Genomic DNA, 57,671 nt, shown 5'->3' with positions numbered 1-57,671 from the left:
GCGCGTCCCGCCGAGTCGCAGCCGCGTGAGGCCGACGCCGTCGGCGTTCGTCGCGACGAGCGTGTCGGTGAGCACCGCGCCGCGTCCGGAGACGATCCGGAAGCGCACGGCGACCCCCTTCGCCGGCGCGCCGTCCGGCTCCCGCACCTCGACCTGAATGGGCTGTCGGAGCTCGCTCCCCGCCGGGGCCGCGAGCTGTACACCCCCGATCGGCAGGACGGTGTACAGAGGGAGCGGCGCGGTCGGATCGGTGCCGCCGCACGCGAGCGCCAGCCCGAGCACGATGGTGCACAGGGCGGCGAGCCCGGGGGCGGTGAGAGTCCTCCAAAGTGTTGCCAGACCGTTATTTACGGTCACTAGGCGCCCTCCGCGGCGCTTTGACAGCGCCGACGTCGGCGCTATTCTACAGTCCGATGTCTTTCGTACACCTGCACTGCCACTCCGAGTACTCGCTCCTCGACGGCGCCAACCGGATCGACGACCTCATCCGGCGAGCCCTCGAGTTGGAGCAGCCCGCGCTGGCCGTTACCGATCACGGTAACCTGCACGCCGCGTGGGAGTTCCAGGAGAAGGCGAAGAAAGCGAAGATCAAGCCGATCCTCGGCATGGAGGCCTACGTCGCCCCCGGCTCCCGTCTCGACCGGAGCCGGCCGGCGCCGGGCGCCAAGCCGTACTTCCATCTCGTGCTACTCGCGCGCGATGCGGTCGGTTACAAGAACCTCGTGAAGCTGTCCTCGCTCGCCTTCACCGAGGGATTCTACGTCAAGCCACGGGTCGACCGCGAGTTGCTGGCCGCGCACAGCGAGGGGCTCATCGTCTCCTCGGCGTGCCTCGCCGGCGAGGTGGCGGGCCACCTCATGGACGACCGCTGGGACGCCGCCCGGGAGGCGGCCGAGTGGTACGCGAACGTCTTCAAGGACCGCTACTACCTCGAGGTCCAGGCCCACGACTCCGAGGGGCAGGCGCAGCTGAACGAGCGGATCTTCCGGCTCGGCAACGAGCTCGGGCTGCCCGTCATCGCCACGAACGACGCGCACTTCCTGAAGCGCGAGGACCACGACGCGCACGACGTCCTCCTCTGCATCGGCCTTGGCGCCGACCGCGAGGACGCCAAGCGGATGCACTACGACCGCGGGCTCTACTTCAAGACCCACGCGGAGATCGCCGAACGGTTCCCGGCGCGCGCGGACGTGCTGGAGAACACCCTCCGGATCGCCGACGAGGTCGACGTCCAGTTCGGCAAGAAGTACCACGTGCCGTCGTTCCCGCTGCCGCAGGGCGTGGCGACGGAGAACGACCTCCTCGTGAAGCTCGCCCGCGACGGCGCGGTCGCGCGCTACGGCGACCCGCTGCCGAAGGAGGTGCAGGAGCGCCTCGACTACGAGCTCGGCGTCATCCTGCAGACCGGCTACTCGGGCTACTTCCTCATCGTCGCCGACTTCATCAAGGCGGCGCGCGACCGCGGCATCCCCGTCGGCCCGGGGCGCGGCTCGGCCGCCGGCTCGCTGGTCGCGTACGCGCTCGGCATCACGAACGTCTGCCCGCTGAAGTTCGATCTCCTGTTCGAGCGCTTCCTGAACCCGGAGCGCGTGTCGATGCCCGACGTGGACGTCGACTTCTGCTTCGAGCGGCGCGGCGAGGTGATCGACTACGTGCGGCAGAAGTACGGCAAGGAGTCGGTCTGTCAGATCGTCACCTTCGGGACAATGAAGTCGCGCGCCGCCATCAAGGACGTGGGCCGCGTGCTCGGCTTCACTCCTGCTGAGACGGACCAGCTCGCGAAGCTCATCCCGAACCAGCCGAACTTCTCGCTCACGATCGCCGAAGCGATCGAGCAGGTGCCCGACGTCGCGCGGCTGTACAAGACCGAGCCGCGCTACACCGAGCTGCTCGACTACGCGAAGGCGCTCGAGGGACTCTCCCGCCACACGGGCGTGCACGCGGCCGGCGTCGTCATCGCGCCGGGCCCGGTGAGCGACTTCGTGCCGGTGTGCACGCAGTCGTCCAAGGGCGCCGGCGGCGACGGCGACGAGAAGATCACGGTCGCGCAGTACGACATGAACTGCCTCGAGAAGGCGGGCATGTTGAAGATGGACTTCCTCGGGCTGACCACGCTCACGGTCATCCACGACGCGTTGAAGTCCATCGAGGCGCGCACCGGCCAGTGGCTGGATCTCGACGCGATGGAGTTCGACGACCCGAAGACGTACCAGATGCTCCGCTCCGGCCGCACGGCGGGCGTCTTCCAGTTCGAGTCGCCGCTCGCCACCGACGTGCTGCGGCAGATGCGCTGCGACCGCTTCGACGACCTCGTGGCGTCGAACGCGCTGCTGCGTCCCGGCCCGCTCGATACCGGGATGCACAAGGTCTACATCAAGCGGAAGCGCGGCGAGGAGCCGGTCACGTACCAGCTCCCCGAGATGGAGCCGATCCTGCGCGAGACGCAGGGCGTCATCACCTATCAGGAGCAGGTGATGCGCATCGCGCAGACGCTCGCGGGCATCTCGCTCGCCGAAGCGGACGTGCTGCGCAAGGCCGTCGGCAAGAAGGACGCGGAGCTCATCCGGCAGGAGCTCGGCAAGTTCATCGAGAAGGCGGTCGCGAAGGGGCACGACCGCGTCGTGATCGAGGACATCGCCGGGCAGATCGAGACGTTCGGCCGCTACGGCTTCAACAAGTCGCACTCGGTCGCGTACTCGGTCGTCTCGTACCACACGGCGTGGCTGAAGGCGAACTATCCCGCGGACTTCATGGCCGCTCTCCTGTCGAGCTGCATCGGCAAAACGGAGGACGTCGTGAAGTACATCGCCGAGGCGCGCGAGATGGGGATCGAGGTGCTGCCGCCGGACGTGAACGAGTCGGGCTACAAGTTCACGGTCGTCGGCGAGAACCGGATCCGCTTCGGCCTCGGCGCCGTGCGCAACGTCGGCGAGGGCGCGGTGCAGTCGGTGCTCGCGAGCCGCGCCGAGGGCGGCGCGTACACGAGCTTCTTCGACTTCGTCGAGCGCGTGGACCTGCGCGCGTGCAACAAGCGCGTGTTCGAGGCGCTCGTCTGCGCGGGCGCGCTGGACGGTCTCGGCGGGCACCGCGCGCAGTACCTCGCGGCGCTCGACACCGCCATCTCCGCCGCCTCGCTGAAGCAGGACGAGGAGCAGCGCGGCGTGCTGTCGCTGTTCGGCGAGGCGGCCGCGGCCGACGACGCCGGCAGCTCGGCGCACAAGCTCACGCTCCCGAACCTGCCCGCGTGGAGCGAGAGCGATCGCCTCACGCGCGAGAAGGAGATCCTCGGCTTCTACGTCTCCGGCCATCCGCTGGAGCCGTTCCGCGCGGAGGCGGAGATCTTCGCGACGCACAAGGTCGCGGAGCTCGGTGCCTGGACGCCGGAGCCGATCACGCTCGCGTGCGTGGTGACGGCGGTGAAGAAGCAGATCTCCAAGCGCAGCGGAGCCGAGTTCGCCCGGTTGACACTGGAAGATTTCTCGGGATCTTCCGAGGTGCTGGTCTTCCCCGAGGCCTGGTCGGCGCTCAGCGATGCCGTGAAGACCGACGTGCCCGTGCTCGTGGAAGGCGGATACTCCAAGCGCGATCAGGGAGCGGAGAGTCCCACATTCATCGTCGAGAAGGTGACCCGGCTCGCCGAGAAGCGTGTCGGCGGGCAGGTGGCGATCGCCATCGAGCTCGCTCCCGGCGCCGGCCTCGCGCCCGGCGTGATGCGCGACGTCCGCGCGACGTGCGACGCGTACCCGGGCTCCGCCCCGCTCGAGCTTCGCTGGCGCGATTCGCGCGCCAGCGCCCGCTTCCGCTCGCGCTCCCTCAGCGTCGCCCCGTCGAACGCCGTGCTGGCCGAGCTGCGTGCGCTGCTCGGCGACGAGCGTGTACGCCTGGTCAGGGCATGAACCTCTCCACGCTCCGCGCTCCACGCTCCACGCTCGCCATGTCGTCCGGCAGCGTGAGCGTGGAGCGTGCAGCGTGGAGCGTGGAGGAACCCCAATAGAATGGCAACTGCGGCGCTCGATTTCGAGAAGCCCATCGCGGATCTCGAGCGACGGATCGACGAGCTGAAACGGCTCGCCGCGGAGCAGTCCGTCGACGTGCACGAGGAGATCGCCCCGCTCGAGCGCAAGCTCGGCGAGCTGCGGCTCGAGATCTATCGCAACCTCACCCCGCTGCAGCGCGTGCAGGTCGCGCGCTCGGCGCGGCGACCGTTCACGCTCGACTACGTACGGCTCTGCTTCACCGACTGGATCGAGCTGCACGGCGACCGCGCGTTCCGCGACGACGCGGCGATCGTCGGCGGCTTCGCGCGGCTCGACGGCGAGACGGTGATGGTCATCGGCCAGCAGCGCGGCCGCGACACGAAGGAGAACCTGCGGCGCAACTTCGGCATGCCCCACCCCGAGGGCTACCGCAAGGCGCTGCGGCTCATGAAGCTCGCGGAGAAGTTCCAGGTCCCCGTCCTCACGTTCATCGACACGCCCGGCGCGTGGGCCGGGCTCGGCGCCGAGGAGCGTGGGCAGAGCGAGGCGATCGCGCGCAACCTCATCGAGATGGCGCGGCTGCAGGTGCCCATCATCGCGACGGTGATCGGCGAGGGCGGCTCCGGCGGCGCGCTCGCCCTCGGCGTCGCCGACCGCGTGCTCATGCTCGAGAACTCGGTCTACTCGGTGATCACCGTCGAGGGGTGCGCGGCCATCCTGTGGAAGGACGGCAAGAGCCCCGAGATGCGCGAGAAGGCCGCGTCGGCGCTCCGCATCACGGCGCCGGATCTCTACGAGCTGCGCGTGATCGACGAGATCGTTCCCGAGCCGCCGGGCGGCGCGCACGCTGACCACGAGACGACGGCGAAGGCGCTGAAGGACGCGCTGTGCAAGCACGTCGACGAGCTGCGGCGCGTGAAGCCGGACAAGCTCGTTAGGCGCCGCCGCGAGAAGTACCTGAAGATGGGGCAGTTCACGGGCTGATGTCGCATCTCATCGAGGTCGCGTTCAAGGGCAACCGCAAGGAGTTCTACCTCTGGGACGGCGACGATCCGCCGCACCTGAAGGTGCCCGTCATCGTCGAGGGTGACCGTGGCGAGGACCTCGGCCACGTGCACGCGGTGGAGGAGGCGGCGGCGCACCGGTTCGCGGGCGTCGCGCACGGTGCGGCGCTGCTCGGCGGCGGCAGCGCGGCGCAGCCGGCCAAGCGCGCGCTGCGGGTCGCGACCGCGGACGAGGTGCGGCGCGGCGCCGACCTCTCCGAGCAGAACGAGAGCGCGCGCCGCAAGTCGATCGAGCGCGTGAAGGCGCACGGCCTCGTGATGAAGGTCTCCGACGCCGAATGGCAGTGGGACCGCCGCAAGCTCACGCTGTACTTCACCGCCGAGAAGCGCGTCGACTTCCGCAACCTCGTGCGCGACCTCGCGGCGTTGTTCCGCACGCGCATCGAGCTGAAGCAGATCGGCGTGCGCGACGAGGCGAAGCGGTTGAGCGGCGTGGGCCGGTGCGGCCGCGAGTACTGCTCGGCGGCGTGGCTTCCGGAGCTGCGGCCGGTGAACCTGAGCGTGGCGAAGGACCAGCACCTGTCGCTGAACCCGACGCAGATCTCCGGCGCGTGCGGTCGGCTCATGTGCTCCCTGCGCTACGAGCACGAGTTCTACGTGCAGGCGCGCAAGCGCTTCCCGAAGGAGGGGAAGGTGCTCGTCACGGCGAAGGGCGAGGAGAAGGTCGTCGCGAACGACATCTTCCGCGACCGCGTGACGCTGCGCGCGCTCGACGGCGAGATGCGCGTCGTGCCGCTCGCCGACCTGCGTCAGGAGCTCGCGTCGCTGTCGGAGCGCGAGTCGCCCGCCACCGAAGCGACGCCGGAGCGGCCGAGCGACAGCGCGGCCCCCGAGCGCCGGCGCGGCGAACGTCGTCGCGCACCCGAGGCAGCCCCGCTCGTCGACCTCGCCGCGCCGACCGTCCTTCCCGTCGAGGCATCGCCCGTCGCGGAGATCGACGTCGACGTCGAGGACGACGTGGACGACGAGACGGGCGACGCCGAGCCGGCGGCCGACGGCAGCGAGGGCGGCGAAAGCGCGGAGCCGACCGACGGCACGACGGCCGAGGGCACCGCGCCCACGCGTCCACGGCGGCGGCGTGGACGGCGCGGCGGACGGCGCGGGCGCGGCGGTGGCGGCGCGGGCGGCGCGCCGGGCAACGGCACACCGGGCAACGGCACACCGGCGGACGGCACGCCCGGCGAGCCGCCGGCGACCGCCTAACGATCGAGCGAGGGGACCGAGTGAGCACGCCGTTCTACATCACGACCGCCATCGACTACGCGAACGGCGAGCCGCACCACGGACACGCGTACGAGAAGCTCGGCGCCGACGCGATCGCGCGCTACATGCGGCAGGCCGGCCGCCAGGTGCACTTCCTCACGGGGCTCGACGAGCACGGGCAGAAGGTCGCACAGACTGCCGAGGCGCGCGGCGTGCCGCCGCAGGCGTTCGTCGACGAGATCGCCGACGCGTTCCAGCGGATGTGGGGCCGGCTCGAGATCTCGTACGACCAGTTCATCCGCACGACGGACGCGGCGCACAAGCGCGGCGTGAAGGCGCTCATCGAGCGCATCCACGCGCGCAACCCGGACGACTTCTACGAGCAGACGTACGAGGGGTGGTACTGCGTCGGGTGCGAGCTGTTCAAGCGCGACAACGAGATCGAGAACGGCCACTGCGTGCTGCACCCGACGCGCGAGCTGCAGTGGACGCAGGAGCGCAACTGGTTCTTCCGCCTGACGAAGTACGCGGACTTCCTGCGCGCGCTGCTCACCGAGAACCCCACGTTCCTGCGCCCCGAGAGCCGCCGGAACGAGATGCTTGCGCTGCTCGACCTCGGGCTCGAGGATCTCTCCATCACGCGCTCGCGGCTCGCGTGGGCGATCCCCTTCCCGCTCGTGTCGTCGGGCGGCGAGACGCAGGGCACGTGGGTGTGGTTCGACGCGCTGCCTAACTATCTCACGGCGACGGGCTTCCCCGACGCGGGCTTCGAGTCGCGCTGGCCGGCGCAGCTGCACGTCGTCGGCAAGGACATCACGCGGCTGCACACCATCGTGTGGCCCGCGATGCTGCAGGCCGCCGGGCTGCCGGTTCCGCAGCAGGTGTGGGCGCACGGCTTCGTGCTGTTGGGCGGCGAGCGGTTCAGCAAGAGCTCCGGCGTGCGGCTCGACCTCGGCGAGGCGATGGACCGCTACGGCGTGGACGCGCTCCGCTACTTCCTGCTGCGCGAGGTGCCGTTCGACGGCGACGGCAACTTCTCGTGGGAGCGGTTCGACGATCGCTACACGAGCGATCTCGCGAACGCGTTCGGCAACCTGGCGAGCCGCGTGATCTCGATGGTCGAGAAGTACTTCGACGGCGAGGTGCCGGCCGCCGCGCGCACCGTGGTCGACGACGCCGACTTCGCCGATCTCGCCGACTTCCACGCCGCGATGGACGGCACGCGCGGCTACCTGCCGCACGAGGCGCTCGCCGCGGTGTGGCGCACGGTCGCGCGCGCGAACGAGTTCGTGCAGAGCGCGGCGCCGTGGGCGCTGGCGAAGGACCCGGCGCGGCGCGCCGAGCTGGCGAGCGTGATGGCGTCGCTCGTCCGGCAGCTCGCGCGTCAGACGGTGTGCGTCGCGCCGTTCATGCCCGCGAAGGCGGAGGAGCTGTGGACGCAGCTCGGTGCGCCCGCCGCCGGCCGCGCCCGCGCCGCCGACGTCCGCTTCGACGAGCTGGCGTCGCTCGACCCCACGGCGTGGCGCGTGACGAAGGGCGCCCCGCTGTTCCCGCGCCCGGCCTAACGGGGAGGGCAGGAGGGCGAGAGGGCAGGAGGGCAGGAGGGCAGGAGGGCCGCTGACTCTCCTGCCCTCCTGCCCTCTCGCCCTCCTGCCCTCTCACTTGCCCTGCTGGGGCTCCCCGCCGCGGACGCCGCCCGAGCCGCTCTGGCCGCGCAGGCTGTTGCCGATGAGGAACGCCGCGACCGCTGCGATGCCGCTGAACGCGACCGTACGCCCGACCGACAGCTTGCGGACGCGCATCGTCTGCACCGCGGACAGCGGAAGGGTGAGCTGGTCGCCCGGCCAGTCCTCCTGCGTGCCCGTGGAGCGGGCGACGCTCCGCACGATCATGGTGATCGACGAGTCGGCGCGATTCACCACGCGCCCCTCGAGCGCCGTGGCGCGCGGGCCGAGGCTGGTGACGAGCGACGAGGTGCCCTGCGGCGACAGCACGACGTGCACGTCCCCCGACGGAGCCGGCCCCGCGCCGTCGAGCGGGGCCGGCACCTGCGCGTAGCAGCCGGCGAGCGCCGCGGCGCCTAACAGCGACGCCGCGACGCGCCTACCTCGGATCACTGCCCGAGGCACTTGTTGCCGAACGGATCCGTCGCGTTCGCCGGATCGTTCGCGTTGCGCGCCGGCTGGCTCTGCGCCGGCGGGATGTTCGTGTTCGTCTGCCGCTCGTTCGCGTCGTAGAGCAGGCGCGCCGGGAACTTCTTCCCGCGGGCCGACTCGGGCGGCGCGATGTTCGGGAAGCACGTGCGCTTGTAGTCGTTCCACGGCTCGAGCGTGCCGTAGAGCGCGATGTACTTCTCGGTCAGGATCGCCTGCAGCAGCGCGTTCCCCGTCGTGCTGGCCGGCGTGGTCGGCACGCCCTCGACCCGCTGCTCCCCGTTGAGGAACGTGAGCGCCGACGCCGCGTCGCCCGTGCGGAACGCCGCCTCCGCCGCGATGAGCAGGTTCTCCTGCGCCGTCACGAGCGGCATCGACGTCGTCGGATCGTACGCGTACGCGTCGGCGAAGTCGGACGCGTCCGGCTGGAAGTAGCGCTCGAGGCGCGGATCGTTGCGCTGCTCGAGCAGGTTCACGATGAACGGCCCCGGCGCGAGATAGCCCGGCCGGTTCACGGCCACGAACTGGAACAGGAAGTTCTCCTCGCCCGCGTTACCCGAGAACGTCGCCATGAAGTTGCCGGCCGGCCCCTGGATTCCCTGCCGCGCCTCGGACAGCGCCTGCGCGTAGGCCGCCGGACGCACTTCCGCAGTGTGGAGGTAGAACCGCGCCTTCAGCGTGTGCGCCAGCGCCGTCCATGCCGCGCGGTCGCCGCCGTACGCGAGGTCGGCGCTGCCGGGCCCCACGTTCGTCACGCTCTTCGCCTGCAGGTTCACGATCGCGCGCGAGAGCACCGCCTGCACGGAATCGTACACCGTGAGCTGCGGGTCGAGCTTCGGGTTCGGGCCCGAGTACGCGGCCGAGTACACCACGTCGCCGAAGATGTCGGCGGCGGTGCCCATGAGCAGCCCCTCCTGCACCTGCGCGATGCCGAGGAAGAGCGTGTCCGCGGCGGCGCGCGCGAGCTGCTGCTCGCGGCGCACGTCGATCAGCCCACCACCGGCATAGATCGTCGTGTAGAACCCGTTCGTCGTGTTCTCGTCGATCGAGAAGCTCTCGCTCAGCGCCTGATACTGCGCGTTGGTGCCGGCGCACCCCTCGACGATGATGCACGCCAGACGCGACGGGTCGCTGCCGAGGATCGCCCACAGGTTCGACTGCACGCCGACGAAGGTCTGCTTCGTCGTGGTCGCCGATGGTCTGTTCGGGTCGGTGCTCAGCTCCCCCCCGGTGAGGAAGTCGTCGCCGCAGCCGGCGAGGGCCGCCGCCGCGACGAGCGCGGCAGCGGTCGTGATGCGATTGTATCGATGCACGGTGAGTCCTGGACTAACGGTTCACGGTGAACGCGATCACGAACGACCGGGACACCGGGTTGTTGAAGTAGTCGATGCCCTGCGTCAGGAACTCGGCGCCGCCAAGGTTCGCCTCGGGGTCGAAGCCCGTGTAGGGCGTCCACTGCGCGACATTGCGACCCGACACGCGGACGTTGATGCTGCTCACGCCCAGCGAGCGCCGCACCCACGGCTGGTCGGCCGTGTACGCGAGTGAGACCTCGCGCAGCTTCGTGAAGCTGCCGCTCTCGATGAACTGGCCGCTCACCGTGCCGAAGCCGCCGCCCTCGCCGTTCATCCACGCCTGCCAGTCCTGCGCGGTCTTGAACGGCGTCACGTTCGCGCCGGGGCCGGCGACGTCCGGATAGCGCGACGTCATGTAGTTCTTGCCGTACGCGCCCTGCTGGTTCCGGATGTCGGTGTCCTTGTGCGTGCCGAAGTAGTACAGGATGCCCTTCGTGCCGTTCCACACCTCGCCGCCGCGGCGGACGTCGAGGAACGCCGACAGCGTGAGACGCGACACGCGGAGCGTCGGGCTGAAGCCCATCGTCCACTTCGGGTTCGGGTCGGCGATCACGCGGTCCGTCGGATCGGGGACCGGGAGACCATCCTCCGCGAGGAACAGCGCGTCCTTCTTCGCGTTCGCGCCGCACAGCGCGTCGATGTCGCCGACGCCCTCGATCGTGAGATGGCGGCCGCAGCGCGCGAAGTCGAGGCCGCGGATGACGCCCGGCGCGTAGCCGACCGTCGACGAGCCGATCGCACCCGTGAAGCCCTCGAGGTTGTACGGGATGAACTCCGTCCCCTCGGCGAGCGCCTCGACGAGACCGCGGTTGCGGCCGAACTGCGCGCCGAGGTCGAAGCCGAGGTTCTTGCTCTGGTAGATGCGGGCGTTGAACTCGACCTCGAGCCCCTTGTTGGAGATCGTCGCCGCGTTCTTCAGCGCGCGCGTGGAGCCCGTCTGGCCGGCGTTCACCGGCAGCGCGATGATGACGTCCGTCGAGCGCTTGTTGTAGTACGTGACACCGAGCGTGACGCGCTGATCGAGGAAGCCGAGGTCCGCGCCGAACTCGCGCTCCGTGGACCGCTCCGGGCGCAGGTCGTTGTTGCCGAGCACGAAGCCGTTCACCAGGCCGCCCTGGCCGCTCTGCGACGCGTTGATGAAGTCCCCGTAGCCGCTGCCGAAGCCCTCGTTCAGCGACGCGCTGCCGGTCGAGAACGCGCTGATCGTCGCGTACACCGGCGGCTCACGCCCGGTCTGTCCGTAGCCGAAGCGCAGCTTGCCGAAGCTGAACGCGCCGCGCTCGTCGCTGTTGCCGAGGGCGTGCGAGAACGACCAGGCGACGCTCGCGCTCGGGAACAGCGCCGTGCGCTTCGATGCGCCGAACGTGGAGTAGCCGTCGTCGCGGACGAGCCCCGTGAGATAGAGCTGGTTCCACAGGTCGGCCGTGCCCTGCAGGAAGTAGCCCTGGATGTGCTGCAGCGAGCGGAACTCGCTCGGCTGGTACGAGAGCGTGTTCTGCAGGTCGAGCGGCTGGGGCGCGTTGAGCGTCACGCCGTTCACGTACACGCTGCGATAGCGCCGCGAGTTCAGCTCCTGCCCCGCGGACACGGTGCCGGTCCACCAGTTCGGCCGGATCGTGTAGTTCGCGGTGACGAGCAGGTTGTGGTCGATCTCGAGGTTCGTCTGCTGGAAGCGCGTGACCTGACCGTCGGGGCGGTTGGACGACGTCAGCGGCAGCGCCTCGACGCGATCGTCGTCGTAGTTGTCCGCGCCGAACGTCTCCTGGACGCGGAGCCAGTCGAGCGGACGCCAGTCGAGGTTGACCTGCGCGTTCACGCGCCCGAGCTCACTCTTGTTGCCCGGGTTGTTGAGGACGAAGAACGGGTTGTCGTAGCCGCGCGACCGCGTGAGGCTCGTCGGCGCCGGACGCGGGAAGCGGAACGAGCGGTGCAGGCCCGTCGCCGAGTCGATGTACTGCCGGTTGTCGAAGTTGGGCGGCGTGCGCAGCGAGCCGAGAAGCAGCCCCGAGATGTTGGAGCCCTTCTGCACGTAGCCGCCGCGGGTGTCGACGTAGTAGAAGTTGCCGCCGACGTTCAGCGAGTTGAACAGCCGGTGCGACGCCTTCAGGCGCGCCGTCGCGCGGTTGTAGTAGTTGTTCGGGCCGACGATGAACCCGTTCTGCCGCGTCAGGCCGCCCGAGACGAAGAACAGCGTGCGCTCGGTGCCGCCGGTGACGTTGAGGTTCTCGTCGAACGTCGTGCCCGTGTCGAAGATGTCGTCGATGTGATCGAACGTCGGGCCGCTGACCGCGGGCCCCCACGAGCGGCGATCGGGGGTGCAGTTCAGCACCGTGCACGTCGCCGCCGTGCCGTTCGCACCCTGCGCGTACGAGCGCTGCAGGATGTCCTTCTTCATGATGTTGTCGAACGTGTTCGTCGAGTTGAGCGTGTAGCTCGTCGTGCCCGCGCGTCCGCGCTTCGTGGTGATGAGCACGACCCCGTTCGCGGCGCGCGCGCCGTAGATCGCGGCGGCGGCGGCGCTCTTCAGGATCTCGATCGACTCGATGTCGTTCGGGTTGATGTCCGCGGCGCGGTTCTGCGTCACCGTGCTCTGGTCACCGCCGTTCGTGGAGACCGTCGAGTTGTCGATCGGTTGACCGTCGACGACGAACAGCGGCTGGCTGCTCGCGCCGCCCGTCACCGTCGCGACGCCGCGGATCTTGATCGAGGCCGACGACCCCGGCTCGCCCGACTGCTCGCGCACGACGACGTTCGGCGCCTTGCCGGCGAGCGCCGCGACCACGTTCTGCGGCGCCGACGCGCGCTGGATCGCCGTCGTGTCGATCGAGTTGATGACGTTGCCGAGGCGCTCGCGCGTCGTCACCGTGCCGGCGCCCGTCACGACGACGGCGGACAGCTGCGCGGGCGCGGTGGCCAGCGTGAAGTTCTGCGTGATGGTGCCGCCGCGCAGCGTGATCTGCACCGTCTCCGCGCGATAACCGACGACGCGCGCGGTGATCGCCACCGTCTGCCCCGACACGCGGTTCGCCGGCACCGTGAACGAGTACGTGCCGTCCGTGCGCGTGGTCGTGCCGTAGTTCAACGACGGGATGAAGACGCTCGCTGCGACGAGCGGCTGCCCGGCCTCACCGGTGACGCGGCCCGCGATCGTGGCCGCCGTCTGCGCGCGTACGACCGCGGGACATGCCGCGACCGCGCCGGCGAGCGCGAGAACTCGACTCCACTGTCGATGCATCGTGACTCCAAGGATATGAACGAGGTTCGGCGCCGGTCCGCGACCGGCACGCCGGTGCGCGCGGACGTCCGCGCGCGTGAGCCTGCAATGGCGGCGGACCAGCGCGACGGCGCGGCGGTCACCGAGCGCGGCCGCCGTTCGTCACTTCTGGATCACGTCACCCCACCAGAAATGCACGACGGCCCCCAACACGTAGGTGTCGGAGGGCCGTGGCCGGACTCGCAAGACCGCGCTGTGCTACGGCATCGCCATCGTCCACCCCGACATCTCCAGCGGCCGCCTGTAACGAGCGAACGGCTGGGCCGTCGGCGGCATGGGAGAACTTTCGCCAAACAGGGGGCCGTCGGTAAAGCCCCCGGGCTCGGCTACTTCGGACCGGGGTTCGTTCCTGGACCCGACTGCCCCGCATTCGAGCCGCCGAGCCCACGAATCGCGGCGCGCGCGAGCAGCACGCCTGCCGCGGTGCCCACCGTCGCCAGCGCGGTCCGCGTGCGCGACAGTCGGCGCTCGCGCACCTCGGCCACGAGCGGCCGCGGTACGACGATGTGCTCGCCGCGCCACGGCGCGGGGTCGTCATCCCGACGTCGCACCTGCCGCACGGCGATAGTGTACGCGCTCGCATCGCCGCCGCTCACGAGCGTGCCGTCGATCGCCGTGCTCGCGCGGCCAATATCGCGCGCGAGCACGACCGCGCCGGAATCCGTCAGCGTCAGCTCCACTTCGGCAGCCGGCCGCTCCGCGCCGGTGGACAGGGGCACGTAGTCGTAGCATCCCGCAGCCGTCACCAGCGTGAGCAAGACGCCGGTCGCGCGCGGGAGCGCGACCGGCGTCCGCCTGTGCCTCGTCACCGGCATGAATTCGGGTCGTTCGCGTTGCGCATCGCGAACAGGTTTAGCCCGGAGTCGTCGGGCGCGTTCGAGTTCGTCTGCGTTTCGGTCGACCCGTAGTAGAACCGTCCCGGAATGGCCGACTTGTTCAGCGCGGGCCTCAGGCTCGGGAGGCAGGTCCGCTTGTAGTCGTTCCATGCTTCCGGGTTCTCGAACGTCGTGATGTACTTCTCGTACATGATGTCTTGCAGCGTCGGCGATCCGATCGCTGGCTTCCCGTGAAGGGCGCGCACCCGATTCAGGAACGGCGCCGCCGCCGACGCACCACTCGTGACGAAGCTCGCCTCGGCGAGGATGAGCTGATTCTCGTCGAACGTGACGATCGGGATCGAGAAGCCGCCGTTGCTCGCTCGATCCGACCCAGCGATCGGCGAGATCTGATCGGGGGGCGTGTTCGCCAGCGCCTGGTCATACCCGCCATATCCCCCCGACGGGTTCTTGCCGAAGTACTCGCTCAACCGTGGATCGTCCTGCGCCTTCATGATGTCGACGAGCGGCTTGCCGGCGACGAGATCCTGCCCGAACGACGACAGCTGGAACTGCGCCCACATGTTGCGCTCCGTCGTCGCATCGGTGTGCGGATCCTTGAAGTCGTTGTTCGGCGTGCTGATCCCCTTCTGCGCCGCGGCGATCGCCTTCGCGTACTGCGCGTTGCCGAGCTTTTCGACCGTGTGCAGGTAGAGCCGCGCCTTGATCGTGTTCGCGAGCTCCGTCCACTTCGCCTTGTCACCGCCGTAGAACAGGTCCGCCGCGCCGGGGCCGTTGCCGCCGCCGGCGAGGTCCGTGATGGCCTTGTCCAACACGCCCTGCAGGTCATCGTAGATCTGCATCTGCGGGTCGAACGCCGGCATAGGATTGTCGCCCGCTGCCTCACGGTACGGAATGTCACCCCAGATGTCGGCGCCGAAGCCGATGACCATCGCCTCCATCACCTCGGCGATGCCCTTCGTCACCTTGTCGCCCGCCTTGTCCGCGCGGCTCTGGATCTCGCGCAGCTGGATCAGCCCGCCTCCCGTGTAGAGGCTGGAGAAGGTGGCGTCGAAGCTGTCGGAGTTGACGCCGACGTACTGCGCTTGCTGCTCGACGAAGCGTCCGCCGACGCCGCCGCATTGCTGCACCCACTGGCAGACGATCATCGCCATCGAGCTCTCCTCGAGCCCCATGAGGTTCGCGGAGGCGCCGACGAGCAGCTGGTTCGTGGCGGCGGCGGTCGGATTGTTCGGGTCCGCGACGGATTTGTCCGCCTCGAGGAAGCCGCGGCAGGCGCCTAACGTGATGGCGGCGACGGCGAGGCCGGCCGCGAGCCTGGAGGTGGCCGCGCTGATCTTCAGTCGCATGCGGTGGTCCTCCGGCTCAGCGGTTGAGTGTCAGGGTGATGACGACCGAGCGCGTCATCGGGAGATTGAAGTAGTCGGCCCCAAGCACGCGCGAGTTCGCCTGGCTCACGTCCGTCTCTGGATCGAGCCCGGTGTACTTCGTCCACGTGTGGAGGTTCCGCCCGGCGAGGCGCAAGTCCATCGACGAGACCCCGAGGGAGCGGCGCACCAGCCGCGCGGAGAAAGTGTACGCAACGGAGATCTCGCGCAGCTTCACGAACCCGCCGTCCTCCAGGCACTGCTCGTCGATCCCGGTGAACGCGCACGGCGCGATCGGGCCGCGGTACCAATTCTCTCCGATCGGCACGGCCGTTCCGGCGCCCGGGCCCGCGACCGGCCCGGGGAACCAGCCGGCCGTGCCGAACGTCTGCATGTTACCGGTGCAGTCGCTCGACGAGAGTGATGTGCAGATCGCGCGCGACTCGGTGTCCTTGTGCGTGCCGTAGCTCCACAGCGCGCCCTTCGTGCCGTTCCAGACCTTGCCGCCGTGCCGAATGTCGACCTGCGTGCCGAGCGACAGGCGCCGGAACTTGAAGGACGAGTTGATCCCGCCCGTCCACTTCGGGTTCGGATCGCCGAGGATGCGGAGCTTCGAGTCCTCGCACGGCATACCAGCGTCGTTGCAGTGATCGCCGTTGTCGATGTAGAGCGCACCCGTCGGCTTGCCCGCGCACACCGTCGACAGATTGAGCCCCTCCACGGCGTTGTCCGGGCTGATGCCGCAGCGCACCATGCCCTCGCTGCGGATCACGCCGAGCGGCTGGCCCACCATGAACACGTTGCCGACGAATCGCCCCGGCACGGGGAGGAAGTCCGCGCCCTCGAGCGCGACGAGCTTCGACCGGTTCTGGCCCCAGTTCAGCCCGATCTCCCACGACAGATCCTTGCGGGCGAAGGGGCGGATGTTGAGCGACGCCTCCAGGCCGCGGTTCTCGAGCGTGCCGCCGTTCTTGTACTCCGTGGCATAGCCCGCTGACGGCGCGAGCGGGATCGGCAGGATGGCGTCCTCGGTGCGCGACTTGTAGATCGTGAAGCTGAGGTCCGCTTTCTCGCGGAAGATGCCGATGTCGAAGCCGCCCTCGAGCTCCTTCGTGCGCTCGGTCTTCAGATCCGTCGACGGCTTCGTGGACGTGAAGACGAGGCCACCGAGGCCGCTCTGCGTCGGCGTGAAGCCGGTGCCCTGCGCGACACCTCCGAGCAAGTTCGTGCCGCTGAACGTGACCGACGTCAAGTACGGCAGCGGCTCGTTGCCCGCCTCGCCATACGACAGTCGCAGCTTGCCGAACGTCACGAATGACGGCTTGTACATCTCCGACCACGTCCACGCAGCGCTCGCTTTCGGGAACAGCGCGCGGCGATTGTTCTCCGAATACGTCGTCGAGCCGTCGTCGCGCAGCGCGCCGGTGAGGAAGAGCTGATTCGCGACGTCCAGCGTCGCTTGCCCGAAGTACGACTCGGTGTGCACCTGCGTCTGGTAGTCGCTCGGCGGATCGCGCGAGAGCGTGTTCAGGACGCTGAACGGCTGCGGCGCGATGAGCGTGCGGCCCACCTGCGAGAGCACGCGGAAGTTGCGGGAATTGAGGTTCTGGCCGGCGGTGAGCGTTCCCTTCAAGTTCTCCGACAGAGACCAGGTGGCCGTCCCCGTGAGATTATGATCGATCTGGTAGTTGACGATCTTCCCCTCGGTGATGCGGCCGCCGACGGCGACGTCCGAGCACTCCTGCGGGCACCCCTCGAGCCGCTCGTCGTTCGCATAGTCGGCGCCGAGCGAGTAGTTGAACTTGAGCCACTTCAGCGCCTGGTAGTCGACACCGACGTTGCCGAGCGATCGAGCGGTCTGCTGATTGTTGAGCTCCTCGTACAGCGTGTAGAACGGGTTGTTGAACCCGCGACTCTGCCCCTGCGTCTCGAGCGTCGGGTTCTGCAACCGGAACGATCGGTGCAGCCCCGTGGTCGGATCGAGGTACGGTAGGTTGTTGAAGTTGGGGGGCGTTCGGAGCAGGCCGAGGAGCAGCCCGTTCACGTTGTTGCCGCGCTGGACGGTGTGCCCACGCGAGTCGGCGTACATCACGTTGCCGCTCAGCGTCAGGTTGTCGGCGATCTTGTGCGAGCCGTTCAGTCGCGCGGTGGCGCGGTTGTAGTAGTTGTTCGGTCCGACGAAGATCCCCTCCTGGTGCATGTAGCCGCCGGACAGGAAGAACGTCGTCCGCTCGGAGCCCCCCGTGATGCTCGCGGTGTTGTCGACGATGTGCCCGGTGGTGAACGCCTCGTTCGCGTGGTCGTACGTGGGAGCCCCAGCGATGCGCGGGCCCCACGAGCGTACGCAGGCGCTCTTCGTGATGTCCTCGCACACGCCCGCGGCGACGTTCCTGAGCCCCTGCCCGAACGAGCGCTGGAGCGGATAGACCTTCGTCATGTCGTCGAAGCTGCCCTGGCTGCGAAGCGTGACGTGCGTCTCGCCTGCGCGTCCGTGCTTCGTCGTGATGAGGATCACGCCGTTCGCCGCGCGCGCGCGCCGTAGATCGCCGCCGCCGCGGCCCCCTTCAGGATCTCCACGTTCTCGATGTCGTCGGGGTTGATGTCGAACATGCGGTTCGGCGCCGACGTCCCTTCCTGCGTGCCGAACTCCGCCTGCCCGCCGACACCCGTGTTGCCCGCGTCCACCGGGTTCAGGTCGGTCGTCGAGAACGTGTAGTTCGTCACCGGCACGCCGTCGATCACGAACAGCGGCTCGATGTTGCCGATCAGCGTGCGCAGCCCGCGGATCTGCACGCGGCTCGACGCCCCCGGATCGCCCGACGACGCGTTCACCTGGACGTTAGGCGCCTTCGCCGCAAGCGCCTGCACCACGTTCGGCTCGTTCGAGCGCGTGATCAGCTCGGACTTCACCTGGTTGCGGACGTTGCCGAGCTTCTCGACGGCCGTCGTCGTGCCTGCGCCGGTGACGACGACCTCGCCGAGCTGCAGCGGGTTCACGTCGAGCACGAAGTCCTGCGTCGTCGGGCCGCCGACGAGCGTGAGGCGGACGCTCTTCGGGCGATAGCCGACGCGGCGGGCGGTGAGGGTGACCGACTGCCGCTGCACGCGCGCGGCGGGCACGGTGAAGCTGTAGCGGCCGTCCTCGCGGGTCACGCCGCCGGCGCCGAGCTCCGGGATCGAGACGGCGACCGCAGCGAGCGGTCCGCTCTCCCCGGTCACCGTGCCGGTGATGGTCGCGGGCTCCTGGGCTGCGAGCGCCGCCGGCAGCAGCAGGCAGCCGAGCGCGGCGAGCGAGCGGCAAGGCGCGAGTCTCATGCCTCCTCCAACGTCTTGGGGACGGGACGAAGGGCCGCCTGCGGCCAAGGTGCGGCAGGCGTTCCGGGACAACCGCCCGCGCGGAGCTGCGGCGGACGCGCGGCGGACGCGCGGCGGGCGACGCGGCGGACGGCTTCGTGGAACAGCGGTCCGACTGGCGACAGCGTGCTTCGGCGACGTACGAACGACGTTCGACGGAAACGCTTGACGAGCCCTGGCGCGGGATTCTGCGCCACATTGAAAGCGGGCGCAAGAATGGTCGCTCGGTTGGGAGGACCCTGCGGCCTAAGTGCCCGTCACCCACGCTAAGAGAACTTCATCACCGCGCTGCGCGATTCGTCACGAAGTCCGGCGTTCGGCGCCGAAACGATTGCGCCCCCGTCACGACGCATCGTGACGGGGGCGCGAACGGGGGGCCCGCCCCGCTTACGGCGTCTTCGCGCCGCTCGGCGCGGGCGGCGGCGGGGCGGGCGTGGCGGGCGTCGCCGCGCCGGGCGCCGCCGGCTGCGAGAAGTCCACCGTCGGCGCCTCGCGCGCCGCGGGGTTCGTCACCTCGAAGTACGCCCGCGGCTTCGCGCCCGTCACTTTCGCCGTCATCGCCGACGGGAACGTGCGGATCGTCGTGTTGTACTCGCGGACCGCCGAGTTGTAGTCCGTCCGGGCGACCGCGATGCGGTTCTCGGTGCCCGTCAGCTCGTCCTGCAGCTTCAGGAACTGCTGGTTCGACTGCAGCTGCGGGTACGCCTGCACGAGCGTGAGCATCGGCACGAGCGCCCGCGTCAGGTTGTCGTTCGCCTGCGCCATCTGCGACGGATCGTGGCCCGCCAGCGCCCCCGTGAGGCCGCGCTGCGCGTCGGCGACGCGCGTGAAGATGATCTGCTCCTGCTGCGCGTAGCCCTTCACCGTCGCCACCAGGTTCGGGATCAGGTCGGCCCGGCGTTGTAGCTGCGTCTCGATGTTGTGCTGGGCCGTGTTGGCCTGCTCGTCGAGCTGCTGGATGCGGTTGTAGCCGCACCCGGTCCCCCCCAGCAGCGCGACGGCGGCCAGCGCGATCTGCGCGCGTCGAAGCGTGCGACGTCCAGGCATGTGTGGTCCTCGGAGTGTGTGCTCGGGTGATGCGTCAGCGCCCATGCTTCAGCGCCCCGCCGTGTAGCGGTCGATGTGCGCGACGAGCGCACCGAGTGCGTCGAGATAGGCGGCGAGGATCCCCTCCGCCGCGTCGGGCGGCAGCTTCTCGGTGCCGCGCACGTGTCGTACTACCCGCACGAACGGTGCAGGGTCGAAGCCGGCCTCCGCGCCCACCTGCGTGGCGAGCGCCTCGTAGTCCGCCGGCGGCCGGCCGCCGTGCAGCCGCGTCACCGCGCGGAACACCACCATCAGCGTGCTGAGGCTCTGCTCGAGCAGGGCGAGCTGGTTCTTCTGCACGCCGCCCGTGGCGAGAATCCCCCCGCGCAGCTGCAGCAGCTTGCCGAGCGCCTGCTGCTCCACCTGCGTGCGCAGGTCCGCCGGCTGCACCGTGATGCCGGCGAGCGGCAGGTCGCCGTGCAGCACGCGATGGCGCTCCAGGATGTCGGCGTACTCCATCGGAAAGACGTCGGACGACGAGAGCCACTCCGACACGGTGAGTGTCAGCGGCGGCGGATGGCCCGCCTCACCCCACGCGCGCGCCGTCGCCGCGACCGCGCGCAGCTGCGGCATGCCGAGCGACTCGACGACCACCAGCACGTTGTAGTCGGATCGTCCCGGCCGGTGCTCGCCCGCCGCCGCGGAGCCGTACAGCACGACCGCGCGCAGGGCCGGCCCGTAGGCGGCCTTCAACTGCGCGACCAGATCGTCGAGGGTCATCTTCGCCATGAGTCGGCTCCAGTCCGTTACCAGCTCGATCCGCCGCCACCGCCGCTGCCACCACCGCCGCCGCCGAAGCCGCCGAAGCCGCCGCCCCCACCACCGCCCCAGCCGCCCCCGCCGCCCCAGCCACCGCCGCTCCAGCCCCCGCCGCCCCAGCCGCCGCCGCCCATCGGGATGAAGATCGGGATGCATCCCCCGCAGCCGCTCCGGCGCCGTCCCCCCAACCCACCCAAGACGCTGAGGAGGACGAAGAACACGACGAGCGCGACGATCGGATTGATGCCGCCGCGCCCGCGCGGGGCGCGGTCGCCGACGTCGGTCGGCAGCGGCGGCAGCGCGGTGTCGGCGCTGTCGAGCGCGAAGTTGAACGCGCGCGCGTACTCCTCCGCCACCCGCACGGTGATCTGCGTGAGCGCGCCGCTGTAGTCGCGCTGCTGGAACAGCGGCGTCGCGTCGCGGCAGATCGTCCCCGCGTCCGCGTCGGTGAGGAACCCTTCCGCCCCCTGCCCCACCTCGATGCGGCAGTGGCCCGCGCCATCGTCGCTCGTCTCCTTCGGGACGAGCAGGATGACCGTGCCGGCGTTGCGCGCCTGCTCGCCGATCGCCGCCTTGGCACCCACCCCCCACTCGCGGAGGATGCGGAGCGAGACCTCCTCGACCGGCCGGCCGCCGAGGTTCGGGAGCGTGACGACGGCGATGTCGCCGCGCGAGCGCTCCTGCACCTGACGCGCGATCGCCTCCATGCGCGCCTGCGCCTCCGGCGACAGCACGTGGGCGAAGTCGTTCACGAAGCCCGTCGGCGCCGGGATCTGCAGCTGCAGCAGCGCGAGCAGCGCGACGAGGATGGAGGCTATCGCGTGCATGAGGCGTGTATCTTAATACGGCGCCGGAGCCGGCCGTGTGTCGCGGACCCGCTTTCCTTCCTCTCTCGTGATCATGCGCATCTCCTCCCCCATCGTCAGCGCTCCACGCGCGCTCGCCGCACTGCTTCTCGTCGTCGCGCCGGGGTGCCGGTCGTCCGCGGACGGCAAGTCCGCGACGCCCGCCGCCGAAGCGCGGCCGACGAACGCGAGCGCGACGGCGAGCGGCGAGACGGCGAAAGCGGGATCCATGCCGGCGGATTCGGTCGCCCTGCGCGCCGCCGCCGACAGCGGCCGCATCGTCGGCGCGCCGGGCGCGAAGGTGTGGATGATCATCGCCAGCGACTTCCAGTGCCCGTACTGCAAGATGTGGCACGACCAGACGTACGAGGCCCTGCGCAAGGACTACGTCGACGCCGGCAAGATCCGCATGGCCTACATGAACTACCCGCTCGACATCCACGTGCAGGCGCAGCCGACCGCCGAGGCGGCGATGTGCGCGTCGGCGCAGGGCAAGTTCTGGGAGTACCACACGGCGCTGTTCCAGTCGCAGGACAGCTGGGCGAAGGCGGGCGATCAGAGCGCGAAGTTCGACTCGCTCGCCGGCGCGGTCGGCATCGACGTTCCGCGCTTCCAGAGGTGCACGCGCTCGCACGTCATGCGCGCGCTCGTCGAGGCGGATCAGTACCGGATGCAGAAGAGCGGCGTCGCGAGCACGCCGACGTTCATCCTCGTGCCGAGCAACGTGAAGGTGGAAGGCGCGCAGCCGCTGCCGATCTTCCGTCAGGCGCTCGACTCCGCGCTCAAGACGGCGCGGTGAACCCGTTCATCCGGCCGGTCTACGCGGCCGCGGGGCAGCTCGCGCGCGTCTCCGCCGCGCTCGTCCCCGCGGGGGAGAGCAAGGTGCGCCGCGCGCTGCGGGCGCGGCGCGGCATCCGCAAGCGGTTCGCGGCGTGGGGCGCGAACGGTCGCGACACGAGCCGGCCGCTGCTCTGGATGCACGCGCCGAGCGTGGGCGAGGGACTGCAGGCGCGTCCCGTGCTCGAGCTGGCGCGCCGTCTCCGACCCGATCTGCAGCTCGCGTACACGTTCTACTCGCCCAGCGCCGAGCGCTTCGCGAAGACGCTCGACGTCGACTTCGCCGACTACCTGCCGTTCGACACGGGCGGCGACGCGGTGGCCGCGCTCGACGCGCTGCGCCCGTCGGCGCTCGTGTTCGCGAAGCTCGACGTGTGGCCGCTGCTCTCCGCGACGGCCGCGCGGCGGCGCGTGAAGGTGGGCCTGGTGAGCGCGACGCTGAGCGAGGGCTCGTCGCGCCGCGGGCCGCTGGCGCGGCTCGCGCTGCACAGCGCCTACGAGGTGCTCGACGCGGTCGGGGCGATCAGCGACGAGGATGCCGCGCGCCTAACGGCGTTGGGCGTCCGCGCCGACCGCGTGGCCGTCACCGGGGACACGCGCTTCGACCAGGCGTGGCGGCGCGCCGAAGCCGTGGACCGCTCGGCCCCGTTCCTCGCGCCGCTGCTCGGCGACCGCTTCACGCTCGTCGCCGGCAGCACGTGGCCGGCCGACGAGACGGTGCTGCTCGAGGCGTGGGTCGCGGTGCGACGCCAGAACCCGAAGGCGCGTCTCGTCATCGCGCCGCACGAGCCCACCGACGCGCACCTCTCGGCCGTCGAGAAGTGGGCCGCCGCGCACCGCGCCCCGCTCGCGCGCCTCGGCGACGTCGAGAGCGGCGCGGCGCGCGATGCCGACGTCGTGCTCGTGGACCGCGTCGGCGTGCTGGCGGAGCTCTACGCGGCGGGGAGCGCGGCGTTCGTCGGCGGCGGCTTCCACGAGGCGGGGCTGCACTCGGTGCTCGAGCCGGCGGCGTGTGGGCTTCCCGTCTGCTTCGGGCCGCGCCATACCGAGAGCCGCGATGCCGGGCTGCTGCTGGCCGCGGGCGGCGCCGCCACCGCGGCCACCTCGCGCGCGCTGGCCGAGCAGATCCGCCGCTGGATGACGAGCGAGGCGCTGCGCGCGCACGCCGGCACCGCCGCGCGCGACGTCGTGCGCGCGGGACTCGGCGCCGACACGCGCACGTGGGCGCTGATCGAGGGGCTGTTAGGCCGCGCTCACGCGGCCGGCGGCGCCACGGACTCCGCCGGCGCCGTCGCCGAGGGCTGACCGTCGGGCCGCTCGGGACGGTGCAGGAAGAACCCCTGCACCAGATGCACGCCGAGCGACTGCACCGTCTCGAACTCCTCGGCGCGCTCCACGCCCTCGGCGATCACCATCGCGCCCTGGTCGTTCGCGAACCGCACCATCGTCTCCACCAGGTTCTGCTTGATGAAGTTCGTGTCGATGCAGTTGATGAGCGACATGTCGAGCTTGATGAAGTCCGGCTCGAGGTTCGCGATGGAGCCGAGCCCCGCGTAGCCGCTCCCCGCGTCGTCCACCGCGAACCGGAATCCGATCTCCCGGAACGCCTTCAGCCGCTCGCGGAACTTCGGGTAGTCCTTGATCGCCGTGCGCTCGGTGATCTCGATGACGACGCGCCGCGGATCCGACACGCCTAACGCCGTCTCCGAGAACTCCGGGTCCGCGAAGTCGTGCGGGTCGACGTTGAGGAACAGCAGCTCGCCATGCTTGAGGCGCACCGGCATCTCCTCGATCGCGCGCGCGCGCGGCACAGGCGGCTCAGCTCCCACAGCAGGTCGGCTTCGGCCGCCACCTCGAACATCACCTCGGGGCTGCGTAGCGAGCGCATGACGCCGCGCGCGAGCGCCTCGTAGCCGAACACGCGGCGCGTCGTCGCCTCCACGATCGGGTGGTAGTCCACGTACACGAGCCGCTCGCGCAGGCTCGAGCGCAGATCCGCCACCTTGTGCGCACGCTCGCGCTCCTCCACGCTCTTCGCGGCGATCGCCGCCTCGCGGATGCCGCGGTAGATGAGCCGCTCCAGCCGCACCTTCGGGTTGTAGTATACGTGCGCCACGCCGACGTAGATGTCGCACAACGCGGCGACCTCCTCGCCGTGCGCCGCCTCGAGCTTGCGCGCGATGTGCGCGCCCAGCCGCGACGACAGCTCGGTGATCTCGGCGTCGCTCGTCGACTTCCGGTCCGGCGCCGGCACGTGCAGCAGCACCACGTCGGCGTCGTTCGTGAACGACACGAGCGCCTTCGACGCCGCGAACGTGGACTCGGCGAGCAGCTCGCGCACCGCCGCCGCCGTCGTCTCCAGCACCGCGTCGAGCTTCTCCCAGCCGTAGATCTCCTCGAGCTTCGAGTAGCGCACGAAGTTCAGGTACAGCACCACCACCTCGCCGCGCTCCTTGATGAGCGCGCGCGACCGCTCGATTGCGACGGGGAGCGTGGGCAGCCCCGTGCGCGCGTCGTAGAGCATCTGCTCGTACTCCGCGCGCTCGATGCGGTCCGACAGCGCGGCGCCGGTCGGCGCGGCACGCGCGGTGGCCGTGCGGACGCGCGCCGCGATCTCGTCCGGCGGCGCCGGCACGCGATACCAGTCGTCGGCGCGCAGCTCGGCGGCACGCCGACGCATCGTCTCGTCCACGCACCCGACGACCACGGCGACGCCCGCGCGACGCGCCTGCTCGAACACGTCGCGCAGCGCGTTCGGGTTGTCGGTCGTCACGATCACCGCGCGCGCGTCGGGTGCGTGCGCCACCGCGGCGGCGAGCTCGCGCGCGGGACGCACGTCGACGCGCCAGCCGCCGAGCTGCGAGGCTGCCTCGGCGACGGCGGGATCGTACGAGTCGGTGATGAGGACCGGGGCGTACCCGGAGTCGGTTGGGGCCGTGGTTCCTCCGGCGGGGGGCGCCGGGTCGTGGCGCGCGGGGATCGGCTCGTTCACCAGCCCGTGCTCAGCGCGCCAGCATCGCCGCGTTCCGCTCGACCGTGCTCGCCAGCTTCGGGAGGTCGAACGGCTTGGCGACGTAGTCGTCCGCGCCCGTCTGTAGTGCCTGACGGCGATCGTCCCACTCGTCGAGCGCCGTCACCATGATGATGCGCAGCCGCCGCCCGAGCACGGGATGCGATCGCATCAGCCGGCACACCTCCCAGCCGTCGCGCCCCGGCATCATCACGTCGAGGAGCACGAGCGAAGGGCGCACCTGCTCCAGCATCGCCAGCGCCTCGTCGCCGGAGTGCGCGACCGACACAGGGTAGCCGCGCGCCTCGAGATAGCGCTGGATGATCTCGGTATTGTCGTGATTGTCGTCGACCACGAGGACCGACGGCAGCGGTGCGTCACTCATGCTTGGCGATCGGAGGGGTACCGGACACGGCGGGCAATTCCCGCGCCCGGTGAACCCGAAAGGGACGTCTCCTGCTGCGCGCCGGACGCTAGCGACCGCGCGCGCTGGGAGCAACGCCGACGACGCACTCTGGCATTTCCAGCGTCTGGCCAGCATCGTTGCAACGTACCCCGCGATGCCCCCGCGCGGGCTTCTCCTGCCGCTCCCGCCTCCGAGACGCCGATGCACCGCTCGCTTCCCGCTGCCTTCCGACTCGCTTCGAGCGCCGCCCTGCTCGCCCTCGCCGCCTGCGCGCCCGCCGCGAGCAACCCGTCGCCCGAGCAGGTCGCGCTCACGCCGACCACCACGCGCGTCGAGACGGCCGACGGTGCGATGGAGGCGCGCACGATGGCCGAGGATCGTTCGGTCGTGCAGACGATCAAGGCCGCGCCCGACGTCGCGTGGAGCAAGCTTCCCGCGGTGTACGGCGAGCTGCAGATCCCGGTCACCGGCTACGTCGATCCGGCGAAGCAGATCATGTCGAAGGGCACGCGCCTGCGCGGGCGCCTCGGCAAGCTGCGGCTGTCGCAGATCATCACGTGCGGCACCGACATCACCGGCGACGACAAGGCGAACACCTACGAGGTCTCGCTCGACGTCTCGACCGTCGTCTCTCCCGCCGCGAACGGCCAGGCGAACGTCTCGTCGATGGTCACCGCGAACGCGCGCCCGATGGCGACGAGCGGCGATCCCGTGCGCTGCGTGACCACCGGCTCGCTCGAGCGGCGCATCGCGAACGCGATCCTCGTGAAGACGGCGACGCCCTGACGTCGCCCGCCCGGCGTCGCCGACCGCTACCGCTTCCGCAGCCCCGGGGGCGTGATCGCCAGCGAGATCCCGAATCCGCTGCCGGACGCCGCGCTGTTCCCCGAGAAGATGAAGCTCCCGCGGAGCGACGTCTCCGGCGTCAGCGCGAAGTTCGCTCCCACGTCGAAGTCGAGCGACAGATAGCTGCGATCGCCGCCGCGCTCCCGCGTCCACACGTCGAGCGACACGCGCGGGTGGACGTACGGCGTGATCGACATCCCGCCCTCGAGCGGGAAGGTGTGCCCCACCGACACGCCTAACGGGATCCGCACCAGCGCCGGGCCGTCGCCCGCGGCGAGGCCGAGCCCCGCGGTGAGCAGCAGATCGAGCGGCTGCGTGGCCGTGGCCCGCGACAGCTCGCGCGCATAGTTCCCGGCGACGACGAGCAGCGTGTTCGACGGTCCGCTCGGGTCCGCGAGCCCCGCGTCGAGCGACAGCTGCGAGCCGGGCGCGAACCCTTCGCGCCACTGGAACACGAACGCGGCGCCCGACGCGGCCGCCGCGCCGAAGTTGTACTCCCGCTCCGTGGTGCTCGGCACCTGGAACGACGGATAGAACCACGCCTGCGCGCGTGCCGCGCCGAGCGGCGCGAGCGTGAGGGCGGCGAGGACAGCGAGCGTGCGACAGCGTGACATGAGCGCGTGCGCGAAGGGACGGGATGGGCGGAATCGGCGGGCGCGCCCGCCGGCGCGCGCAATCTAGAAGCAATGGCGGCCCCGCCGGCAGCGCACGGCGTGACGTGCGCCGCGCTCGGCTCGCGACGCCTCGGCGGGGTCAGCGGCGCGCGAACGCGAACGAGACGCCGAGTCCGATCTGCGATCCGGTCGGCCCGGGCTCCGGCAGGCTCGTGGACTGACCGAACTCGCTCGCCAGGCTCACGCCCAGCCGCGACGTCAGCGCGAGGTCGGCGACGGCGGCGACCCGGAGGTTCCACTTCGTCGCGTCGAGCGAGCCGCCCGTGCGTCGGTCGAGCGTGTAGGCCGGCGCCAGCGACAGCGCGAGCGCGCGCGCGTCTCCGATCCGGAAGCGCCCCCCGGCCGCGATGCCGAGGGGGATGCGGTCCATCTGCATCACCTTTCCGATGTCCGGCGGGGTCGCCGGCAGCCCGGCCACCGTACCGCTGGTGAGCCGCGCGCGCGTCGACCCGAAGCCGGCGAACGGAGTGATCGCCAGCCGCTGGTTCGCGAACTGCACGGCCCGGAGCGCGAAGCGCGCGCCGTACGCGAAGCGCGAGCCGCCGAAGCCGGGCGCCGACGCGGTGAACACGCCGGCGCCGGCCACGAGCCCGAAGCGGCCCGAGCGCGGGCCGTATCCCACGGCGCCGGCGAGCATCGTCCGGCCCGCGTCCCGCCCGACGTCGGCGCCGACCGCGAGCCCCGGCGCGGGAAACGCGCCCTGGAACACGGGAAGGCCGGGCAGCTGACCCATCGCCGGCCACGGCGCGGCCCCGAGCAGCAGTGCCGTGAGGGCGCGCCGACCGCGGCGCGCGCACGATAGAGATTCGCGAGCGTTCATCGCCCGCTCGCCGATGCAACTGTCGTGCGGCGACCCCGGACGCGGCCCCGGACGCGGCCCGGGGCGGCGAACATCGCGTTCGTCGTCCCGGGTCGTGCGCCCTGCCCCGTGCTATCGCGTCACGGGTTGCGATCCGTGCACTGCGGCGCTGCCGTGTTGTTCTGCTCGTCCACGTACACGGGGAAGTTCACGTCCTTCCCGAACGTGCCGCCGGCGGCGCCGGTGTACGTGCCCGTCGGGAACACCGACTCCGCGTTGCGACCGTAATACTTGATCAGCCGGCGCATGTCGCCGAGGCGATGGCCGGTGAGGTAGAGCCAGAACGCGCGCTCGGCGAACAGCTGATCGACGCGCCCCGCCACGGTGCCCGGATCGGTGAGCGCCGGCAGCGCCGTCGCCGTCTGCCCCGACTGCGTGATCGGCGCGCGGCCGAGGAGCGTCGTGTTCGCGCGCAGATCGTTCAGCGTCTTCAGGTAGCCGGTGACGTCGTTGTTCTTCAGCTGATTCTCGGCGATGATGAGCTGCGCCTCGATGCCGTCGGCGAGCGTGATCGGCGCCGAACGGTTCGCGTACTTCAGCGTGTAGTACGCCGGGGAGGCGCCGTCCTGCCCGATCCCCGACTGGTACCAGCGGACGCGGATGTCGCCGGTGCCCGTCGCCTGGTTCCAGCCGAGCGTGCGGAACGCGAGCCCGTTGATGCCGTCCTTGTCGGCGACCGCGAACCGCTTGGACACGGGGCCGGTGTTCACGTGCACCCCGTTGTTCTCGCGGTTGCTGTTCTCCGAGTAGGCCACCTGGTACTGGAACGTCACCGGCACGCTCGCCGCGGCGACCGCGGCCTCGGCGACCTTGTTCTGGTCGAGCAACGCGCGCGCTTTTCCGAGCTGCGCCAGGTACGCCTCGGGCGTCCCCGCCTTGGCGACGGCGGTCGCCGAGTCGAACTGCGCGATCGCGCGGTCGAGCACCTGCGTCGTCGTCTGCGGCGCGCCGAACGTCGTGGCGCCCGTCTCGTCGAGCTTCGAGAAGGCGATGCCGTTGCAGAAGTCCTCGGCGAACATCACGTAGACGAAGCCGTCGAGCGCGTGCAGCTCGGCGCGCTGTGGGTTCGACGCGTCGAACTGCGCGAACGCGGCCGTCGCACGCTCCAGCGACGCGCGCGCCTGGTGCATGTTGCGATACCACGTGCCGATGGTGCCGTTCGTCGTCTGCAGGCCGCCGGCGACCGTGGTGATGTTGCGCTGATCCACCTCGATGCGCGTCGGGAACGTGTCGATGTCGCGCAGCTCGTCGGTCAGTAGCCCGGGCATCGTCACCGCGTGGTCTGTTCCGCCGAACGCGACCGAGAAGTCGGCGCGGCCGCCGGCGTACACCACGGGGAGGCCGGCCTTGTTCGCCACCGCGCCCGGCGTCGCGACATCGACGTCGGTGACGTGCAGCGTCTTGTTCAGATCGCAGGCAGAAAGCGCGCTGGCCGCGACGGCGAGCGAGCCGGCCGCGGCGCCGCGGACGGCCCCGCGCAGCGCGCCGCGGCGCAGAAAGGCATGCGTGTAGGTCATGACTGAAGTCGTCTCCGGTCGCGGCTCAGAAGGTCAGGTCCACGCGCAGGGTCCACATGCGCAGCTGGGGCTGCGTGAGGAAGTCGAACTGCGAGAAGCCGGTCGCCGCCGCCGCGTTGACCTCCGGATCGAAGCCCTTGTACTTCGTCCACGTCGCGAGATTGCGCCCGGCCACCGTGACCGTCGCGGCGTCGAAGCCGCCGAAGCGCAGGAGGCTCCGCGGGACGATGTAGCCGATCGACAGCTCCCGGAACTTCGTGTAGTCCGCCTTCTCGATGTAGCCCGCGCTCGTGCCGCCCAGCGTGTACGCGATCGCGGCCGCCTGGTCCTCGAGCGGCGCCGTCCGGTCGTTGATCGCGCGGCAGTTGCGGATCGACGACGCCGTGCAGCGGAACTCTTCGGTCTCGTTGTACGCGTAGTTGCCGCCGCGGTGCTGGATCAGCGCGCCGACGCGCAGATGCTGGAACAGCGTGAGCGTCGGCGTGACGGAGAACTCGCGCGTCGGCAGCACGCTGCCGATGAACTGCGCCGCCGTCGACGTATCGGCGAGTACGAGCTCGCACGACGGGTCCGTCTGAGTGACCGCGGTGGTGCACCCCACGCGGCTGATGATCCCGTCGCCGTTCTTGTCCTGGAACGTGTACTTGCGCTGGAAGAACGCGCCGAGCGGGTAGCCTTCCTGGTGACGCTGGCGGCTGCCGTTGAAGAAGATCGGCGGCACGCCGCCGAGCTGCTTCAGCTCATTGTGCAGGATCGAACCCGTGAGATCGACCGTGAACTTCGCGTTCTTCAGGTCCACCGCGGTCGCGTTGACCTGCAGCTCGTGGCCGTTGTTCGAGACCTTGCCCAGGTTGACGAAGCGCGAGGTGCTGACACCGAGCGACGGCGCGAGCGTCTGCGCGATCAGCGCGTCGCGCGTGACCTTGTTGAAGAACGTGTACGTGATGCCGAGACGGTTCTTCAGGAAGCTGGCGTCGAACCCGATCTCCTGTTCGTCGGAGATCTCCGGCTTGAGCCCCGCGTTGCCGGTGCCGCCGATGACCACCGCGGTGAGCTCCTGCCCGCCGACGTTCGCTACCGAGACGGCGCTGAGGTACGTGTCCGCCTGGCGGAAGCCGGGGCGCTGCCCGGAGCGGCCGTACGACGTGCGCAGCCGGAGCTGATCGAGCACGCTCGAGCTCCCGACCCCGGGAATGCTCTGGAAGAACGGCTCCTCCGAGATCACCCACGACAGGCTCGCCGCCGGATAGTACGCGAGCTTGAAGTCCTTACCGAACGCGCTGTTCTCGTCGGCGCGTAGCGCGCCGGTCACGAACAGCCGGTCGCGCCACGCGAGCTGCTCGCGCACATAGCCGCCGACCGTCTTGATCTCCTGATTCAGCTCGTTCACGTCCTTCCCCGCGCCCACCGTGGCGAGCGACCCGGTGCCCGGAACGAGCTGCCGCCCCGTGCCCTGCGTCCAGTTGCGCCGCTCGTCGACGAACTGCCCGCCCGCGGACGTCTGGCTCTGCAGCGACGTGAGGAGGTTGCGCGTCGCCGTGAAGCTGCCGTTCGCGTTGTAGTTGTAGTTCCCGTACGCGCGGCGCGTGCGCGCGCCCTCGGCCAGGCCCTGGTTGATGTCGGTGACGATGTTCGCCGGATTCAGGTACAGGTCCGCGGAGTTGTCCGCGTCGATGCCGAGCTGCGCCACGCCGGTGAGCCACGAGAACGGCTGCCACGTCGTGTTGTTGCCGGCGATGAACCGCCGTACCGCCTGCTCGTTCGACACGAAGTAGAACGTGCTCGGCAACCGCGAGTAGAAGCCCGAGCCGAGCGTGTCGCGCACTCCGCTCACCACGCACGCCGGCGAGGTGTTCCCGGCGACGCAGTTCCCCGCCTTACCGAGCACGCCGTTGGGCACCACGCCGTAGATGTTGTTGTCGTTGTACGGCAGGCCGATGCGGCGGTCCACGTAGTTCGTCGTGAACTGCGAGGTGAGGTTGCCGCGGAGCCGGGCGTTGATGTTCGCGCGCCCGCTGTTCATGCGCACCTTGCTCGGTGCGTACGTGCCCTGCGTGAAGTTGCCGTCGTAGCTCACGAAGTACTGCGCCGCGTCGCCGCCGCCCGACGCGCTCGCGCCGAAGTCGCGCGCATGCCCCGTCCCCTGCACGCTGTAGAACGTGAGCGGGTTGAACGACATCGTCTGGTCCGCGCGGCACAGCCCGCGCGTCTGCAGGTCGAGGATGCAGTTCCCGTTGAACGCCGTCGAGCCGCTCGCCCCGTTGAAGCCCGCCGTGAAGTAGTTCGACGGGTAGTCGGTCGGATCCTGCAGCGTTCCGTACTGTCCGTACGCGCGCCACTGCGTCTTCCCCGTGCGCCCCTTGCGCGTCACGATCTGGATCACGCCGTTCGCGGCCGCGGTGCCGTACAGCGCCGAGGCGGCCGGCCCCTTGAGCACCTCGATCGACTCGATGTCCTCGGGGTTGATGTCGTCGAACCGGTTCGTCTGCTGGCCGCCGACGCCGAGCGACGACGCCGCGACGTCGTTGTTCACGCGCACGCCGTCGATGATGAGCAGCGGCTCGTTCGACAGCGACACCGAGTTCGACCCGCGGATCCGGATGCGCGAGCTCGCGCCCGGCGAGCCGGCGCCCTGCGTCACCGTGAGGCCGGCGGTCTTGCCGGTCAGCACGGCCGAGAGTGTGGGCGTCGCGGCGATGCTGACCTTGTCGCCCGGCTTGATGACGCCGACGTCGTTGCCGTTCTCACGCTTGCGCTCCGTCGCGCCGGTGGCCGAGACGACCATCTGGTCGAGGCTCACCGCGGACGCGTCGAGCTGCACGTCGGCCGTCGTCGTCTGCCCCGCCGTCACGGTGATCGGCTGCGTCACGGCGCGGTAGCCGATGCGCAGCACACGCAGCTGCGCGCTCCCCGCGGGCACGCCGGTGAGTCGATACCGGCCGTCCTCGCCCGTCACCGTCCCGCGCGTCGTGCCCACGATCATCACCTGCGCGGCGACGAGCGGCGCGTTCGACCCGCGTTCGGTGACCCGGCCCGCCACGATGCCCGTCTGCTGCTGGGCTCCGAGCGTGACCGCGCTGGCAGCGATCAGCACTCCCGCGAGCATCCCCCGTGATGCGTACCGCATGTCGGTCCTCCCCATGCCCTGTCACTGGTTAGGAGTTCGAACAGGAATGCCCGCACGCACGGCCGACGATCGTCCTGCGTGCGGGTACGTGACACCATCGACCGATCCCGTGGACCCGAAGTCGACGGCGACGGTCACACCTTACGTCACACCGGTGAGCGGCTCAGCACGAAGCTACGCGCCTCGTCACCCGACAGGTACCGCGCACCGAAAAAAAAGAGTGGGCGGGCGGCTCACCGAGCCGGCCGCCCACTCTCACCTCCGTGCGTCGCCGCGGGTCACGCCTTGCGGTCGAGGCACTGCGTGAAGTTCGGGTTGTTCTGCTCGTCCTGCGGCACCGGCAGGTTCACGTCGGCGCCGTAGTTGCCGCCCCGGTAGTGCTCGCCCACCGGGAACGTGTTCTCCGGCGCACGACCGTACTGCCGCACGAGCCGGCGCAGATCGCCGAGCCGTTGGCCGCGGCTGAACGTCCAGAACGCCTTCTCGCGGAAGAGCAGATCGAGCCGCTTGTCCGCGGTGCCGGGATCCGTGAGCGCCGGCATCGCAGACGGCTGCACCTCGCCGATCTTCGGCGGGTTCGCGCGGAGCGCGTTCAGGATCTGCAGCATCCCCGCCGCATCGCCCGCCTTCAGGCGCGCCTCGGCGAGGATGAGCTGCGCGTCGAGGTAGTTCGCGAGCGCGACCGACGTCGTCTGGTTCCACAGCGTCGTCACGCGCACGAAGGTTTTACCGTCCTGCGCCTTCGTCGTGTCCTTGCCGTTCGCGGCGACCTTGTAGCTCGCCGGCACGCGCGGGTCCTTCGCCGAGAAGAACGGGATCGCGTTCTTCACGAGCAGGTTGTGCGCGTTGCCCTCGAGCGAGTCGCCCACCGTGTAGCGGTACTGGCTCGCCGCCTGCGACCACAGGCCGTTGTCGCGCGTCGTGAGCGAGAATTGGATGTCGTACGTGAACGTCGACGGGATCGCCGCCGCGCTCACCGTCGCTCCGGCTTCGGCGATCTGCCCGAGGCCGAGCTGCGCGCGCGCCTTCAGCACGCGCGCAGCGTTGCGCACGGTCACCGTCGCCGCGTCGGTCGCCGTCGCCAGCGCGATGGCCGAGTCGAGCGACGCCGCCGCGACCGTGAACACCTCGGCGTTCGTCAGCGGCTTGCCGTAGGTGATCGTCTCTGTCGTCCCCTCGCTGAGCGGGATGCCGTTGCAGAAGTCCGAGGCCATCTGCAACTCGGCGAAGCCGCGCGTCATGTACAGCTCTGCGATGCGGCTGCTCTCGCTCGCGCGGTACTGCTTCATCGCGGCGATCGCCTGGTTCGACGACGTGCGGAGCCGCGAGAGCGTTCGGAACTCGAACGTGACGGTGGAGTTGTTGAGCTGGATCGAACGCTCGTCGCCCTCGTCGTTCTGCACGAAGGTGGAGCTGGTCGACCACTCGTCGGCGAGCAGGCCCCCGAACAGCCACGTGCTCTCGTTGCCGTTCGTGCCGCCGGCCGCCGTCGCGTCTTGGAGCCGCTTGAGCGCGCCGTAGTACAAGGCCAGCGCGCCGTCGGCGTTCTGCACGTCGCCCGGGTTGATGATGTCGGGATCGGTTGCCTGGAGCAGCGTATCGGTCGGGCTGTTGCACGCCGACAGCATCGCGCCCAGCGCGAGCGTGGCGCCCAACCCGCCGAGCGTCCACCCGCGCCGGGTCGGGATTCGCTTCGTCATGAAGGTGCAGTCCATCGTGAGTGTCAGAAGCCGAGGGAGATGCGCGCGATCCAGTACGTCGCCGGACCGACCGTCTGGAAGTCGGACGGGGCGTCGCCGCCGCCGGTCACCGTGTAGTCGTTCTCCGGATCGACACCGCGGTATTTCGTCCACGTCGCCAGGTTGCGGCCGGTGAGCACGAGCGCCGCGCTGCGGCTGCGGATCCGGCTCGCGAACGCCTGCGGCAGCGTGTACGAGAGCGTCATCTCGCGAAGCTTGAGGAACGTGCCGTCCTCGAAGAAGCCGTCGAGCGTCTTCGCCGGGTGGTCACGCGTCGCGACGACCGCCGCCTGCTCCTCCAGGCTCGAGCCCGGGTTCATGAGGCCCGCGCAGTTGTTGCGGCTCACGCAGCGGATGCGCTCCGTGTTGTTGTACGCCTTGTAGCCGCCGCGGTAGTCGAGCAGCGACTGCAGGCGCAGGCGGCGGTTCAGGAACTCGAAGCCGTTCGTCAGCGTGACGAGGTGGCGCGGCTGCGTGTACCCGCGGAACTCCGCCGTGTCCCCGACGAACACCTCGTTGAGGTTCGGGTCCGCGTTGTACGTCAGGATGCCATCGCCGTTCTTGTCGATGTAGCTCGTGATCGGTCGCGCCCACCAGCCGTACAGCGGGTAGTTCTCCACCACCTGCCGCTCGGTGAGGATCTGGCGCGGCGTGCCGCCGAGGCTGAGCAGCTTGTTCGAGTTCGTCGACGCGTTCACGCTGACGTCCCAGCCGAACACGCGCTGATCCACGAGCTGCGCGTTCGCGAGCAGCTCGAGGCCCTGGTTGCGGATCGCACCGAGGTTCCGACGGACCGTCGTTGCGCCCGTGCCGGCCGACGGCGCCACGATGGCCGCGATGAGCGCGTCGCGCGTCTTGCGCTGGTACGCCGTGAAGTCGAGGCCGAGGCGGTTGTTGAAGAACTTCGCCTCGAACCCGCCCTCGAACTCCGCGCTCCGCTCCGGCTTCAGGTCCGCGTTGCCGAGCAGGTTGTTCGTCACTGCAGGGATGTCCGTCGCGCCCGACCGAACCGCCGTCGCCGAGAACGTGCGCAGCGCGTCGTTAGGCCCCGGCTGCACGCCCGACGCGCCGTAGGCGAAGCGCAGTCGCAGGGAGTTGAACCAGTCGGCCTTCGGGAAGAAGCCCTCCTGCGACGCGAGCCACGACACGCTCGCCTTCGGATAGATCACGCGCTGGAAGTTCGTGCCGAACGCGCTGTTCTGGTCGGAGCGCAGCGCGCCGGTGAGGAACAGCCGGTCGTTCAGCGCCACGGCCTCCTCGACGAAGAAGCCGAGCGTCTTCTGCAGCGTCGTCGCCTCGGTCACCGTCGGGTTCGCGCCCGCCGTCGCCGTCTGCGCGCCCGGCGGCAGATTCTGCCCCTCGGCGATGTTCTGGTCCTGCTGGAAGTTCACGTAGTTCGTGCCGATCGACGTGCGCGTGTTCAGCCACGGCTTCGGCGTGAACGTCGCCGAGCTCGTGATGTTGACGGTCGTGTTGCGGATGTCTGCCCGGCCGTCGCCCTTGTAGCCGTCGCGGTACGTCGCGCTCAGCGGCGGTCCCTGACCGCGCAGGCGGAGGTCGTCGTCGACGCGGTCCGTGAGGTCGTTACCGACGGTCACGTGCGTCAGGTTCCACGTGAACGGGCGCCAGTTCGCGTCCGCGCTCGCGATGAAGCGGTTGACCTTCTGGCCGACCTTCTCCGACCACGTGTACGCCGGCGTCCACGCGCGGTAGCCGTGGCACGGCGTGGCCGGCGTGACCGCGACGTTGCAGTTCCCCTCGTAGCCCGGGCCGCCGAACAGGTGCGAGCCGAGGCCCGCCGTCGCGTTCGACTCGAGCGTGTAGCGCTGGGCGAGGTTGATGAACCCGGACTGCAGCGACAGGTCGAGCTTCGGGTTGACCGTCGCGTTGAGGTTCATGCGGAACGTGTTCTTCGCCAGGTTGTTCGGCCGGCTCGTGTAGTCCGGGATCGCCAAGCCGAGCGAGTCGAGGCGCTGACGCTCGAACGTCGGGAGCGTCAGCGTGCCCGTCTCCCCCTCGCGCTCGCCGGAGAGGAAGTAGCGGAGCACCTCGTTGCCGCCGCTCAGCTGCGCGCCGGTCTGGTAGCGGTCGCCGTTGCCGATCGGCGTCGCGTCCGGGTCGTGCGCCGCCGCGTACACGCGCAGGCTGTCCATGATGCACGCCTTCGTCGAGAGCTGCGGCAGCGTGCACTCGCGGTACGCCGACGATGTCGCGGTGTGCCCCGCGATCGTGTAGTTGTACGGGTAGGTGTTCTGGTCCGTGAGCAGGCCGCTCTCGCCGTACACCGTCCACCGCGCCGGACCGGCCCGCCCTTTCTTCGTCGTGATGACGACGACGCCGTTCGCCGCGTCGGTGCCGTAGAGCGTCGCCGCCGACGGCCCCTTCACGACCTCGATGCTCTCGATCTCGTCGGGGTTGATGTCGCCCGTGCGGCTGGCGTTCGACCCGCCGGTGCCGAACGCGTTGCTCCCCAGGTTGCTCGTCATCCGGATCCCGTCGATGACGTAGATCGGATCGTTGCTCAGGTTGAGCGAGCTCTGGCCGCGGATGCGGATGCGCGACCCGGTGCCGGTCTGCGTACCGGTCGTCACCACGACGCCCGCGGCGTGCGCGTTTAGCAGGTCCTCGACGCTGCGGATCGGCTCCGTCTCGGTGACCTTCGCCGCGTTGATCTGCGACACGGAGTTGCCGATCTCCACGGAGCGCTGCTCGCCCGTGGCGGTGCTCACGACGACCGGCGTCAGCGTCACCGACACGACGTTGAGCGTGAAGTCGACTGTCGCCGTGCCGTTCGCCGGCACGGTGACCGCCCGGCTCTGCTCACCGTAGCCCACGCGCAGCACGCGCACCGTGACGCCGCGCGCGGGGACCGCACGGATCGTGAATCGGCCCTGGTCGTTCGTCAGCCCGCCCAGCGTCGTGCCGACGATCTGCACCTGTGCGGCGGGAATCGGCTGCCCGGACCCCGACTGGGTCACGCGGCCGGTGACTACCCCGGTTCCTTGCTGCGCCAGCGCGACGCTCGGCGGCGCCGCCATGGTCAGCAGGAACAGCCATTTGGACCAACGCGTCATCTCCTGATCCTCCGTTCACCTGGGGCTTTCGTGACTCGCGGCGGTTCCTGCCCGCCGCACGAGGAGCGCTCCGGCACCAGGCGGCGCGGGAGCGATGGCCTCCGATCTTGGGTTCGGCATGCGTCTCCACGGACGCGGCCTGCAGCGCTGGGCATCGCCCGCCGAGGGAGTGACCGCTCGGCCGTGCGCCGGTGCATGTGGGGACCACCGCGCGCCGGGATCGGTCACACACTCACACGGGGCGCCGACGGTATGTGTCAAACGGCGACGGCGCCGGGACCGTTGGCCCGACGCCGTCGCTGAGACGTGATTTCCGCAGGTGCGCGGGTGCCCCCGCGCGGGGCCGCTCAGACCTCCGCCGCCCGCTCCGTGACGACCCGCACCTGATTGTCGACCACCTGCATGAACCCGCCCTCCACGGTGAACCGGCGGGTGTTGGGGCCGCCCGCGGCCCCGAGCCGCAGCTCGCCGCGGCCGAGCAGCGTCATCATCGGCGCGTGGGACGTGAGCACGCCCACCTCCCCGTCGAACGCCGGTGCGACGACGGTGTCCGTCTCCCCTTCGAAGAGCACACGCTCCGGCGAGATGATCGAGACTCGCAGCACGATGGTCTCCTCAGCCCTTCGCCAGGCGCTCGGCGTTCGCGATCACGTCCTCGACGCCGCCCGCCATGAAGAACGCCTGCTCCGGCAGGTGGTCGAACTCACCCTGCGTCAGCCGCTCGAACGAGCTGATCGACTCCTCGAGCTTCACGTACTTGCCCGGGATGCCCGTGAACTGCTCGGCGACGTGGAACGGCTGCGACATGAAGCGCTGGATGCGGCGCGCGCGCGCCACGATCTTCTTGTCGTCCTCCGACAGCTCGTCCATGCCGAGGATCGCGATGATGTCCTGCAGCTCCTTGTAGCGCTGCAGGATGCGCTGCACCTCGGTCGCCACGCGGTAGTGGCGCTCGCCGAGGTACTGCGCGTCGAGGATGCGGCTCGTCGACGCGAGCGGGTCCACGGCGGGATAGATGCCGAGCTCCGTGATCGCGCGCGACAGCACGACCGTCGCGTCCAGGTGCGCGAACGCCGTCGCGGGCGCCGGGTCGGTGATGTCGTCGGCGGGCACGTAGATCGCCTGCACCGACGTGATCGAGCCGGCCTTCGTCGACGTGATGCGCTCCTGCAGCTCGCCCATCTCCGTGGCCAGCGTCGGCTGGTAGCCGACCGCGCTCGGCATGCGGCCTAACAGCGCCGACACCTCGGAGCCCGCCTGCGTGAAGCGGAAGATGTTGTCGATGAACACCAGCACGTCCGCGTTCTCGCGATCGCGGAAGTACTCGGCCACCGTGAGGCCGGACAGGCCGACGCGCAGACGCGCGCCCGGCGGCTCGTTCATCTGGCCGTAGATCAGCGCCACCTTGTCGATGACGCCCGACTCCTTCATCTCGAGGTAGAGGTCGTTCCCCTCGCGCGTGCGCTCGCCCACGCCGCAGAACACGGACTTGCCGCCGTGTCCCTTCGCGACGTTGTTGATCAGCTCCATGATGACGACGGTCTTGCCGACGCCGGCGCCGCCGAAGAGACCGATCTTACCGCCCTTCACGAACGGCGCGATGAGGTCGATGACCTTGATGCCCGTCTCGAACACCTCGGTCTTCGGCTCGAGCGCCACGAACTCCGGGCTCTCGCGGTGGATCGGCCACCGCTCGGCGCTCGCCGGGATCGGCGCGCCGTTGTCCACCGGCTCGCCGAGCACGTTGAGGATGCGGCCTAACGCCGCGTCGCCGACCGGGACCGCGATCGCCGCGCCCGTGTCCATGACGTCCATGCCGCGCACCACGGCGTCCGTGGTCGACATCGCGACCGCGCGCACCGTGTTGCGGCCGATGTGCTGCTGCACCTCCGCCACGACGTGAATGTCCGTGCCGTCGGGCGCCTTCGCGTCGATGCGCAGCGCGTTGTAGATCTCCGGCAGGTGCTCGGCCTCGAACTCGACGTCGAGCACCGGGCCGATGACCTGCGTGACTTTGCCGATGTTGTGCGTGGCGACCGCGGTTGCCATGTGTGATTCCGGTGTTGGTGTTGCCTAACGTCAGTCCTAGAGAGCCGCAGCGCCGCCGACGATCTCGGCGATCTCCTGCGTGATCTGCGCCTGGCGCGCGCGGTTGTACGTGCGCTTCAGCACGTTCAGCATCTCGCCCGCGTTGTCCGTCGCGCTCTTCATCGCCGTGCGCTGCGCGCCGTAGAACGCCGCCGTCGTCTCGGCCAGCGCGCGGTAGACCATGTTGCGCACATAGCTCGGCAGCAGCTCCGTGAGGATCTCTTCCGGCGACGGCGCGAGGATGTAGTCGCGCTGCATCGCGCCGGCCTCGCGGCGCGGCGGCTCCACGGGGAGCACCTGCGTCGTCGTCGGCGGCGTGGACAGCGCGGAGTTGAACTTCGCGAAGATCACGTACACGGCGTCGAGCCGGCCGGCCACGAATTCCGCCATCAGCCCGTCGACGAGCGACGCGGCATCCTCCGCCGTCGGACGATCGGAGATGTCGGTCCGCTGCGTGGCGACGTTGCGCCCCACGTAGCGGAAGAAGCCGATTCCCTTGCGCCCCACGACGTGCAGCTCCACCTCCGTCCCCTGCTGCTCGAGGCGGCCGATCGTCGTGCGCGCTTCCTTGATGAGGTTCGCGTTGAACGCGCCGGCCAGCCCGCGGTTCGCCGTGAGGAGCAGCACCGCGGCGCGCCGCACCCGCGCCGGCTGGCGCAGCAGCGGGAAGCGCTCCGCGAGGTCCGGCGAGTAGAGCTGCGACATCACTTCGCCGAGCGCCGCCGCGTACGGCCGCGCTCCAGCGACGCGGTCCTGCGACCGCTTCATCTTCGAGGTCGCGACCATCTCCATCGTGCGCGTGATCTTGCGCGTGTTCTCGACGGACTTGATCCGACCCTTGAGCTCCCGACCCTTGGCCATGTGTCGTCGCCCTTACTTCTTCGCCGCGCCGAAGATGCCGTTGAACGCCTCGATCGCGCGCTTGAGATCGGCCTCGATCTCCTTGCTCAGCACCTTCTGCGCGCGGAGGTTGTCGCCCACCTGCGGGTACTGCGTCCGCGCGTAGTCGAGGAAGCCGCGCTCCCACTCGCGGATGCGGCTCACCGGCACCGTGTCGAGGAAGCCGTTCGTCACCGCGTAGATGACCATCACCTGCTCCTCGACCGCCATCGGCGCGTACTGCGGCTGCTTCAGGATCTCCACCGTGCGCGCGCCGCGATCGAGCTGCCGGCGCGTCGCCTGGTCGAGGTCCGACGCGAACGCGGCGAACGCCTCCAGCTCACGGTACTGCGCGAGGTCGAGGCGCAGACGGCCCGCCACCGAGCGCATCGCCTTCACCTGCGCCGAGCCGCCGACGCGGCTCACGGAGATGCCGACGTTCACCGCGGGGCGCACGCCCGAGTAGAACAGGTCCGACTCGAGGAAGATCTGCCCGTCGGTGATCGAGATGACGTTCGTCGGGATGTACGCCGACACGTCTCCGGCCTGCGTCTCGATGAGCGGCAGCGCGGTGAGCGAGCCGCCCGGCGCGAAGATCGTCTTGCCGTCGACCACCGACGGATCCTCGGAGATCTTCGCCGCGCGCTCGAGGAGGCGCGAGTGCAGGTAGAACACGTCGCCCGGGAACGCCTCGCGGCCCGGCGGACGGCGCAGCACGAGCGAGATCTGGCGGTACGCGGCGGCCTGCTTCGTCAGGTCGTCGTACACGCACAGCGTCGCCTTCCCCTCGTGGTACATGAAGTACTCGGCCATCGCCGCGCCCGAGTAGGGGGCGATGTACTGCATCGGTGCCGGGTCGCTCGCTGCCGCGACGACGACGATCGTGTACTCCATCGCACCGGCGTTCTTCAGCCGCTCGACGACGGACGCCACCGTGGACGCCTTCTGGCCGATGGCGACGTACACGCAGATGACGCCCGTGCCCTTCTGGTTGATGATCGTGTCGATCGCGATCGCCGTCTTGCCGGTGCCGCGGTCGCCGATGATCAGCTCGCGCTGCCCGCGGCCGATCGGGATCATCGAGTCGATCGCCTTGATGCCCGTCTGCAGCGGCTCCTTCACCGGCTGCCTGACGATGATGCCCGGCGCCGGGCTCTCGACCTTGCGCGTGGTGGTCGCGCGGATCTCGCCGAGGCCGTCCACCGGGCGGCCTAACGGATCGACGACGCGGCCGATGAGCGCCGGACCCACCGGCACCTCGAGCACGCGCGACGTGCGGCGCACCTCGTCGCCCTCCTTCAGCTTGAGGTAGTCGCCGAGGATGACGGCGCCGATGTTGTCCTCCTCGAGGTTCAGCGCGACGCCGGTGACGCTGTCCCCGGTCTCCGACGACGTGAACTCGAGCATCTCGCCCGCCATCGCCTTCTCGAGACCGTAGATGCGCGCGATACCGTCCCTCACCTCGAGCACCGTGCCGACTTCCTCCACGTTCAGCTCGTGCAGGTCGGCCGCTTCGATCTCGCGGAGGAGAATGTCCTTGATCTCGCCGGGACGGAGGATCGTGTCGGAAGCCATATCAGGAGAGGAAAAGAGCGCGGAGCGGAGGGCTCACGGGGAGCCGAAACAGCAAAGCTTGTGAAAATAATCACAAGTCGGGGCGCAAGACAACCGCACCCCCACGCTCGTCACGCGCTCAGGTCAGGCCGGTCGGGAGCCCCTGCACCATGGCGTTCGCGCGCTCCAGCACCGTCCGCGCGTTCGCGTACGACACCAGGGTCACCGCCTCCTCGAACGGCGCCCACCGGCACGCCGTGATCCCCTCGGCGCGCTGCGGACAGGTCGTCGCCTTGTCGCTCCGCATCAGGAAGAAGTGGCAGACCTTGTGGATCAGCCGCCCGCGGAAGCGGAAGTACCAGTCGATCGTGTCGATCGCCCCCTCCACGACGAGCGCGTCGAGCCCGGTCTCCTCGGAGACCTCGCGCACCGCCGCCCGCTCCGGGCCCTCCCCCGGCTCCAGGTGCCCCTTCGGAAAGCCCCAGTTCCGGTAGCTGTCGCGGATCAGCAGGTAGTGCGGGACCCCTGCGCCGTCGTGCGCCCCCACCACGCGGAACACCACGCCGCCCGCCGACACCTCCTCGCGAGCGCGCTGACGCGGCACGGACTCGCTCTCGGGCATCGGCGCGGCTCCGCCTTCCATCGTCAGTCCTCGTCGGCCGAGCTCTCGACCGCGGCCGCGAACTCTCCGGTGTCGCCCGCCTCGTTGATCGTGGCGCGCCCCTCGATGAACTGCCGCACGATCGGGTCCTCGGTCTCGTGGATCTCCGCCACGGTCCCCTCCCAGCGTACCCGCCCCTGGTACAGCATCGCGATGCGCGTGCCGACGGTGTAGGCGCTGCGCATGTCGTGCGTGATGACGATCCCCGTCACGCCGAGCTTCTCGCGCATGCGCACCATGAGCTGGTCGATGACCGCGCTCGTCACCGGGTCGAGCCCCGTCGTCGGCTCGTCGTAGAGGATGTACTTCGGGCGCAGCGCGATCGCGCGCGCGATCCCGACCCGCTTGCGCATGCCGCCCGAGAGCTCCGCCGGGAAGCGCTGCTCGACCGCCGGTAGATCGACGAGCGAGAGTGCCTCCGCCACGCGGAACCCGATCTCCTTCTCGGAGAGCTCGCCCTGCTTGCGGAGCCCCATCGCCACGTTCTCGCCGATCGTCAGCGAGTCGAACAGCGCGGCGAACTGGAACACGTATCCGATCTTCGACCGCAGCTTGTACAGCTCGCGGCGCGGCAGCGTGTCGACGCGCTGCCCGTCGACCCACACCTCGCCGGCGTCCGGATCGAGGAGCCCGACGATGTGCTTGATCGCGACGCTCTTGCCGGTGCCGGAGTAGCCGATGATGACCATCGTCTCTTCCTCCGGAACGTCGAGCGTGAACCCCTGCAGCACCTTCTTCGGCCCGAAAGCCTTGTAGACGTTCTTGAGCTGGATCACGATCGCAAGATACCGCTCGTCCCCAGCGGCGGACAGGACGCGCGGGGCATGCACGAACGACACGAGGGGGAGCCGGCACGCCGCCGGCTCCCCCTCGCTGTCGCTTCCACGTAGAGTCCCTTCGCCCCGCGCTCAGGCCGCGAAGCTGCCCAGCGCTCGGCCGACGTCGCCCTCGCGCAGCCGCTTCAGCGCGCGGTCGCGGAGTTGACGGACGCGCTCGCGCGTGACGCCGAGCATCGAGCCGATCTCCTCGAGCGTGTGCTCGCGGCCGCCCTCGAGCCCGAAGTACAGGCGGAGGACCTTCGCGTCGCGCGGCGGCAGCGTGTTGAGCGCGGCCTCGATCTCGTCGGTGAGGAAGCGATTCATCGCCTCCTCTTCCGTGTCCGGCATCTCGTCGGCGACGAACCGCTCGATGAGCGAGCGATCGCCCTCCGGGTCCATCGGCGCGTCGAGCCGCACGTCGCCGGTGTTCAGCGCGGCGAGCGACTGCACGACGTCGACCGACAGCCCGGTGAGCTGCGCGAGCTCCTCGGGGCTCGGCTCACGGCGGAGCTTCTGCCGCAGGATCTCGCTCGCCTTGATGATGCGCGACAGATCGGCCGTGCGGTTCAGCGGCACGCGCACCGTGCGTCCCTGGCGCGCGAGCGAGCTGAGGATCGCCTGACGGATCCACCACACCGCGTACGAGATGAACTTCACGCCCTGATCGGGATCGAACTTCCGGGCCGCGGTGAGCAGGCCGACGTTCCCCTCGCCGATGAGGTCGATGAGCGGCAGACCACGGTTCTGATACTTCTTCGCGACCGAGATGACGAAGCGGAGATTGCGCTTGACCAGCTCCTGCAGCGAATCCTGGTCACCCGCCCGGATCTTACGGGCGAGCTCCAGCTCCTCGTCGCCCTTCAGCAGGGGATAGGTGCTGACCTCGTAGAGGTACTGGTCCAGGATGTCGCGCTCCGGCTCGCTCGGCGCGATACCGGCGGGCGCGGCGCGGCGGCGCTTGCGCTTGACTTCGGTCATCGAGGGTATCCTTAGACGCTTTCGCGTATGATGTATGTGAGTGCTGCGGCGGCTGGCGCCCCGCGCGCCAATCGCGTCCTGCGATCCGGCGACCTGCGACGCCGCTACGGTGCGCGAGCGGCGGTGAGACGGGAGATGGTCCTACGCATCACCGGTCCAGCGAGCTTCGACGTCACGCGCGCGGTGCCACGAATTGTTTGCCACGCGATGACGTCACACCGACAGCAGAGCACGATGTGAGTGGGAGGCGTGATACTCGTTCGGAAGTCTACGGGCGACCCCGAATGAGCGCTGCAAGATACTGGCCCCGCGTTCAGCCGCCACCCCTTCAGCTTGACTTCGAAAGTACCCCCGGGTAGACTTCGTGGTTCCTGAGGGACGCGTGTCGACGCAGTCGAATGCGTGCGCGGCCCTCGCGAGCCGGGGGCGTAGCTCAGTTGGGAGAGCGCTTGAATGGCATTCAAGAGGTCAGGGGTTCGATTCCCCTCGCCTCCATGCCCGGCTCATCGTGGCTTCGTCGGAAGGTGCACGTCCACTCGGCGAGCGCGATCGGGAAACGTTGGGAACGCGGGAATAGCTCAGTTGGTAGAGCACAACCTTGCCAAGGTTGGGGTCGCGGGTTCGAGTCCCGTTTCCCGCTCTGCAGGACCACGTCGCCGTTAGCTTGTACCCGACGTGCGGGCGGTTAGCTCAGTTGGTTAGAGCGCCACGTTGACATCGTGGAGGTCACAAGTTCGAGTCTTGTACCGCCCATCCGCAGTCGATATTTTTTGGATGTGTTCGACAGCGGGACAAGCGCCCATAGCTCAATTGGATAGAGCATCTGACTACGGATCAGAAGGTTGGAGGTTCGAGTCCTTCTGGGCGCGTTGTGTGTGACGGTGTTGGTGACGATGTGTGTTAGATCGGGGCGTAGCTTAGCCCGGTAGAGCGCCTGCTTCGGGAGCAGGAGGTCGCTGGTTCAAATCCAGTCGCCCCGACTGGCGGAGACCCCTGCGGGTTGAGGTCGCCACCTCAGGTCGCAGGGGTTTTCGATTTCTGCGCGTGTAGCTCAGTTGGATAGAGCGTCGGCCTCCGGAGCCGAAGGTCATAGGTTCGAATCCTATCACGCGCGTCGGTCCATCTGATTCATCGAGCGCCACCTCCGCGGGGGCCTCGCTCATCGAGCGAGGCCCCCGCCGGCGTTTCGGTCGCGCTCGGCGTGGTCCACCACTTGCCCTCCGCCCGGACATGCCGCGGCCGCGTCGGTGGTCCGACCTCCTCCCCGGCCTCCTCGCCATCGCGCTGCTCGCCGGAGGCGTCGCGGCCGTCCTCCTGTTCGCGCGCGTCGGCACCGTCCACGGCGCGAAGTTCCGGCTGTTCGCCACCGTGCAGGAGGCGCGCGGCCTGAGCTCCGGCAGCGAGGTCTGGGTCGCCGGGAAACGCGTCGGCGTCGTCGACGCGATCGACTATCTCCCGCCCTCCTCCGACACCGCCCAGCGACTCTTGCTCACGCTGCACGTGCTCGAGAACGTGCGGTCGGTCATCCGTCGCGGCGCGGACGTCGGGGTCCACCCTGGAGGAAACCTCATCGGCGCGCCGGTGGTCACCATCGCGCTCGGCGACGCGCGACAGCCGCCCGTCAGCCCCGACGACACGCTGCGGTCCCCGCCCGAGACCGACATGGATCGCGCACGCAGCGACTTCCAGGACGCGACCGGCGAGCTGCCGCTCATCCTGACGAACGTGAAGCTGCTCGACGCCCAGCTGCGCGCCACGCGCGGAACGCTGGGTGCGTTCGGCATCGACGGCGCCTCGACGATGACCCGCGCGATGGGCACGGCCAGCGGCTTCATGACGCGCGTCCGATCGTCGCGCGGGCCCGTCGGACGGCTCATGGCCCGCGACGGCGCGTCACACTACGCCCGGGAGGCGCTCGCCCGCGCGGACAGCGTCCGCCAGCTCATCGCCGCGCCGCCCTCGCAGCAGTCGCTCGGGCGCTTCCGGCGCGATTCCACGCTGCTGGGTGCCGTCGCCGCAGTCCGGGCGGAGCTCGACACCGTCGCGACTGTGCTCGCCCGGTCGGAGGGAACGGCCGGCCGTTTGCAACATGACCAGGCACTCACGCAATCCGTGACGCAGACTCGCGCGGAGCTCGCCGCGCTCATCGCGGATCTCAAGCGTCATCCACTCCGGTATCTCGCCTTCTGATCGCGCTCGCCGCTCGGTCGTCGCTCGGCAGCACGCGATTCTTGACCCTCTGTTTCTCGCCGGCTTACTTTCGCGACCCCCCTCCCGGGCCGCACTTCCCCTCCCTCCTTTCCTCCCGTGCCCGGTGACGTGATTCCGGGGGCCGAATCCCCCCTCGTCGATATCGTCGAGCTGAAGCGCAAGTCGCTGCCCGAGCTCCACGCGCTGGCAGACGAGCTCAACGTCTCCAACCACTCCGGGCTTCGGAAGCAGGAGCTGATCTTCCGCATCGAGCAGAGTCTCCTCGACGCGGACGTGCTGCTGCGCGGCGACGGCGTGCTCGAGGTCCTTCCCGAAGGCTACGGCTTCCTCCGCAGCCAGGACTGGAACTACCTGTACGGGCCGGACGACATCTACGTCTCGCCGTCGCAGATCAAGCGCTTCGACCTGCGCACCGGCGATTCGGTGGTCGGCCAGGTGCGCCCGCCGAAGGAGTGGGAGAAGTATCTCGCGCTGCTCAAGGTCGAGCGCGTGAACGGCGACGAGCCGGAGAAGGCGAAGCAGCGCATCGCGTTCGACAACCTCAAGCCGCGCTACCCCGACGAGCGGATCCACCTGGAGCCGAAGGACGGGGATCTCAGCATGCGGCTGTGCGACATCATCGCACCGCTCGGCAAGGGACAGCGTGGGCTCATCGTCGCGCCGCCGCGCGCGGGCAAGACGATCCTGCTGCAGAAGCTCGCGAACGCGATCGTCGAGAACCACCCCGAAGTGTCGCTGATCATCCTCCTGATCGACGAGCGCCCGGAGGAGGTCACCGACATGCAGACGAACGTACCGGGCGCGGAGGTCATCAGCTCCACGTTCGACGAGCCCGCCGACCGCCACGTGCAGGTCGCGGACATGGTGCTGGAGAAGGCGAAGCGGCTCGTCGAGTCGGGCAAGCATGTCGTCATCCTCCTCGACTCCATCACGCGGCTCGCGCGCGCGCACAACACCATCGTGCCGCACTCCGGGAAGATCCTCTCCGGCGGCGTCGACGCGAAGGCGCTCGAGAAGCCGAAGCGCTTCTTCGGCTCCGCACGCAACATCGACGGCGGCGGATCGCTCACCATCGTCGCCACGGCGCTCATCGAGACGGGCTCGCGCGCCGACGAGGTGATCTTCGAGGAGTTCAAGGGCACCGGCAACATGGAGCTCGTGCTCGATCGCAAGATCGCCGAGCGCCGCATCTTCCCGGCAATCGACGTGCACAAGTCCGGGACGCGCCGCGAGGAGCTGCTGTTCGACAAGGACGAGACGAACCGCATCTTCCTGCTGCGGAACTTCCTCGGCGGCATGAACTCCGAGGACGCCATCACGTTCCTGCTCACGCGCATGTCGCGCACGAAGAACAACAAGGAGTTCTTCGCGTCGATGGCGGAGGGGTGACGCGGCCGTGTCCCGGCTGCCGAAGGGGCGCCTGCTCGCCATCGATCACGGCGAGCGGCGCATCGGGCTGGCGGTGAGCGACCCGTTAGGCATGATCGCCTCGCCGGCCGGCTTCGTCGCGCGGCGTGCCGGCAAGCGGCTGCCGATCGCGGAGCTCGTTAGGCGGGCCGAGGCGCTCGAGGTGTGCGGCTTCGTGGTCGGCCTGCCGCTCGATGGTGACGGCAACGACACGCCCCGCGCCGAGGAGGCGCGCCACATCGCGGCGGAGCTCGAGCGGCGTACCGGCCTCCCCGCACGGCTCGTCGACGAGCGGTTCACGACGGCTGCCGCGCTCCGAACGATCCGCACGCTCGGCGGCTCCACGCGCGATCGCAAGGGCGACGTCGACGCGATGGCGGCCGCCGTGCTGCTGCAGCACGCGCTCGCGCTTCCCGATGGGGAGTAAGCGCCGCAAGGGGCGACCCCCACGGCGTGTCCTGCTGATCGCCGTCGGCGTTGTCGCGCTCGTCGTCGCCGCGCTCGTGTTCCTCACCCGCGCGCCGGGATCCGGCGCCGCGCGCGTCGTCATCCCGCGCGGCGCGTCGTTCCGCGTCGCCGCGGAGTCGCTCGCCGCGAAGCGCGTGGTGCGCTCGGCGCTGCTGTTCCGACTCTACGCCAAGGCGACGGAGCGCGATCGCTCCATCAAGCCCGGCACCTACCAGCTCCGGCGCGGCGATTCCTACCACGACCTCGTGAGCGCGCTCGTGTCGGGGCGCGGCATCGTGCACGTCATCACGGTCGTGGAGGGATGGGAGCTGCGACAGATTGTGCCCCAGCTCGCCCGATCGTTAGGCGTGCCGCCCGACTCCGCGGAAGTCGCGGTGCGCGACACGTCGCTGCTGCGCCGCCTCGATATCCCCACCCCCACGCTCGAGGGGTACCTGTTTCCCGCCACGTACACGTTCCCCGACGGCACCACGGCGCGGCAGGCCGTGTCGCAGATGGTGGAGCGCTTCGAGGCGGCGTGGCATCCCGAGTGGGACGCGCAGCTGCAGACGCTCGCGCTCTCGCGTCATCAGGCGGTGACGCTCGCCTCGATCGTCGAGCGCGAGGCGCGTCGTCCCGAGGAGCGCCCGGTGATCGCGGCGGTGTACTACAACCGGCTGAGGAAGGGCATGCGGCTGCAGGCCGATCCGACGGTGCAGTACGCACTCGGCCACCATGTCGGACGCGTGCTCTACAAGGATCTCGAGATCGACTCGCCGTACAACACGTACAAGGTGGCGGGGCTGCCCCCCGGGCCGATCGGCTCGCCGGGTGCGCCGAGCCTCGCGGCGGCGGTAGCGCCGGCGAAGGTGCCGTTCCTGTACTTCGTCGCCGAGCCCGATGGCCATCACGAGTTCCGCACGACCTTCGCGGAGCACGAGACCGCGGTGCAGCGCGCGCGGCGCCTGCGCGACTCGGTGACGCGAGCGTCGAGCGCGACGACGCCGCGCTGACGGGTGGCGTCGCGCGTCAGGGATGCTCGGCGCGCGGCCGCACGATCTGGTCGCGCCACCGGAAGCTGACGTCCGGTGCGCCGCGCTCCGCGGAGCGACGGCGGTTGGGGCGCGGGCGTCTACGCGCCTTGGCGTGCGCGTGGCGCATCGCCTCCGTGATCTCGTCCACGACCGACTGGCGCAGGAACACGTCCGCGAGCACCGGATCGAACTGGGTGCCGCTGCCGTTGCGAATGACGTCGAGCGCCTTCGCGACGTTCTCGCCGCGGTGGTACCGACGCGGCGCCGTGATGGCGTCGAACGTATCGGCCAGCGCGACGATCCGGCTCGTGAGCGGGATCGCCTCGCCCTTCAGCCCGCGCGGGTAGCCGCTGCCGTCCCACCGCTCGTGATGCGCGAGCACGCCCTCGGCGAGCGCGGGATAGAACGTCGCGAGCGGCTCCAGCACCTCGGCGCCACGCTGCGGATGCGTCGCGACCGCGCGGCGCTCTTCCTTCGTCAGCCCGCTGGCGTCGTGGATGATGTCAAAGAGCGCGGCGTGCAGCTTTCCGATGTCGTGAAAGAGCGCCACGCGCTCGATCTCACGCTGGCGGTGCTTGTCGAGGCCTAACGCGCAGGCCACGATGAGCGAGTACGCCGCGACGCGCCGAACGTGAGCACCGGTGACGGCGTCGTTCGCGTCGACGGCGTTCAGCAGTGTCTCGAGCGTCGCCGCGGCGAGACGTTCGGCGCGGCGACGGCGGTGGTGCGCGTGGGCAACGGTCGCGCCGGCAAGCGCCCCGGCGGTGGCGAGAACGAGTCGATACACGGGCTCGCGAAGAGCAAGACGCGTACTTCACGCGTCGACGCGGGCGCTACCGTTGTTGCACGCACGAAGCGGGCGGCCCCCCGCAAGGGAGGACCGCCCGCGCGCTGTCGAGCGCCGCCGACGATCAGCTGCGACGCGTGCGACGTGTCGCGACCGAGAGTACAACGATGCCGCCGGCGAGGAGCAGGAGCGTCGTCGGCTCCGGGCTGACGACCTGCGCGCCGACCGGCGCGACGGCGGCGTTGAGCGTGGCGACGCGCAGACTCGCCGTCGTCAGCGTGGGCCGGCTCGCCGAGAGCCAGGTGGCGACGCGATCGCGGAAGACAGGGGCGTCGTAGCCCGCGAACAGGTCGTCGAAGATGTTGGCGTCGAGGACCGTGAGCACGTTCTGCGTGGAGCCCCACAGCGTCGCGACGTTGTACGCGAAGAGCTGGACGCCGCCGATCGCGTACCCGCCACAGGCGAGCGAGATGGCCGACACGCCCTGCGTGAGTGCGTTCGGCTGGACGCTGACGTTCCTGCCGTACAGGCAGCCGGCGCCCGTCAGGCCGCCGCTCGGCGAGCCGTAGTCGAGGATGCCGTAGCCACCGAGCGGTCCCTCGATGCCGCCGAACGCGCCGAGGATTTGCTGGTTCCACCCACCCCAGGCGGCATTCTCACCCATGACGACGACGCGGCGACCCGTCGCGGCGTAGGCTTTCAGGTTGTCGATCTCGGCGGCGGACGCCGTCGTCTGGAATCGCTGATCGACCCACAGCGCATCGTAGGTCAGCATCTGCGACAGGTCGAGCAGGGTGTTGGTGGTCGTGACGCCGCCGGTGAAGACGCGGTTCAGCGTGGACGTCATGGTGGCCCACTGCTGGCCCCCGTAGTGCAGGCCGCCGTAGACGTAGCGGCCGGCGTCGTTGACGTTGACGAGCAGGCGGGGCTGAGCGATCGCCGAGGACGCGCCGATGGCGATGGCGAGCAGGGGCAGGACGACGCGAGCGCGCCGCGGGAGGAGTGCCATGGTGAGGGTCAGTACGTGAGTCGATGCGCGGAGCGTGGCCGGCGCCGACCACCCAACGCGTGATCCGCTACAGTACAGAGCGCTCGCCGATGCGCAATGGCTGAGTTCCCTACGCATGGGGCAAAAAAAGAACGCCCCGGACTGCGAGTGCAATCCGGGGCGTCAGGGGTGCCGGCGACGGCCTACTCTCCCGCGCCCTCTCGGGCGGAGTACCATCGGCGCTGCAGGGCTTAACGGCCGTGTTCGGGATGGGAACGGGTGTGGCCCCTGCGCTCTAGTCGCCAGCGATCTTGTCTCCGATCCGCGGCGCGCGAGGCACCGCCGACCGGGAATGAGAGATGATGGATCGAGGAGTGTGGGAATGGCGGCGCGCTGGTGCGCGCGGCCGTGCGAACATTTCGCGTGCTATGCAGTTGGTATCAGGGAGTGATCAAGCCGCACGGGCGATTAGGACCGCTGCGCTCGGAACTCGTCGCCGAGTGTCCACGGGCGGCCTATCGACGTGATGGTCTCTCACGGCCCTTCAGGTCCCTCAAGGGGACAGGGAGCATTCATCTCGGGGACGGCTTCCCACTTAGATGCTTTCAGCGGTTATCCGTGCCGATCATCGCTACCCGGCGGTGCCCTTGGCAGGACAGCCGGGACACGAGCGGATCGTCCGACTCGGTCCTCTCGTACTAGAGTCCGCGCCCCTCAATGCTCCAACGCCCACGACGGATACAGACCGAACTGTCTCACGACGTTCTGAACCCAGCTCATGTACCACTTTAACCGGCGAACAGCCGGACCCTTGGGACCTTCTCCAGCCCCAGGATGTGATAAGCCGACATCGAGGTGCCAAACCGCGCCGTCGATGTGAACTCTCGGGCGCGATAAGCCTGTTATCCCCAGCGTACCTTTTATCCGTTGCGCGATAGCCCGCCCACGCGGCACTACCGGATCACTACGACCGACTTTCGTCCCGGCTCGAGCCGTCGCTCTCGCCGTCAGGCTGGCTTCTGCCGTTACACTCTGTGAGCGCGAGTACCGACCGCGCTGAGCCAACCATGCGCGCGCCTCCGTTACGCTTTCGGAGGCGACCGCCCCAGTCAAACTGCCCACCTGCCACGGTCCCAGCCGGGGTTTGCCCGACGTGGTGAGCACGCCGCATTCAGCAGGGTGGTATTTCACTGGCCCCTCCGCCCGAGCTGGCGCCCGGGCCTCAACGGGTCCCACCTATGCTACACAGCTGAATGCAGCGAGCAATGACAAGCTGCAGTAAAGGTGCATGGGGTCTTTTTGTCCTGTCGCGGGAACTCGGAATCCTCACCGAGACTGCAATTTCGCCGAGCGCGTGGTCGAGACAGTGCCCAAGTCGTTACGCCATTCGTGCAGGTCGGAACTTACCCGACAAGGAATTTCGCTACCTTAGGACCGTTATAGTTACGGCCGCCGTTTACCGGGGCTTCGGCTCAAAGCTTCGGGGGTTACCCCCCTGACCTCTCCCCTTAACCTTCCGGCACCGGGCAGGCGTCAGTGCATATACGGCGCCTTGTGCGGCTTGGCATGCACCTGTGTTTTTGCTAAACAGTCGCTTGGGCCGATTCACTGCGGCACAATTCCGCTTCCCGGGTCAACCGGGTCACGGCACTGTGCATCCCTTCTTCCGAAGTTACGGGATCATTATGCCGAGTTCCTTGACCACGTCTCACTCGTGCACCTGAGGCTACTCGCCTCGCCCACCTGTGTCGGTTTGCGGTACGGACATCCCAGCACTCCGCCAGCGACTTTTCTCGCCCGTCGACTCTACGACCCTTGAGCACCCCGAAGGGCGCTCTCGCCATCACCTCTCGGCCGAAGCCTACGGGGTTAGACGGTCATCCACAAAACCGCGGTCGCTTCGTTCCGGTGTCCTCGCTGGGTTCAACGTACTGGGACGGGACGGGAGTGTTCACCCGTTGACCATCGGCTACGCCTCTGGGGCCTCGCCTTAGGACCCGCCTCACCCTGCGCTGATTGCCATGGCGCAGGAACCCTTGGGCTTACGGTGTCGGGGGTTCTCACCCCGATTTGCGCGTACTCATTCCGGCATCCTCACTTCCCGCCGCTCCACCTCAAGGTTTCCACCGAGGCTTCACCGCTACGGGAACGCTCCCCTACCCCTCACACAAAGTGTGAAGGCCAAGCTTCGGCGGGCCGCTTAATCCCGACCATTCTCGGCGCATCCACGCTGGACCGGTGAGCTATTACGCACTCTTTAAAGGAGTGGCTGCTTCTAAGCCAACCTCCCGGTTGTCACGGCACGGACACATCCTTCGCTATACTCAGCGGCCACTTCGGGGCCTTAGCTGTGGCTCTGGGTTCTTTCCCTCTCGCCGCCGGACATTATCGCTCGGCGACTGCCTCCCGCGGTCCATCGGTCAGGTATTCGGAGTTTGGTTGGGGTTGGTAGGGGCCACGCCCCCCCGCGCCCATCCAGTCGCTCTACCCCCTGCCGACATACGGTGCCAAGCACCCGCCGCGAGGCTCTACCTCAATAGATTTCGGGGAGAACCAGCTATCTCCAGGCTTGATTGGCCTTTCACCCCTACCCACAAGTCATCCGAACGGTTTTCAACCCATACCGGTGCGGGCCTCCACTGGGTGTTACCCCAGCTTCACCCTGCTCATGGGTAGATCGCCCTGGCTTCGGGTCTACCCCCAGGCACTCCACGCGCCCTCGTTACAGGACTCGCTTTCGCTGCGGCTCCGGTCCACAAGACCTTAACCTCGCGCCTGAGGCGTAACTCGCCGGATCATAATGCAAAAGGCACGCAGTCAGACGCGCTGAGCTTGCGCCCAGCCGTCCTCCTACCGCTTGTAGGCCAGTGGTTTCAGGCTCTCTTTCACTCCCCGCACTGGGGTGCTTTTCACCTGTCCCTCACGGTACTCGTCCACTATCGGTCACACGGGAGTCTTTAGCCTTGGAGGGTGGTCCCCCCAGCTTCGCGCCCGGTTCCTCGTTCCGGGCGCTACTCAGGAACACCACTAGCCAGCGTCCATCGTCGTCAGTTACCGGGCTCTCACCGTCTCTGGCGCCCCGTTCCAGGGGACTTCACCTGACTTCACGCTGACCGTCCGTGGGTCCTACAACCCCACCCGGCAAGCCGGATGGTTTGGGCTCGGCCCCGTTCGCTCGCCGCTACTGAGGGCATCTCGGTTGATTTCTCTTCCTCCGGGTACTGAGATGTTTCAGTTCCCCGGGTTCGCCCTGCACTTGCGTGCAGTGACGGGGATCGCTCCCCGCCGGGTTTCCCCATTCGGGTATCCGTGGCTCATCGGGTGTGTGCCCCTCCCCACGGCTTATCGCAGCTTACCACGCCCTTCCTCGCCTCCGTGTGCCCAGGCATCCCCCACTGGCCTTCTGTCGCTTGACCACATGAACCGTCAAGCACAGCACGCGCAGGAATCGCTTCACAGCGATTCCACATATGTGAGATCTGTGCAATCTCCTTCTCGTCGTTCGACGTCGGCGACGACTCACGTCGTTGCCGCCTCGCCCGATGAGAATTCGCTTCCCACGCGGCCCACCGCCTTGCAGCGGTCGACCGCTCCTCGATCCATCAATTTTCAATCAGCGCCGCGCCGTTTCGAGCTCGCTCGAGAGCGTCGCGGAGAGCTTACCATTTTACGCAGTTAGGCGGTCAGAGTCAACCGACTGCCGCTCCGCCCCGTCGCGTCCGCGCCACCGGCGCAAGCCACAAGCGCATCGCGAAGGGTCCGAATCTTACCTGTTTACACGGCGATTGTCAACGGGCACACCCGCCGCGCCGCCCGCCTAGCTTGCGGCACATGCGCACCGTCGCCGTCGTCTCGAACCGGGGAGCCCAACGATTGGCCTCCGGGCATCCCTGGATCTACCGCAGCGACGTCGCCGAGCCACCGACGAGCCCAGCAGGCGCCGTCACCGTTCGAGACGGCCGAGGCCGCCCGCTCGGGACCGCACTCTGGAGCCCGGCCTCAGAAATCTCGCTCCGGCTCGTCGATCGCCGCCCCGACCAGCCACTCGACGCCGCCTGGTGGCTGGAACGCCTCGCGCGCGCGCTCGACCGCCGCGCCGGGCTCCGCGAGCACGCCTCGGCCCATCGCCTGGTGCACGGCGAGGGCGACGGGCTCCCGTCGCTCGTGTGCGACCGCTACGACCGGTGGCTCGTCGTGCAGCTCATGAGCGCCGGCCTCGAGGCGTTTCGCGGCGCGATCATCGACGCGCTGCTGGAGCACACGGGCGCCGAGGGCATCCTGGCGCGCAACGACGCGGCGCTGCGCCTCAAGGAGGAGCTGCCGCGCGAGACGGTGCTCCTCGCCGGCTCGGTGCCGGAGGAGATCGAGGTCGAGGAGCATGGCGTGCGGTATCTCGCCGCGCCGTGGACGGGACAGAAGACCGGCGCGTTCCTCGATCAGCGCGAGAACCGCGCGCTCGTCGGCGCCGTCGCGCGCGGGCGCGCGCTCGACTGCTTCAGCTACCACGGCTCGTTCGCGCTGCATCTCGCCCGGCGCGCGGAGCACGTCACCGCGCTCGACATGTCGGAGGCCGCGCTGCGGCGCGCACGGGAGAACGCCCAACGCAACGGCTTCACGAACATCGACACGCGGGAGGCGAACGCGTTCGACTTTCTTCGCGACGAGGAGCGCGCCGGCGCGCGTTACGACACGATCGTGCTCGACCCGCCGGCGTTCGCGAAGACGCGTGCCGCGCTTCCCACCGCGCTGCGCGGATACAAGGAGATCAACCTGCGCGCGATGCGTCTGCTCGCGCCGGGCGGCCTGCTGTTCACGGCGAGCTGCAGCTATCACCTCACGAAGCCGCTGTTCCTCGAGATGCTCGAGGACGCGGCGGCGGACAGCGGCCGGCGCGTGATCCTGCGCGAGCTGCGCGGTCAGCCGATCGACCATCCCGAGGTGTTGTCGATCCCCGAGACGGGCTACATCAAAGGCGCGCTGCTCGAGGTCGCGGACTGAAACACGCGGGCACTCAGCGCGCCTGACAGCGCGGACAGAAGTACGTCGAGCGACCGGCCTGCACGATGCGGCGAATCATGGTGCCGCACCGCGTGCACGGCTCTCCCTCGCGATCGTAGACGTGCATCGTCACCGCGGCCTCGCCGGTGCGATAGCGGCCGGGCTTCTCGATCGCCTCGGTCAGCACGTCGCGCATGGCGGCGGCGAGACGCGCGAGTCGCGCCGGTCCGATGCCGTTCGCCGGCGCACGCGGACTGACACGCGCGCGCCAGAGCGCTTCCGCAGCGTAGATGTTCCCGAGGCCCGCGACCACGCGCTGATCGAGCAGCACGGGCTTGATCGGACCGCGGCGGCCGCGAAGCGCGGCGCCGAGCGACGCAGCGTCGAAGCCGGCGTCGGTGGGCTCAGGGCCGAGCGTCGGCAGCGGCGACGCACCGGGGGAATGCAGCGACAGAGTGGCGAGCGCGCGCGAATCGACGAGCGTGAGACGCAAGCCGTCGTCGAAGTCGAGCGCGGCGCGCGCATGGCGCGGCGGCTCGTCGCTCGCCGACCCGACGTGCCAGTCGCCGTTCATGCGGAAGTGCGCGTGCACCACCGCGCCGTCGTCGAGCGTGAGCAGCTGATGCTTGCCGCGCCGCTCGACCGAGGTCACGCGGCGCCCAACGAGGCGCGTGACGGCGTCGTCGGGGAGCGCGCGACGCGTCGCGGCGTGCGAACGGTGCACGGCGCGAATGGTGCGGCCAACGGCCACCTCGCGCAGGAGGCGCGCCGCGGCTTCAACTTCCGGCAGCTCGGGCATGAGGAAGTGCGTGATGCGCGACACGTGGCACCGCCGCTTGCGCGGTCCCGGTGCGCGTCTAGGTTAGGACGTCGCCCTCCCCTCCGCTCGCCCGAGCTTCATGTCCGCGCCGCGTTCCCTCAAGCACGAATACGAGCTGTTCGTCGAGCGCGAGATCGAGCTGTACAAGGATACGATCTCGCGCACGGCACTGCTGTCGATCGGCGACGAGGCGGTCGCGCGGCTGCGTGAGCAGGCGCAGACGACGCTGACGGAGATGGTGCTGTGGGAGGAAGTCGATCGCATCATCTCGCGTCGGCTCCGGCTTCCGAGCTACCGCGTATGGCGGCAGCGCCGGCTGAAGATCCTCGCCGAGTATCGCCGACCGGAGCACTGGGGCCTCGCGCCGACGAGCGCGCTCGCGCGCGAGCTCGCGCAGTCGGACGGAAGCCACGTGCTCGTGGCGGGTGTCGACGGCGAGGGCGCGGCGATGTACTCGGCGGCGCACGGATGCGCGGTGACCGCGCTCGCGCACGAGCCGGACGCGGTGGAGCGCGTGATGCACGCGGCGGAAGTCGCGGGGCTGAGCGAGCGTGTGCGCGGCTGCGTGGGCGATCTCGCGCAGTGGGCGCCCGACGTCGCGCTGCGCGTGGTGGTGTGCACGCCGACCGCGTTCGAGCA

43 protein-coding genes, 6 tRNA genes and 2 rRNA genes (2 of these 51 cut by a window edge) are annotated in these 57,671 nt (G+C 69.5%); 19 read left to right on the top strand and 32 right to left on the bottom strand.

Annotated features, from left to right (window positions below; all coding sequences use genetic code 11):
* Positions 1 to 282, bottom strand: partial view of an IPT/TIG domain-containing protein gene (locus J421_RS13295; protein WP_025411664.1) — the beginning only. It extends 1,941 nt beyond the left edge of the window; only the first 282 of its 2,223 coding nucleotides appear in the window; its start codon is at positions 280 to 282; its stop codon lies beyond the left edge, outside the window.
* Between the two features lie 131 nt (positions 283 to 413).
* Between J421_RS13295 and dnaE the strand changes: the two genes are divergently transcribed.
* From dnaE to metG, 4 genes are all read left to right on the top strand, one after another.
* Complete coding sequence (gene dnaE, locus J421_RS13290) at positions 414 to 3,896, top strand: DNA polymerase III subunit alpha (protein WP_025411663.1); 3,483 nt, start codon at positions 414 to 416, stop codon at positions 3,894 to 3,896.
* Positions 3,897 to 3,995: 99 nt separating this feature from the next.
* Positions 3,996 to 4,961: an acetyl-CoA carboxylase carboxyltransferase subunit alpha gene (locus J421_RS13285; protein WP_025411662.1), complete on the top strand. Its 966-nt coding sequence runs from the start codon at positions 3,996 to 3,998 to the stop codon at positions 4,959 to 4,961.
* Entirely contained in the window at positions 4,961 to 6,244 is a 1,284-nt protein-coding gene (locus J421_RS13280; protein WP_025411661.1) for a PSP1 domain-containing protein, read from the top strand. The genes J421_RS13285 and J421_RS13280 overlap by 1 nt, the downstream gene beginning before the upstream one ends.
* A gap of 20 nt (positions 6,245 to 6,264) precedes the next feature.
* Positions 6,265 to 7,809, top strand: coding sequence for a methionine--tRNA ligase (gene metG / locus J421_RS13275; RefSeq protein ID WP_025411660.1), 1,545 nt, complete (start codon positions 6,265 to 6,267; stop codon positions 7,807 to 7,809).
* 93 nt (positions 7,810 to 7,902) lie between these two features.
* Here metG and J421_RS13270 read toward each other — a convergent pair whose 3' ends face one another.
* The 10 genes from J421_RS13270 to J421_RS34485 form a co-directional block, all read right to left on the bottom strand.
* Positions 7,903 to 8,361: a hypothetical protein gene (locus J421_RS13270; protein WP_025411659.1), complete on the bottom strand. Its 459-nt coding sequence runs from the start codon at positions 8,359 to 8,361 to the stop codon at positions 7,903 to 7,905.
* Positions 8,358 to 9,710 carry a SusD/RagB family nutrient-binding outer membrane lipoprotein gene (locus J421_RS13265; RefSeq protein ID WP_025411658.1) on the bottom strand — a complete coding sequence of 451 codons (1,353 nt, stop codon included), beginning with the start codon at positions 9,708 to 9,710 and terminating at the stop codon, positions 8,358 to 8,360. The genes J421_RS13270 and J421_RS13265 overlap by 4 nt, the downstream gene beginning before the upstream one ends.
* A 13-nt stretch (positions 9,711 to 9,723) precedes the next feature.
* On the bottom strand, positions 9,724 to 12,987 hold the full coding sequence (locus J421_RS13260) for a SusC/RagA family TonB-linked outer membrane protein (RefSeq protein WP_025411657.1): 3,264 nt from the start codon (positions 12,985 to 12,987) through the stop codon (positions 9,724 to 9,726).
* A 365-nt stretch (positions 12,988 to 13,352) separates the two neighbouring features.
* A complete protein-coding gene (locus J421_RS13255) occupies positions 13,353 to 13,835 on the bottom strand; it encodes a hypothetical protein (RefSeq protein WP_158508788.1) in 483 nt (160 codons plus the stop codon).
* Positions 13,832 to 15,211: a SusD/RagB family nutrient-binding outer membrane lipoprotein gene (locus J421_RS13250; protein WP_025411655.1), complete on the bottom strand. Its 1,380-nt coding sequence runs from the start codon at positions 15,209 to 15,211 to the stop codon at positions 13,832 to 13,834. The genes J421_RS13255 and J421_RS13250 overlap by 4 nt, the downstream gene beginning before the upstream one ends.
* 16 nt (positions 15,212 to 15,227) lie before the next feature.
* Positions 15,228 to 17,744, bottom strand: a complete 2,517-nt coding sequence (locus J421_RS13245; RefSeq protein ID WP_025411654.1) for a TonB-dependent receptor domain-containing protein — start codon at positions 17,742 to 17,744, stop codon at positions 15,228 to 15,230.
* A complete protein-coding gene (locus tag J421_RS13240) occupies positions 17,741 to 18,544 on the bottom strand; it encodes a TonB-dependent receptor plug domain-containing protein (protein ID WP_025411653.1) in 804 nt (267 codons plus the stop codon). Before J421_RS13240 ends, J421_RS13245 begins: the two co-directional genes overlap by 4 nt.
* Positions 18,545 to 18,970: 426 nt before the next feature.
* The gene (locus J421_RS13235) at positions 18,971 to 19,630 is read right to left on the bottom strand and encodes a LemA family protein (RefSeq protein ID WP_025411652.1); all 660 of its coding nucleotides are present in this window, start codon (positions 19,628 to 19,630) and stop codon (positions 18,971 to 18,973) included.
* A 48-nt stretch (positions 19,631 to 19,678) separates the two neighbouring features.
* Positions 19,679 to 20,398 (bottom strand): nucleotidyltransferase domain-containing protein, encoded by a 720-nt coding sequence (locus J421_RS13230; RefSeq protein WP_025411651.1) that lies wholly within the window; start codon positions 20,396 to 20,398, stop codon positions 19,679 to 19,681.
* A gap of 17 nt (positions 20,399 to 20,415) precedes the next feature.
* Positions 20,416 to 21,255, bottom strand: coding sequence for a TPM domain-containing protein (locus J421_RS34485; protein WP_025411650.1), 840 nt, complete (start codon positions 21,253 to 21,255; stop codon positions 20,416 to 20,418).
* 73 nt (positions 21,256 to 21,328) lie between these two features.
* Between J421_RS34485 and J421_RS13220 the strand changes: the two genes are divergently transcribed.
* On the top strand, positions 21,329 to 22,072 hold the full coding sequence (locus tag J421_RS13220; protein WP_025411649.1) for a DsbA family protein: 744 nt from the start codon (positions 21,329 to 21,331) through the stop codon (positions 22,070 to 22,072).
* The gene (locus tag J421_RS13215; RefSeq protein WP_025411648.1) at positions 22,069 to 23,415 is read left to right on the top strand and encodes a 3-deoxy-D-manno-octulosonic acid transferase; all 1,347 of its coding nucleotides are present in this window, start codon (positions 22,069 to 22,071) and stop codon (positions 23,413 to 23,415) included. Before J421_RS13220 ends, J421_RS13215 begins: the two co-directional genes overlap by 4 nt.
* On the opposite strand, the gene J421_RS13210 is transcribed toward J421_RS13215, so the two are convergent.
* From J421_RS13210 to J421_RS13200, 3 genes are read right to left on the bottom strand one after another with little or no spacing between them, the layout of a single operon-like run.
* Entirely contained in the window at positions 23,364 to 23,888 is a 525-nt protein-coding gene (locus J421_RS13210) for an EAL domain-containing protein (RefSeq protein ID WP_158508787.1), read from the bottom strand. The genes J421_RS13215 and J421_RS13210 overlap by 52 nt on opposite strands.
* The gene (locus J421_RS13205) at positions 23,804 to 25,102 is read right to left on the bottom strand and encodes an EAL domain-containing protein (RefSeq protein WP_025411646.1); all 1,299 of its coding nucleotides are present in this window, start codon (positions 25,100 to 25,102) and stop codon (positions 23,804 to 23,806) included. The genes J421_RS13210 and J421_RS13205 overlap by 85 nt, the downstream gene beginning before the upstream one ends.
* Before the next feature lie 10 nt (positions 25,103 to 25,112).
* Positions 25,113 to 25,505, bottom strand: a complete 393-nt coding sequence (locus tag J421_RS13200; protein WP_201773014.1) for a response regulator transcription factor — start codon at positions 25,503 to 25,505, stop codon at positions 25,113 to 25,115.
* 222 nt (positions 25,506 to 25,727) lie between these two features.
* On the opposite strand from J421_RS13200, the gene J421_RS13195 reads away from it, so the two are divergent.
* Entirely contained in the window at positions 25,728 to 26,312 is a 585-nt protein-coding gene (locus J421_RS13195) for a hypothetical protein (protein WP_025411644.1), read from the top strand.
* A 26-nt stretch (positions 26,313 to 26,338) separates the two neighbouring features.
* Here J421_RS13195 and J421_RS13190 read toward each other — a convergent pair whose 3' ends face one another.
* The 13 genes from J421_RS13190 to J421_RS13130 all read right to left on the bottom strand — a co-directional run bounded on the left by J421_RS13190 (position 26,339) and on the right by J421_RS13130 (position 44,340).
* Complete coding sequence (locus tag J421_RS13190) at positions 26,339 to 26,986, bottom strand: hypothetical protein (protein ID WP_025411643.1); 648 nt, start codon at positions 26,984 to 26,986, stop codon at positions 26,339 to 26,341.
* 139 nt (positions 26,987 to 27,125) lie between these two features.
* The gene (locus J421_RS13185; RefSeq protein WP_148306299.1) at positions 27,126 to 27,779 is read right to left on the bottom strand and encodes a hypothetical protein; all 654 of its coding nucleotides are present in this window, start codon (positions 27,777 to 27,779) and stop codon (positions 27,126 to 27,128) included.
* 206 nt (positions 27,780 to 27,985) lie between these two features.
* Complete coding sequence (locus J421_RS13180; protein ID WP_025411641.1) at positions 27,986 to 29,422, bottom strand: RagB/SusD family nutrient uptake outer membrane protein; 1,437 nt, start codon at positions 29,420 to 29,422, stop codon at positions 27,986 to 27,988.
* A gap of 25 nt (positions 29,423 to 29,447) precedes the next feature.
* Positions 29,448 to 32,549, bottom strand: coding sequence for a SusC/RagA family TonB-linked outer membrane protein (locus tag J421_RS13175; protein WP_158508786.1), 3,102 nt, complete (start codon positions 32,547 to 32,549; stop codon positions 29,448 to 29,450).
* 278 nt (positions 32,550 to 32,827) lie between these two features.
* A complete protein-coding gene (locus J421_RS13170; RefSeq protein ID WP_025411639.1) occupies positions 32,828 to 34,249 on the bottom strand; it encodes a RagB/SusD family nutrient uptake outer membrane protein in 1,422 nt (473 codons plus the stop codon).
* Between the two features lie 23 nt (positions 34,250 to 34,272).
* Positions 34,273 to 37,362, bottom strand: coding sequence for a SusC/RagA family TonB-linked outer membrane protein (locus J421_RS13165; RefSeq protein ID WP_025411638.1), 3,090 nt, complete (start codon positions 37,360 to 37,362; stop codon positions 34,273 to 34,275).
* A gap of 347 nt (positions 37,363 to 37,709) precedes the next feature.
* On the bottom strand, positions 37,710 to 37,967 hold the full coding sequence (locus J421_RS13160) for a F0F1 ATP synthase subunit delta/epsilon (RefSeq protein ID WP_025411637.1): 258 nt from the start codon (positions 37,965 to 37,967) through the stop codon (positions 37,710 to 37,712).
* Positions 37,968 to 37,977: 10 nt separating this feature from the next.
* Positions 37,978 to 39,411 carry a F0F1 ATP synthase subunit beta gene (atpD, locus tag J421_RS13155; RefSeq protein WP_025411636.1) on the bottom strand — a complete coding sequence of 478 codons (1,434 nt, stop codon included), beginning with the start codon at positions 39,409 to 39,411 and terminating at the stop codon, positions 37,978 to 37,980.
* 36 nt (positions 39,412 to 39,447) lie between these two features.
* On the bottom strand, positions 39,448 to 40,311 hold the full coding sequence (gene atpG, locus J421_RS13150) for an ATP synthase F1 subunit gamma (RefSeq protein ID WP_025411635.1): 864 nt from the start codon (positions 40,309 to 40,311) through the stop codon (positions 39,448 to 39,450).
* A gap of 12 nt (positions 40,312 to 40,323) precedes the next feature.
* Positions 40,324 to 41,904, bottom strand: coding sequence for a F0F1 ATP synthase subunit alpha (gene atpA / locus J421_RS13145; protein WP_025411634.1), 1,581 nt, complete (start codon positions 41,902 to 41,904; stop codon positions 40,324 to 40,326).
* A gap of 118 nt (positions 41,905 to 42,022) precedes the next feature.
* Positions 42,023 to 42,505, bottom strand: a complete 483-nt coding sequence (locus J421_RS13140; RefSeq protein ID WP_025411633.1) for an NUDIX hydrolase — start codon at positions 42,503 to 42,505, stop codon at positions 42,023 to 42,025.
* Positions 42,506 to 42,528: 23 nt separating this feature from the next.
* The gene (locus J421_RS13135) at positions 42,529 to 43,320 is read right to left on the bottom strand and encodes an ABC transporter ATP-binding protein (RefSeq protein ID WP_025411632.1); all 792 of its coding nucleotides are present in this window, start codon (positions 43,318 to 43,320) and stop codon (positions 42,529 to 42,531) included.
* Positions 43,321 to 43,452: 132 nt separating this feature from the next.
* Positions 43,453 to 44,340 carry a sigma-70 family RNA polymerase sigma factor gene (locus J421_RS13130; RefSeq protein ID WP_025411631.1) on the bottom strand — a complete coding sequence of 296 codons (888 nt, stop codon included), beginning with the start codon at positions 44,338 to 44,340 and terminating at the stop codon, positions 43,453 to 43,455.
* 422 nt (positions 44,341 to 44,762) lie between these two features.
* Between J421_RS13130 and J421_RS13125 the strand changes: the two genes are divergently transcribed.
* The 10 genes from J421_RS13125 to mltG all read left to right on the top strand — a co-directional run bounded on the left by J421_RS13125 (position 44,763) and on the right by mltG (position 49,418).
* Positions 44,763 to 44,835: transfer RNA gene (locus J421_RS13125), tRNA-Ala, on the top strand.
* A gap of 72 nt (positions 44,836 to 44,907) precedes the next feature.
* Positions 44,908 to 44,980: transfer RNA gene (locus tag J421_RS13120), tRNA-Gly, on the top strand.
* A 39-nt stretch (positions 44,981 to 45,019) separates the two neighbouring features.
* Positions 45,020 to 45,093 (top strand) — tRNA-Val (locus J421_RS13115).
* Positions 45,094 to 45,135: 42 nt separating this feature from the next.
* Positions 45,136 to 45,209, top strand: a tRNA-Arg gene (locus J421_RS13110).
* Positions 45,210 to 45,246: 37 nt separating this feature from the next.
* Positions 45,247 to 45,320 (top strand) — tRNA-Pro (locus tag J421_RS13105).
* 60 nt (positions 45,321 to 45,380) lie between these two features.
* Positions 45,381 to 45,454: transfer RNA gene (locus tag J421_RS13100), tRNA-Arg, on the top strand.
* A 116-nt stretch (positions 45,455 to 45,570) separates the two neighbouring features.
* Positions 45,571 to 46,530: an MlaD family protein gene (locus J421_RS13095; protein ID WP_025411630.1), complete on the top strand. Its 960-nt coding sequence runs from the start codon at positions 45,571 to 45,573 to the stop codon at positions 46,528 to 46,530.
* A 117-nt stretch (positions 46,531 to 46,647) separates the two neighbouring features.
* Entirely contained in the window at positions 46,648 to 47,940 is a 1,293-nt protein-coding gene (gene rho, locus J421_RS13090) for a transcription termination factor Rho (RefSeq protein ID WP_343123340.1), read from the top strand.
* A gap of 7 nt (positions 47,941 to 47,947) precedes the next feature.
* Positions 47,948 to 48,385: a Holliday junction resolvase RuvX gene (gene ruvX / locus J421_RS13085; RefSeq protein WP_104022591.1), complete on the top strand. Its 438-nt coding sequence runs from the start codon at positions 47,948 to 47,950 to the stop codon at positions 48,383 to 48,385.
* Positions 48,375 to 49,418 carry an endolytic transglycosylase MltG gene (gene mltG / locus J421_RS13080; RefSeq protein WP_025411627.1) on the top strand — a complete coding sequence of 348 codons (1,044 nt, stop codon included), beginning with the start codon at positions 48,375 to 48,377 and terminating at the stop codon, positions 49,416 to 49,418. Before ruvX ends, mltG begins: the two co-directional genes overlap by 11 nt.
* A gap of 16 nt (positions 49,419 to 49,434) precedes the next feature.
* On the opposite strand, the gene J421_RS13075 is transcribed toward mltG, so the two are convergent.
* The 4 genes from J421_RS13075 to J421_RS13060 form a co-directional block, all read right to left on the bottom strand.
* Complete coding sequence (locus tag J421_RS13075; RefSeq protein WP_025411626.1) at positions 49,435 to 50,226, bottom strand: HD-GYP domain-containing protein; 792 nt, start codon at positions 50,224 to 50,226, stop codon at positions 49,435 to 49,437.
* Positions 50,227 to 50,350: 124 nt separating this feature from the next.
* Positions 50,351 to 51,235: a PEP-CTERM sorting domain-containing protein gene (locus tag J421_RS13070; RefSeq protein WP_025411625.1), complete on the bottom strand. Its 885-nt coding sequence runs from the start codon at positions 51,233 to 51,235 to the stop codon at positions 50,351 to 50,353.
* A 169-nt stretch (positions 51,236 to 51,404) separates the two neighbouring features.
* Positions 51,405 to 51,521, bottom strand: a 5S ribosomal RNA gene (gene rrf / locus J421_RS13065).
* Positions 51,522 to 51,661: 140 nt separating this feature from the next.
* A 23S ribosomal RNA gene (locus J421_RS13060) occupies positions 51,662 to 54,630 on the bottom strand.
* A 415-nt stretch (positions 54,631 to 55,045) separates the two neighbouring features.
* Here J421_RS13060 and J421_RS13055 point away from each other — a divergent pair.
* Positions 55,046 to 56,212, top strand: coding sequence for a class I SAM-dependent rRNA methyltransferase (locus J421_RS13055; protein ID WP_025411624.1), 1,167 nt, complete (start codon positions 55,046 to 55,048; stop codon positions 56,210 to 56,212).
* Positions 56,213 to 56,225: 13 nt separating this feature from the next.
* Here the strand turns inward: J421_RS13055 and mutM are convergent, their stop codons facing one another.
* A complete protein-coding gene (gene mutM, locus J421_RS13050; RefSeq protein ID WP_104022590.1) occupies positions 56,226 to 57,035 on the bottom strand; it encodes a bifunctional DNA-formamidopyrimidine glycosylase/DNA-(apurinic or apyrimidinic site) lyase in 810 nt (269 codons plus the stop codon).
* 76 nt (positions 57,036 to 57,111) lie between these two features.
* On the opposite strand from mutM, the gene J421_RS13045 reads away from it, so the two are divergent.
* On the top strand, positions 57,112 to 57,671 hold the 5' portion of the coding sequence (locus tag J421_RS13045) for an SAM-dependent methyltransferase (protein ID WP_025411622.1). The gene runs 229 nt beyond the window's last position; the window shows 560 of its 789 coding nt (coding positions 1–560); its start codon is at positions 57,112 to 57,114; the stop codon falls past the right edge of the window.

Origin of the sequence: Gemmatirosa kalamazoonensis (assembly GCF_000522985.1) — a bacterium.
Lineage (GTDB): Bacteria > Gemmatimonadota > Gemmatimonadetes > Gemmatimonadales > Gemmatimonadaceae > Gemmatirosa > Gemmatirosa kalamazoonensis.
Note: the sequence above shows the minus strand (reverse complement) of the source record. Positions and strands in the feature narration are given on the sequence as shown.

Excerpts from the sequence above, each read along its gene's own strand:
- dnaE (WP_025411663.1), top strand. The coding sequence starts at position 414 with ATGTCTTTCGTACACCTGCACTGCCACTCCGAGTACTCGCTCCTCGAC.
- J421_RS13285 (WP_025411662.1), top strand. The coding sequence starts at position 3,996 with ATGGCAACTGCGGCGCTCGATTTCGAGAAGCCCATCGCGGATCTCGAG.
- J421_RS13280 (WP_025411661.1), top strand. The coding sequence starts at position 4,961 with ATGTCGCATCTCATCGAGGTCGCGTTCAAGGGCAACCGCAAGGAGTTC.
- J421_RS13260 (WP_025411657.1), bottom strand. The coding sequence starts at position 12,987 with ATGCATCGACAGTGGAGTCGAGTTCTCGCGCTCGCCGGCGCGGTCGCG.
- J421_RS13250 (WP_025411655.1), bottom strand. The coding sequence starts at position 15,211 with ATGCGACTGAAGATCAGCGCGGCCACCTCCAGGCTCGCGGCCGGCCTC.
- J421_RS13240 (WP_025411653.1), bottom strand. The coding sequence starts at position 18,544 with ATGAGACTCGCGCCTTGCCGCTCGCTCGCCGCGCTCGGCTGCCTGCTG.
- J421_RS13235 (WP_025411652.1), bottom strand. The coding sequence starts at position 19,630 with ATGCCTGGACGTCGCACGCTTCGACGCGCGCAGATCGCGCTGGCCGCC.
- J421_RS13230 (WP_025411651.1), bottom strand. The coding sequence starts at position 20,398 with ATGGCGAAGATGACCCTCGACGATCTGGTCGCGCAGTTGAAGGCCGCC.
- J421_RS34485 (WP_025411650.1), bottom strand. The coding sequence starts at position 21,255 with ATGCACGCGATAGCCTCCATCCTCGTCGCGCTGCTCGCGCTGCTGCAG.
- J421_RS13220 (WP_025411649.1), top strand. The coding sequence starts at position 21,329 with ATGCGCATCTCCTCCCCCATCGTCAGCGCTCCACGCGCGCTCGCCGCA.
- J421_RS13200 (WP_201773014.1), bottom strand. The coding sequence starts at position 25,505 with ATGAGTGACGCACCGCTGCCGTCGGTCCTCGTGGTCGACGACAATCAC.
- J421_RS13195 (WP_025411644.1), top strand. The coding sequence starts at position 25,728 with ATGCACCGCTCGCTTCCCGCTGCCTTCCGACTCGCTTCGAGCGCCGCC.
- J421_RS13190 (WP_025411643.1), bottom strand. The coding sequence starts at position 26,986 with ATGTCACGCTGTCGCACGCTCGCTGTCCTCGCCGCCCTCACGCTCGCG.
- J421_RS13185 (WP_148306299.1), bottom strand. The coding sequence starts at position 27,779 with ATGGGTCAGCTGCCCGGCCTTCCCGTGTTCCAGGGCGCGTTTCCCGCG.
- J421_RS13180 (WP_025411641.1), bottom strand. The coding sequence starts at position 29,422 with ATGACCTACACGCATGCCTTTCTGCGCCGCGGCGCGCTGCGCGGGGCC.
- J421_RS13175 (WP_158508786.1), bottom strand. The coding sequence starts at position 32,549 with ATGCGGTACGCATCACGGGGGATGCTCGCGGGAGTGCTGATCGCTGCC.
- J421_RS13170 (WP_025411639.1), bottom strand. The coding sequence starts at position 34,249 with ATGACGAAGCGAATCCCGACCCGGCGCGGGTGGACGCTCGGCGGGTTG.
- J421_RS13165 (WP_025411638.1), bottom strand. The coding sequence starts at position 37,362 with ATGACGCGTTGGTCCAAATGGCTGTTCCTGCTGACCATGGCGGCGCCG.
- atpD (WP_025411636.1), bottom strand. The coding sequence starts at position 39,411 with ATGGCAACCGCGGTCGCCACGCACAACATCGGCAAAGTCACGCAGGTC.
- atpG (WP_025411635.1), bottom strand. The coding sequence starts at position 40,311 with ATGGCCAAGGGTCGGGAGCTCAAGGGTCGGATCAAGTCCGTCGAGAAC.
- atpA (WP_025411634.1), bottom strand. The coding sequence starts at position 41,904 with ATGGCTTCCGACACGATCCTCCGTCCCGGCGAGATCAAGGACATTCTC.
- J421_RS13140 (WP_025411633.1), bottom strand. The coding sequence starts at position 42,505 with ATGCCCGAGAGCGAGTCCGTGCCGCGTCAGCGCGCTCGCGAGGAGGTG.
- J421_RS13130 (WP_025411631.1), bottom strand. The coding sequence starts at position 44,340 with ATGACCGAAGTCAAGCGCAAGCGCCGCCGCGCCGCGCCCGCCGGTATC.
- J421_RS13095 (WP_025411630.1), top strand. The coding sequence starts at position 45,571 with ATGCCGCGGCCGCGTCGGTGGTCCGACCTCCTCCCCGGCCTCCTCGCC.
- mltG (WP_025411627.1), top strand. The coding sequence starts at position 48,375 with ATGGGGAGTAAGCGCCGCAAGGGGCGACCCCCACGGCGTGTCCTGCTG.
- J421_RS13070 (WP_025411625.1), bottom strand. The coding sequence starts at position 51,235 with ATGGCACTCCTCCCGCGGCGCGCTCGCGTCGTCCTGCCCCTGCTCGCC.
- J421_RS13055 (WP_025411624.1), top strand. The coding sequence starts at position 55,046 with ATGCGCACCGTCGCCGTCGTCTCGAACCGGGGAGCCCAACGATTGGCC.